Source organism: Micromonospora sp. NPDC049274 (assembly GCF_040678875.1).
In the GTDB taxonomy this organism is placed as follows: Bacteria; Actinomycetota; Actinomycetes; order Mycobacteriales; family Micromonosporaceae; genus Micromonospora.
In genome coordinates this window covers 1-57439 of sequence record NZ_JBFAQS010000006.1, presented here as the reverse complement: position 1 = coordinate 57439, position 57439 = coordinate 1, and the positions used below count along the sequence as shown (strand labels likewise).

Here is a 57439-nt window from a genome sequence, read left to right as displayed (position 1 = left end):
TTGCCGATCTGCTGCGCCGGCTGGGGGTGCGGACCCTCGGCGACTTCGCCGCGCTCCCGGCCGGCGACGTGCTGGCCCGATTCGGGTTCGACGGTGCGCTGGCCCATCGGCTGGCCGCCGGCCGGGATCACCGCCCGCTCGCCGTCCGGCAGCCGCCGACCGACCTGACGGTGACCTCCACGTACGACGAGCCGATCGACCGGGTCGACGCTGCGGCGTTCGCCGCCCGCGCGTTGGCCGAGCAGTTGCACGACCGGCTCGCCGGGCACGGGCTGGCCTGTACCCGGCTCGGCATCGAGGCGGTCACCGAGCACGGCCAGGAGCTGCACCGCGTGTGGCGGCACGACGGCCTGCTCACCGCCGCCGCGATCGCCGACCGGGTGCGCTGGCAGCTCGACGGCTGGCTCTCCGGCAGCAACGGTCGCGCCGGTGCCCGACCGGCCCGGCCGACGGCCGGCATCATCCGGCTGCGGCTGATCCCGGACGGGGTGCTCGCCCAGGCCGGCCTGCAGACCGGCCTCTGGGGGGAGACGGGTGAGGAGCGGGAGCGGGCGCACCGGGCATTGAGTCGGGTGCAGGGCATCCTCGGCCCGGAAGCGGTGGTCACGGCGGTGCTCGGCGGCGGGCGTTCCCCGGCCGACCAGGTGCGCCTGGTGCCGTGGGGCGACGAGCGCCTCCCCGCCCGGCCCGGCCCCCCGGCCGTTGCCGGCGCCGATCCGGCCACCGGCGGTGGCCGTGCCGGCAGTGACCGTGCTGGCGGTGGCCGTGCCGGCAGTGACCGTGCTGGCGGTGGCCGTGCCGGCAGTGACCGTGCCGGCAGTGGCCGTGCTGGCGGTGCCGGTCGGCTCGCTGACCACGGTGGGGGCGGAGTTCCGCCGTGGCCGGGCCGGTTGCCGCCGCCCGCGCCCGCCGTGGTGCTGCCCAGCCCGCTCGCCGCGACCGTGCACGACGCTGCCGGCGAGCCGGTGGTGATCAGCGCGCGGTTGGCGGTGAGCGCTGTTCCCGCTCGGCTGGTGGTCGGCACCGGCCGACCGGCGGAGATCGTGGGCTGGGCCGGGCCGTGGCCGGTGGACGAGCGCTGGTGGGCCCCCGCCGAGGCGCGGCGGCGGGCCCGGTTCCAGGTCAGCCTCGCCGACGGCACCGCTCTGCTGCTCGCCGTCGAGGCCGGGCAGTGGCTGGTGGAGGCGATCTATGACTGAGCACAGGTCCCCGGGCCGTGATCGACTCGACATCCTGAAAACCGCGGTGTCCCGCCTGTGCGGACCGCCCGATTTTCAGGAGGTCGAGTCGATCAAGCTCTGGCCGGGCGAGGTGGCGGCCGGGTGAGCTTTCACAACCCGAAGATGCCCTGGTCGGAGCTGGAGCGGGTGCTCTCCGGGCGGGCCGGCGGCACCCGGACGGGTGGCGACCGGGGAAGCAGAGGCGAGCGGCACCTGCACGTGGTGGACCCGCTCGCCGTGGACGCCGACGGTGGGGACTCTCCGGCCTGGAGTCGCCGGCGCGAGCAGTACCAGCCGCCGGAGCTGGCCCGCCCCGACGGCGTGGTGCCCTACGCGGAGCTGCACGCGCACACCAACTTCAGCTTCCTCGACGGTGCCAGCCACCCGGAGGAGTTGGCCGAGGAGGCGGCCCGGTTGGGGCTCAGCGCGCTCGCCGTCACCGACCACGACGGCTTCTACGGGGTGGTCCGCTTCGCCGAGGCCGCCCGCACGCTGGGCCTGCCGACCATCTTCGGCGCGGAGCTGTCCCTCGGGCTGCCCGGTCCGCAGAACGGCGAGCCCGACCCGCACGGCGCGCACCTGCTGGTGCTCGCGCACGGTCACGAGGGGTACGCCCGGCTGGCCACCACCATCGCCCGCGCCCAGCTACGCGGTGGGGAGAAGGGCCGCCCGGTGTACGGGGAGCTGGAGGAGGTCGCCGCCGAGCTGCGCGACCACGTCCTGGTGCTGACCGGCTGCCGCAAGGGGCACGTGCCGGGGGCGCTGCTCACCGAGGGGGTGGACGCGGCGGCCCACGAACTGGACCGGCTGACCGCGCTGTTCGGCGCGGAGACGGTGGCGGTGGAGCTGACCGACCACGGTCATCCGATCGACGCCGACCGCAACGACGCGCTCGCCGAGCTGGCCGCCGCAGCCGGGCTGCCGACGGTGGCCAGCAACAACGTGCACTACGCCAGCCCTGGCCGGCGTCGGTTGGCCACCACCGTCGCCGCGGTGCGGGCCCGGCGCAGCCTCGACGAGATCGACGGCTGGCTGCCCGCGGCGGCCACCGCCCACCTGCGCAGTGGCGCGGAGATGGCGGCCCGGTTCGCCGCGTACCCGGGTGCGGTGGCCCGGGCCGCCGAGTTCGGTGCCGAGCTGGCCTTCGACCTGCAACTGGTCGCGCCGCAACTGCCGGCGTACCCGGTGCCGCCGGGGCACACCGAGATGAGCTGGCTGCGCAAGCTGACCGCCGACGGGGCGCGGGAGCGCTACGGGCCGCCGCAGGCGCACCCGACGGCGTACGCGCAGCTCGACCACGAGCTGAACATGATCGAGGAGCTGGGCTTCCCCGGCTATTTCCTGGTGGTCTACGACATCGTCAGTTTCTGCCGCGAGCAGGACATCTACTGCCAGGGTCGGGGCTCGGCGGCCAACTCGGCGGTCTGCTACGCGCTGCGGATCACCAACGTGGACGCGGTCCGGCACCGGCTGCTCTTCGAGCGGTTCCTCGCCCCGGAGCGGGACGGCCCACCGGACATCGACGTGGACATCGAGTCCGACCGTCGGGAGGAGGTGATCCAACACGTCTACACCCGCTACGGCCGGGAGCACGCCGCGCAGGTCGCCAACGTCATCTCCTACCGGCCTCGGTCGGCGGTACGGGACGTGGCCAAGGCGTTCGGCTTCTCGCCCGGTCAGCAGGACGCCTGGAGCAAGCAGATCGACAGGTGGGGGTCCGTCGCCACGGTCGACGTCGAGGGCATCCCGGAGCAGGTGGTGGAGTACGCGAACGAGTTGCAGACGTTCCCCCGGCACCTGGGCATCCACTCCGGCGGCATGGTGATCTGCGACCGACCGGTGATCGAGGTCTGCCCGGTGGAGTGGGGGCGGATGCCCGGCCGCAGCGTCCTGCAGTGGGACAAGGACGACTGCGCCGCCGTCGGCCTGGTGAAGTTCGACCTGCTCGGGCTCGGCATGCTCTCCGCGCTGCACTACGGCTACGACATGATCGGTGAGAGCCTCGACCTGGGTGACATGACCCTGGACGACCCGGAGGTCTACGACATGCTCTGCCGGGCCGACTCGGTAGGGGTGTTCCAGGTGGAGAGTCGCGCCCAGATGGCCACCCTGCCCCGGCTCAAGCCCCGCGAGTTCTACGACCTGGTGGTCGAGGTGGCGCTGATCCGTCCCGGCCCGATCCAGGGCGGCTCGGTGCACCCGTTCATCAGGCGCAAGAACGGCCAGGAGCCGGTGACCTTCGCGCACCCGCTGATGCGCAACGCGCTGGAGAAGACCCTGGGTGTGCCGCTGTTCCAGGAGCAGTTGATGCAGCTCGCCATCGACCTGGCCGGCTTCGACGCGGCCGAGGCCGACCAGCTACGCCGGGCGATGGGCGCGAAACGCTCGGTCGAGCGGATGACCCGCATCGCCGACCGGCTCTACGCCGGGATGGCCGAGCGGGGCATCACCGGCGAGCTGGCCGACGACGTCTACCGCAAGCTCACCGCGTTCGCCAGCTACGGCTTCCCGGAGAGCCACGCGATGAGCTTCGCCTACCTGGTGTACGCCAGCTCCTGGCTCAAGCGCTACCACCCGGCGCCGTTCCTGGCGGCGCTGCTCAACGCCCAGCCGATGGGCTTCTACTCCCCGCAGACCCTTGTCGACGACGCCCGCCGGCACGGGGTGGAGGTCCGTCGCCCGGACATCAATGCCAGCGGAGCTCTGGCGGTGCTGGAGTCCACCCCGGACACCCGGTGGGGCAGCGGGCCGGGGGAGCCGCCGCACGCCTGGGGGCTGGGCGGCCCGGCCGTCCGGCTGGGGCTGTCCAGCGTGCGTACCCTCGGCGCCGACGTGGCGGAGCGGATCGAGGCCGAGCGGGCGGCCGGCGGGGCGTACCGCGACATGCCTGATCTGGCCCGGCGGGTCGGTCTCACCGCCGCGCAGCTGGAGGCGCTGGCCACCGCGGACGCCTTCGCCTGTTTCGGCCTGACCCGGCGGGAGGCGCTCTGGGCGGCCGGCGCGGCGGCCCAGGACCGACCGGGCCGGCTGCCCGGCACGGTGACCGGCGCGACGGCGCCCACGCTGCCCGGCATGGAGGCGGTGGATCGGCTGGTCGCCGACGTGTGGGCCACCGGGTTGTCACCGGAGAGCCACCCGGCCCGCTTCATCAGGGGTCAGCTCGACGTGCTCGGCGCGGTGCCGATCGCCCGGCTCGGCCGGGTGGAGCCCGGCCAACGGATCCGGGTCGGCGGCATCGTCACCCACCGGCAGCGTCCGGCGACCGCGGGCGGGGTCACCTTCCTCAACCTGGAGGACGAGACCGGGATGCTCAACGTCACCTGCTCGCCGGGGCTGTGGCAGCGCTACCGGCGGGTGGCGCGGACCAGCGCCGCGCTTGTGGTCCGGGGGCGACTGCAACGGCACGAGGGGGTGACCAACCTGGTCGCCGATCGACTGGACGCGATCGACCCGCCGGTCCGTCCCGCCTCCCGTGACTTCCGCTGAGACAGTGATCCACATTACGGTTTTCGACGCCTCCGAGCGGGAGACTCGTCCTGAACGGGCAGAGCGGCCCGTGATCCGTAAGGGGGAACGACAGTGCTGAGTAACCACACGTACACCGGTGGTGGAATCGCCAACGCCCGACGGACCCGGCTGGGCGCCGGCTGGATGCCGTCACACCTCGCCGACCCCCGCGAGTACGAAGTGACGAACGGTCCGGTGGCCAACGAGCGTCGATCCCGGGCCGAGGATGCGGTCGAGGGCACCGAGTCCTGACCACTAGGCTCGACCGGGTGGAGCAGACCCGAGGCCGGTTCGCCGTGCCGCCGCTGACCCCCCGTACCGCAGTGATCTGGTCGGTGCTGCGCGCCGAGCTGGACCGGCGCGGTGACGCCGAGCTCACGGTGCTGGACGTGGGCGGCGGCACCGGCGGTTTCGCCGTTCCGCTGGCCCGCGCCGGCCACCGGGTCACAGTCGTCGACGCGAGCCCGGACGCCCTCGCGGCGCTCACCCGTCGGGCCGCCGAGGCCGGGGTCGGCGACCGGGTCGTGGCCGTCCAGGGCGACGGCGACGCCCTGGCCGGGCTTGTCGAGCCGGCCGGTGTCGACCTGGTGCTCTGCCACGCCGTCCTGGAGGTCGTCGACGACCCCACGCCGGTGGTCGCCGCGCTCGCCACCGCGCTGCGCCCCGGTGGCGCGGTGAGCGTCCTGGTCGCGGGGCGGGCCGCCGCCGTGCTGGGCCGCGCCATGAACGGCCACCTGGAGGTCGCGGCGGCGCTGGCCGCCGACCCGGCCGGCAGCGCCGGGCCGCGCGACACGCTGCGCCGCCGCTACGACGCCCCCGGCGCCGCCGGGCTGCTCACCGCCGCCGGGCTCGCGGTCGAGGAGATCCACGGGGTACGCGTGCTGGCCGATCTGCTGCCGGCCGCGGTCGCCGACGGGCAGTCCGCGGCCCTGGTCGAGCTGGAACTGGCGCTGGCGGCGCAATCGCCGTACCGGGATCTTGCCGCCCAGCTGCACCTGTTCGCCCGCCGGCCGGCATGAGCGTCGCGCCGACCGGGCCGCCGCCGCTTACCGTCCTCGGCCCGACGGACGGCGGGGACCGGCTCGCCGACGTGCTGCCCAGCGCGCTCGCCGTGCTGGGCGTGCCCAGGTCGACCGACCCGCTCGGGCTCGTGCCCGCGTTGGCCGGGGTACGCCGGATCGCCGTCCTGCTTGTCGACGGGCTCGGCTGGTACCAGGTGCCGACCGCCGCGCCGTACGCGCCGACGCTCGCCGGGCTGGCCGCGACCGTGGGTCGGCCGCTCATCGCCGGCTTCCCGTCCACGACCCCGACCAGCCTGGTGACGCTGGGCACCGGCGTCGCGCCCGGCGCGCACGGGGTGCTCGGCTTCACCGTGCGGGTGCCCGGCACCGACCGGGTGCTCACGCACACCGACTGGGCCGCCGACCCGTCGCCGCTGCGTTGGCAGCCGGTGCCCACGCAGCTCCAACGGGCCCGCGCGGCCGGGGTGGCGGTGAGCGTGGTGAGCCGGCCGGAGTTCGGCGGCAGCGGGTTGACACTGGCCGCCAACCGGGGCGGCGACTTCCGGGGCGCCGCCGGCGCCGACGAGGTGGCGGCCACCATGCTCGCCGCGCTGTCCGCCGGCCCGGGGCCGACCCTGGTCTCCGGCTACCACGCCGACCTGGACCGGCACGGGCACCTCAGTGGCGTCGACTCGGCGCCCTGGCGGGTCGCCGCCACCGAGGTGGACAGCCTGCTCGCCCGGCTCGTCGACGGGCTGCCGCCGGACGCGGCGCTGCTGGTGACCGCCGACCACGGCCAGCTCGACGTGCCGCTGACGCACCGCTTCGACCTGGACACCGATCCACGGCTGCGCGACGGGGTCCGGGTGGTCGCCGGTGAGGCCCGGGTGCGCTACCTGCACGTCGAGCCGGGCGCGGTCGACGACGTGGTGGCCGCCTGGTCGGAGGTGCTCGGCGACGCGGCCCGGGTGCGTACCCGGGCCGAGACGGTGGCCTCCGGCTGGTTCGGGCCGGTGCCCGAGGAGCACCTGGAACGGATCGGCGACGTGGTGGTGACCTGCAACGACACGTACGCCGTCATGGCCAGCCGCACCGAGCGGCCGATGGCGTCGAAGCTGGTGGCCTACCACGGGGCGGACACCGCCGCCGAGTTGACAGTGCCGCTGCTGGTCGTCCGGGGCTGAGCGACGCGCGATCCGGGCCGGGCGTGGTCCGGGCCGGTGCGGCGCTCAGCCCGCGTGGTCCGGCCGGTCGGCCGGTGGTGCTGTCGTACCCCCGGGTTAACCTGCCGGGATGGGCCGCAGCCAGTCGTTGCCCCGGGGCGACGATCCGCGCTTCGGGCCGGACGCCGACGACTCCGCCAGCCCGATCCTGCACGTCGACATGGATGCCTTCTTCGCCGCCGTCGAGGTGCGCCGCCGCCCCGAGCTGCGCGGCAAGCCGGTCATCGTCGGCGGTGTGGGGCCGCGCGGCGTGGTCAGCTCGGCCAGCTACGAGGCCCGCCGGTACGGCGTCCGCAGCGCGATGCCGACCAGTCAGGCCCGTGCCCGCTGCCCCCACGCGGTCTACCTTCCTCCGGACTTCACCGCGTACACGGCCGCGTCCCGGGCGGTCATGCAGATCTTCCGGGACGTCACTCCGCTGGTCGAGCCGCTCTCCCTCGACGAGGCGTTCCTCGACGTGACAGGTGCCCGCAGACTGTTCGGCTCCCCGGCGACCATCGCCCGGCTGATCCGCCGTCGGGTCGCCGACGAGCAGGCGCTGACCTGCTCGGTCGGGGTGGCGCCGACCAAGTTCGTGGCCAAGCTGGGCTCCACCCGGGCCAAACCCGACGGCCTGCTGGTCGTGCCTCCGGGCCAGGTCCTCGACTTCCTGCACCCGCTTCCGGTGGACGCCCTGTGGGGGGTGGGGGAGCGCGCCTCCGAGGCGCTGCGCCGGCTCGGCCTGGCCACCGTCGGCGACCTCGCCGACGCCCCGGTGGGCATGCTGCGCCGGGCGGTGGGTGCGGCGTCCGCCGCGCACCTGCACGAGCTGGCCTGGGGCCGTGACCCGCGGCGCGTCAGCCCCGAGCAGATCGACAAGTCCATCGGCGCCGAGGTCACCTTCGACGTCGACGTGGCCGACCCGGTGGAGATCCGCCGCGCCCTGCTCGCGCTCAGCGCGAAGGTCGGCGTCCGGCTGCGCGGCTCCGGCCAGGTCGGGCGCACCGTCACTCTCAAGGTACGGCTGGCCGACTTCCGCACCGTCAACCGCTCCCGCACCCTCGGCGTGCCCACCGACACGGCCCGCGAGATGTTCGACACCGTCTGGGCGCTCTACACCGCACTCGACCCTGGGGAGCGGATCCGGCTCGTCGGTGTCCGGGTGGAGGGGCTCGCCCCGGCGCAGGGCGCTCCCCGCCAACTCACCCTCGGCGCGCCGGAGCGCGGTTGGCGGGAGGCGGAAGCTGCCGCGGACGCCGCCGCTGCCCGATTCGGGCGGTCCGTCATAGGTCCGGCCAGTCTGATGGGCGACCGTGACGCCCATCGAAAGGAAAATCCGCCCCACCCGTAGGTCGTCCCGCTTTCCGACGCGCGACCCCCCTCGTAGACTTGCGGGTAAGCAGCCGGTTGGCTGCCACGGTCTGTCGGCCCGAGTGGGCCCGACCAACGTGACCGGGGAGGAGTGCCGTGCCGCTCTCGGAGCACGAGCAGCGGCTGTTCGAGCAGATCGAGCGGTCGCTTGCCGAGGACCCCAAATTCGCCTCGGCCGTGCGCGCCAGCGATCCGCGCTTCCACGCGCGGCGTCGCCTGCTCGTCGCTGCCGGCGTGATCATCGCTGGCTTGGCTCTACTGGTCTATGGCGCGGTGATCAAGACTCCACCGCTGGCGGTGGCGGGCTTCGTCGTCATGCTGGCGTCGGCCGCGTACGCGGTGCAGTCGCACCGGCGGGCGCAGTCACCCGACCTGCACGTGGTGGGTGGCACGACGAGTCGTCGTCGTCCCCGCGGCGGCCGGTCCGGTCGCCGCCGGTCGATCCTGGACCGGATGGAAGACAGGTGGCGGCAGCGCCCGGAGGGGCACCGCTGAGCCCGTCCCGCCGCTGAGGCGGGCCGTACACCGCGACGAGCGGGTCGCCGGGAATACCCCGGCGACCACCGTCGTATCCGCGCGCCCGTTGCCCTCCGCGCGCCCGTTGCCCTCCGCGCGCCCGTTGCCCTCCGCGCGCCCGTCGCCCTCCGCGCGCGATGATCCACTCCGGGTCGCCGATGTGGGGCATCCAGACGTTCGGACCCACCCGCCTCGCCGATCTGGAGTCGATCAAACCGTTCGGGGCGACGGTCGGTGACCGCCGCCCCGAAGCTGACGGGCGTCGGTCAGCGGGCCGCCCGGTCGGCAAGCATCCGCCGCGGGTTCCAGCGCAGCAGCCGATAGCGGATCCGGCCGGTCAGCGCCACCAGACGGCCGGAGGCGTCCGCCAGGGCGATCCGCCAGCGCAGCAGCACCGACGGAGGCAGCACGTTGGCGATCAGTCGTGTCCGGCGATCCGCCCGGGTGGCGAGCGCCCCCCCGGACCGCGCGGAGAGCAGGCGGCAGCGGCTCGCCGGTCAGCGGGTCCCGCGCGTACCGGGCCCGCTCCTCCGCGCGGCCGAGCAGCCGCGCCGCCCCGACCGCCGCTGTGTCATCGGCGAGAGCTTCGCGGACCAGCCGGTCCGCGGTAGCCCGGGGCGTCTCGGTCTGGTCGACCCGGACCTTGAAATCGACGAGCGTGTCCAGCAGTTCGGCCCAGGCGGCGTGCGCGTCCGCGCGGGCGCGGCTCGCGTCCGCCTCAACCACCATCACACGCCCGCCGTCGGCCGGCTGCGTGTCAGCGGGGACGGCGGTGGCCGCCGTGGCGTCCGCCCGGCCGGCCCGCCGTCGGCGCAGCGCCCGTCGACGAAGCGCCGGCACCGCCAGCAGCGCCAGCAGGGCCAACACGCCCGCCGTCCACCATGGCCAGACCGGCGGCTGCTCGGCCGGCTTCTCACCGCCGAGGGAGAGCCCGGAGTCGGTGTCGCGGTCGGCGTTGTCCGGGCCGGCCGGCCCCGCCGACGAGTCCGGACCCGTCGGGCTGTCCGTGGCGCCCGTCTCCGGGGTGGAAGGCTCGGGCGCGTCAGTGTCCGGAGCCCAGGCCGACCGGGTGGAACCGGGCACGCCGTACGCCGGGGTGGCGTCGAACGGCACCCAGCCGATCTGGTCGAAGAAGACCTCGGTCCAGGCGTGCAGGTTGAGGTTCGTCAGCGTGTACGTGTTGCCGTCGCGCTTGCTGCCATTGGTGAACCCGAACGCGACCCGGGACGGGATCCCTGCCGCACGGACCAGCCAGGCCATGGCTGCCGCGTACTGCTGGCAGTAGCCGACCTTGTTGGTCAGGAAGTTGACGATGTCCTGGCCGCTGCTGCCGCTCTCGGTGCTGAGCCGGTAGCTGAACCCGTTGTCCGCCGAGAAGTGCTGGTAGATCGCGAGCACACGGTCGTAGTCGGTGCGCTTGCCCTGGGTCAACCCCTGGACCAACTCCTCCACCTCGGGCACCGGCCCGGGGGTGGCGGTGAACTGGCGACGGACCGGGTGGTCGGCAGGCAGCGGCGCAGCGGCCCGCAGCGCCGCCGGCGTGTACGTCGAGCGGACGTAGTCGAAGGAGTACTTCCGGCCGGGGGATTTTTCCCGGTTGGAGAAGACGACCTGCCGATCGGAGTCGTAGAGCCAGTTGCCGTTGAGGTCCTTGGTGCGCACCGGCTCGGCGTACACCGGCATGAGGGACATGTTGAGGTTCTTGGTGACCTCGACGGTCGCCTGGTAGCGGGCCTGCTGCACCCCCGGGCCGGGCCGCGTCTTCGGTTCCGGCAGATCCCGGTTGGCCGGACTGCCACTGGGGCTGCGGGCCTGGAAACCACTCGGGCGCAGCTCGTCGGCCACCGCGTAGCGCAGGTAGAAGGGATCCGGCTCGGACGTGGTCACCTTGACCAGGTCGGCCACCTCGGACTGGTTGAGCTGGCCGGCGAGCGACGCGAACAGGTCGATCCGGCCGGACGAGCCGCCCGCGCCCCGGCCGGTGCCGCTGCCGTTACCCGTGCCGCCGGAGAGCGTGTCGAGCAGTCCGCCGGTCATGCCGGGCACCGCCAGCGGCAGCGCCACGGCCACCACCACGCCGACCACGGCGAGCCGACGGCCGGCGGAGGCCAACGGCGACGCCTCCCACACGTCGACGTCACGGCCGTCGCCGGTGAACCGCCTTCCGAACCGGCGGACCCGGTCGACGTTGTCGGTGACCAGCAGCCACAGGTAACCGGCGGCGCCCACCACGAACGGGACCGGGGGGACGCTGTCCACGTAGACGGCCACGGGCACCGAGTAGATCGCGAGCATCGGCAGCCCGGCCAGCGCGGGCCGCCGCAGCCCCACCGCCAGCACGTCCACCAGCACGGCCACACCGCCGACGCCGAGCACGGTGATGAACAGCAGCGGGTCCGTGTCCGGAACTTCGACGCCGTACGAGCGCATGTCCTGCATCGAGCCGGTGAGCAGGTCCGCGAAGTGCCCGATCGTGGCCGGCATGGGCAGGAAGGCCAGCAGCTCGCCGCCGCTGGGGAACAGCCAGGTCAACGCGAGCAACAGGGCGGCCAGCATGCCGAGCACCTGGCCCCACAGGGGGGCCCGGACGAGCCGCGTCAACGCGGCGACCCCGGCCACGACGGCGACCGTGATCGCGCACTGGACCAGCCACGTCCAGGTCTGGAAGATGGCCGACAGCGGCGCCGCGGCGAGCAGTGTCGCGGCGGCCGCCACCGCGCCGGTGTTCCGGCTGGCGGTCATGAGGGGAACCTTCCGTTCATCGCACGCCGCCGGCGACCGTCTCGGCCAGCGCGGCGCGCAGGGCGAAGCCCTGGGATCCTCGGCCGGCCTGCGGCCACAGCGCGGGCAGCCGGCTGCCGTGGTCGACACCGACCACCCGCCAGCCGCTGCGCACCATGGCGAGCACGGCAGCGCCGTGTGCGTGCTCCGCCTCGGCGCGGGCCTTCTCCGGGAGGCTCAGCCAGGTGGAGCTGTCCAACAGGAAACCGACGCAGGTCGCGCCGTTGCCCCGCAGCCCGGCCAGCAACTCGGCCTCGGCGACGCTCACCGTTCCGAACAGCCCGATGATCAGGCCGCCGTCGGCGCGCTGCCGGACCCGCTGCACCAGTTCGGCCAGCTCGGCCCGCTGGTCCAGCCGCACCTCGGCCAGGTGGTCCAGCAGCACACCGTCGCCGCCACCCTCGGAGGCGTCCACGTCGGCACCCGAACCGGTGACCAGACGCAGCTTGTAGCCGGCCTGCCGCAGGTGCACGGCGACGCTCGCGGCGGCGGAGACCGCCCACTCGAAACTCGCCGTCGGGCCGTCGCCCCGGTGGCCGTACGCGCGGGTGTCCAGGACGACAGTGGCCCGACTCTCCCAGGGCTGCTCCTCCCGGCGCACCATCAGCTCGCCGGTGCGCGCCGTGGACTTCCAGTGCACCCGGCGCAGGTCGTCGCCGCGGCGGTACTCCCGGGTCGCCGCGTCGTCCTCACCGTGCACGGCCACCGAACGCGCCCGGCTGTCGCCGCTGCCCGCGTACTCCCCGGGGAGCCGGACCGACGGCAGGGGGGTGACCTGCGGGATGACCGTCAGGTGGTCGGTGCTGGGAAAGGCCCGGGTGAGCTCGCAGAGACCGAACGGGTCGGTCATCCGGACCACCAGCGGGCCCACGTCGTACCGGCCCCGCACGTCGGCGCGGACCGTGTACGCCACGGAGCTGGCCTGGTGCGCGCCGAGCCGCTCCAGCACGACCCGGGGTCGGCTGCCCAGCGCGTAGGGCAGCCGGTCCTCCAGCAGCAGGGTGCCGGTGGGCAGCCGGGAGAGGTTCTGCAGGCGCAGAACCACCCGGGAGTTGGCCCCGACCGGAACCCGGTGCGGGTCCAGCGACCGGTTACAGGCCAGCTTGTAACGGCTGCGACCCACGTAGGCGGCGGCCAGCAGCGGCAGGACGGCCAGCAGCACGGCCACCCGGAGCAGGTCCTTCTCGCCCAGGATGAGGGCCGAGATCGCCGCCGCGATCGCGGCCGCCAGGAACGAGCGCCCGCGGGTGGTCAGCCCGCGCAGCCCGGCACGCACGTCACGGCCTCCGCGGCTCGTAGGGCGCGCGACCGTTTCCGGTGGCGGGCCGGGTGTCGTAGGGGTTGCGTTGCCTGTCGTGCGGCAACGGCAGTCGGTGCACCAGCTCGGAGACGATCGCGTCGGTGGTGCGTCGGGCGAGCTGCGCGTCGGCCGTCGGGATGATCCGGTGCGCGAGCACCGGCACCGCCAGGGCCTGCAGGTCGTCGGGGAGGACGTAGTCGCGGCCCTCCAGCGCGGCGACCGCCCGTGCCGTGCGCAGCAGTTGCAGGGTCGCCCGGGGGGACGCGCCCAGCCGCAGGTCGGGGGCCTCACGGGTCGCGGTGACCAGGTCGATGGCGTACTGCTTGACGGCGTCCGCGACGTGCACCTGCCGGACGGTGGCGATGAGCTGCCGGACGATGTCCGCGTCGGAGACCGCGCGCAGCTCGTTCAGCGGGTCGGTGCCGCCGTGCCCGTCCAGCATGGCCAGCTCGGCGCCGGCGTCCGGGTAACCCATCGCGATCCGGGCGGTGAACCGGTCGCGCTGCGCCTCGGGCAGCGGGTACGTCCCCTCCATCTCGATCGGGTTCTGAGTGGCGATGACCATGAACGGGGTCTGCAGCTGGTAGGTCACGCCGTCGACGGTGACCTGCCGTTCCTCCATGCACTCCAGCAACGCCGACTGGGTCTTCGGCGAGGCCCGGTTGATCTCGTCGCCGACGACCAGGTTGGCGAAGACCGCTCCGGGGCGGAACTCGAAGTCGTGGGTCTCCTGGTTGTAGACGCTGACGCCTGTGACATCGCTGGGCAGCAGGTCGGGGGTGAACTGGATCCGGCGCACCGTGCAGTCGATGGACCGTGCGAGGGCCTTGGCCAGCTTGGTCTTGCCGACGCCGGGAACGTCTTCGATGAGGAGGTGGCCCTCGGCGAGCAGGACGGCCAGGGCCAGCCGCACGGTGGCGGTCTTGCCCTCGATGACCTGCTCGATGTTGGCCACGATGGCCTCGCTGGCGGCGCGGAACTCGTCGTGCGGCAACCGGCCGCCCACCTCGTCCCAGGTCTGTTGTGTCACGGGCCTCCTCCTCGTCGCCGTCACGGCAGCTCTGTAGAGAGCACCTGGACCCGCCGTTGGGTTCGCGACGTCGAGCCTCGTATGCCGCAGGATTCTCACTGGCCTCTCAGGCTAACCATGTTTGTCGTTATCGCCGACCCCCGCAGGTAGTCCGCCGCTTACGGGCGGATATTCGCCGAGTTGGGGGATCGACCCGCTGTCACCCCACGCCCCGACGACCCGTACGGCAACGCGGTACACTGCCGGACATGGCCGGAGTCTTCCTGCTTCTTACCGGGCCGTGCTGATGCGCTGAAGGCGCGACAGCACGGCGGCCCCTCCTGCGCGAGGGGCTTTTTTGTGCCCGCCGCCGGTCCGGCCCGGTGGTGCCGAGACGAAGCGAAGCGAAGCGAGGAGAGACGATGAGTGAGGCAGCCGCACCGGCGGGCGACATTCCCCCGTTCCGGTACACCGCGGCCCTGGCCGACGAGATCGAGACCCGTTGGCAGGACACCTGGGCGCGCGAGGGCACCTTCCACGCACCGAACCCGACCGGTCCGCTGGCCGATCCGGGCCACCCCCGGGCCGGGGCGGAGAAGCTGTACGTGCTGGACATGTTCCCCTACCCGTCCGGCGCCGGCCTGCACGTCGGCCACCCGCTGGGCTACATCGGCACCGACTGCTTCGCCCGCTACCAGCGGATGGCCGGCCGCAACGTGCTGCACGCGATGGGGTTCGACGCGTTCGGCCTGCCCGCCGAGCAGTACGCGGTGCAGACCGGCACCCACCCCCGGACCACCACTGTCGCGAACATCGAGCGGTACAAGACGCAGCTGCGCCGGCTGGGGCTGGCCCACGACGAGCGCCGCTCGGTGGCGACCATCGACACCGACTTCTACCGCTGGACGCAGTGGATCTTCCTGCAGATCTTCAACTCCTGGTACGACCGCGACGCCGGCAGGGCCCGGCCGATCGCCGAGCTGATCGCCGAGTTCGAGGGCGGTAACCGGCCCACCCCGGATGGCAGGCCCTGGGCCGAGCTGAGCGTCGCCGACCGCCGCGCAGTCGTCGACGACCACCGGCTGGCGTACGTGTCGGAGGCCCCGGTCAACTGGTGCCCGGGGCTGGGCACCGTGCTGGCCAACGAGGAGGTCACCGCCGACGGCCGCTCCGACCGGGGCAACTTCCCGGTCTTCAAGCGCAACCTGAAGCAGTGGAAGATGCGGATCACCGCCTACGGTGACCGGCTGCTGGACGACCTGGACGCGCTGGACTGGCCCGAGCCGATCAAGCTGATGCAGCGCAACTGGATCGGTCGCTCGCAGGGCGCGCACATCGACTTCCCGACCGCCCTGGCCCCGGTGCGTGTGTTCACGACCCGCCCGGACACCATCTTCGGTGCGACCTACATGGTGCTGGCGCCCGAGCACGAGCTGGTCGACGCGCTGGTGCCGGCCGCCTGGCCGGAGAGCACGAAGGACGCCTGGACCGGCGGGCACGCCAGCCCTCGGGCGGCTGTCGAGGCGTACCGCAAGGCCGCCGCCGCGAAGACCGACGTCGAGCGGCAGTCCGACAGCAAGGAGAAGACAGGCGTCTTCATCGGCGCGTACGCCACCAACCCGGTCACCGGTGGGCAGATCCCGATCTTCATCGCCGACTACGTGCTGGCCGGCTACGGGACCGGCGCGATCATGGCGGTGCCGGCGCAGGACGAGCGGGACTGGGCGTTCGCCGAGGTCTTCGAGCTGCCCATCGTGCGTACCGTGCAGCCGGCGGAGGGCTTCGACGGCAAGGCGTACACCGGGGACGGCCCGGCGATCAACAGCGCCGCGCCCGAGCGCGGCCTGGACCTGAACGGCCGGGGGATCGCCGACGCCAAGGCGACGATCATCGCCTGGCTGGAGGCGAACGGGCACGGCACGGGCGCGGTGACCTACCGGCTGCGCGACTGGCTGTTCTCCCGGCAGCGCTACTGGGGTGAGCCGTTCCCGATCGTCTACGACGAGACCGGTGCCGCCATCGCGCTGCCGGAGGAGATGCTGCCCGTCGAGCTGCCCGAGGTGGACGACTTCTCCCCGAAGACGTTCGACCCGGACGACGCGGGCTCCAACCCGGAGACCCCGCTGTCGCGGCGGCGGGACTGGGTCGAGGTCGAGCTGGACCTGGGTGACGGGCCGAAGCGCTACACCCGGGAGACCAACGTGATGCCGCAGTGGGCCGGCTCCTGCTGGTACGAGCTGCGCTACCTGGACCCGACCAACAGCGAGCGGTTCGTCGACGCCGAGAACGAGCGGTACTGGATGGGCCCGCGCGGCGAGGGCGACTGCGGGGGCACCGACCTGTACGTCGGCGGCGCCGAGCACGCCGTGCTGCACCTGCTGTACGCGCGGTTCTGGCACAAGGTGCTGTTCGACCTGGGGCACGTCTCGTCGTTCGAGCCGTTCCGCAAGCTGTTCAACCAGGGCATGATCCAGGCGTACGCGTACACCGACTCGCGCGGCAGCTACGTGCAGGCCGAGGAGGTCGTCGAGCGCGACGGCGCGTACTACCTGGGCGACCTGACGGTCAACCGCGAGTACGGCAAGATGGGCAAGTCGCTGAAGAACGTGGTGACCCCCGACGACATGTGCGCCGCGTACGGCGCCGACACCTTCCGGGTGTACGAGATGTCGATGGGCCCGCTGGAGGTGTCCCGTCCCTGGGAGACCCGGGCGGTGGTCGGCTCGTACCGGTTCCTGCAGCGGGTGTGGCGGGCGATCGTCGACGAGCAGACCGGGGCGCTGCGGATCACCGAGGCCCCGGCCGACGAGGCGACCCGCCGGCTGCTGCACAAGGTGATCGACGGGGTCCGCGGCGACATGGACGGCATCCGGTTCAACACCGCGATCGCCAAGCTGATCGAGCTGACCAACGGGCTGACCCGACTGTCGGCCACGCCCCGCGAGGTGGCCGAGCCGCTGGTGCTGATGGTGGCGCCGTTCGCCCCGCACGTCGCCGAGGAGCTGTGGCGCAAGCTGGGCCACGACACCTCGCTGACGTACGCGGACTTCCCGACCGCCGACCCGGCGCTGCTGGTGGCCGAGACGGTGACCTATCCGGTGCAGGTCAACGGCAAGGTCCGTGGCCGCGTCGAGGTCCCCGCCGACGCCTCCGAGGAGACCGTCCGCGCGGCGGCCTTGGACGCGGTGGCGGCCGTGCTGGCGGGCAAGGAACCCCGCAAGGTCATCGTGGTCCCGGGCCGGCTGGTCTCGGTCGTCGCCTGACCAGAGCGGCGCTATAACCACGGGCCGGCGCTACCGAGCGTGACCTCGTCGGAGGCGGACGCCGCGACGAGCGCTATGACTCAGAGGTATAAATATGCCTCTGAGTCATAGCGCCCACCGGCTGTGTCGCCCCGGCGCGACGCGCTGTCACGCGGTCAACGCCATCGCCACGACGCCGCGGTGGGCGCGCAGCCAGTCGTGCCAGCGGCGTACCCCGTCGGCCGCGCCCGCGTCGCGCAGCCGGCGCATGCCCGGCTCGTCGCGGTCGGCGCCGGCCTCGATGCCGCGCCAGGTCTGCTCGATCTGCCCGAGCATCACGTCGACCAGCTCCGCTCGGGGCAGAGCCCGGGGGCCGGTCGCGTCGTAGGCGTCGCAGAGGACGCGACACCGCCGGCCCAGCTCGGCGGGATCGGCGCCCTCGCCCAGCGGAGCCCAGTGCCAGCCGGCGAACGCCACGTCCTCGATCCGCCGGCCCGGCGCGGCCAGATCCCAGTCGATGAAGGACACGGGCAACAGGCCGGCGGGGAAGTGGCGGTACACGGTGTTCTTCGGTGACAGGTCGCGGTGACACACCGTCTCGGCGTCGCCGGCCAGGTCGGTGCCCGCACACGCGTCGTGCAGCCGGCGGATCAGCTCGGCCAGCCGCACCAGCGCCGGGTCGGCGAAGAACCCGGGATCCTCGGAGTTCCGCCACGGCACCTGCCCCGGAACGTAGCTGAGCACCTGCCGGCCGCGTTCGTCGACGCCGAGGTGGCGGGGCGCGAGGTCCGCGCCCACCTCGGCCAGGTGGCGCAGCAGCGCACCGACGAAGTCCAGATTGACGGGCGGGGTACGTCGTACCGTGTCGCCGATCCGGACCACGTCGGCGACGTATCCGCCGGTGAGCGGCTCCTCGGCGTCGACGCCGTCGGTCAGCCGGGGCACGCTCAGGCCGGGATCCGGCGGCGGCGTCGTTCGCCGCGCCACCACTTGTGGACGAGCACGAGGCTGGCGATCAGGCCGAGGCTGGAGGGGGCGGCGGCGTACCAGTTGATGTGGCCGGGGGAGCTCACGGCCGCGCCGATCGCCGCGTAGCCGAACGCGGTCGGCGCGGAGGCGATCACACTGCCGGCCAGGAACGGCAGCACCCGGGCACCGGTCGTGCCGTAGCCGTAGCTGACCAGCCCGAAGCCGGCGATCGGCAGCAACCGGACGGTGATCACGCCGACCACGCTCTGCCGGGCGAACCAGCCGTCGAGGCGGGCCAGGCGCCCCCGGACCCGTTCGGCGACGAACTCCCGGCCGAGCAGCCGGCCGACAGTGAACCCGATCGCCGCCGCCACCAGCGCCGCCCCCAGGGCGTACGCGGCGCCCTCCAGCGGGCCGAAGATCGCGCCCGCGGCGAGCGTGATGAAGGTACGGGGGACCAGCGCCACCAGCAGCAGCGCGCCCCCAAGGATCGCCGCCACCGGGGCGAAGTCACCCAGCCGGTCGGCCAGCAGCGGTAGCTGCGCCGGATCCGGCCGGGGCACCAGGAGCAGCAGCAGTCCGCAGGCGCCGATCAGCAGGACGAGCAGGGCGAACCGGGCGGCCGACGGCTGCCGGAGCAGCCGCCGGACGGCTCGGATCATGCCCGGGCGGGGGCCACTGCGGAGCGGCGCTCGTTGCGCAGCCGGTCCGACCAGGTGTCGTCCAGCGGGGGGAGCTGGTGTGCCCCGGTGGCCCAGCGCAGCAGCAGGTCGGCCAGGGCCGGGTTGCGGGCCAGCGCCGGGCCGTGCGAATACGTGCCCAGCAGCTTGCCGCGCCACGCGCCCTCGGTGGCGCCGTCGTTGCCGATCCCGGTGGTGACCCGGGCGAGCGGTGCGACCTCCGGGCCGAGGTGCGTGCGACCGCCGTGGTTCTCGAAGCCGGTCAGCGGGGGCAGGCCCAGCCGGGGGTCGATCTCACCGGCCAGCTCGCCGACGGCCCGGCTCTCGCCCCGGTCGGAGCGCAGGTCGAGCAGCTCCAGCCCGCGACACTGCACGCCCTTGGCGAAGAAGGAGGTGCCGAGCAGTTGGTAACCGGCGCAGACGCCGAACACCACCGACCCCTGGGCGACCGCCCGGTGCAGGCCGCCGTCGGCGATCAGCCGCTGGGCGCCCAACGCCTGGGGGCCGTCCTCGCCGCCGCCGACCAGGTAGATGTCGGCGGTCGCGGGCAGCCGCTGGTCGGAGCGGACCTCCAGCACCTCGACCGGCATGCCGCGCTGGCGGGCCCGGCGGGCGAGGATCAGGGCGTTGCCCCGGTCGCCGTAGGTGGACAGCAGGTCGGGGTAGATCCAGACGATGCGCAGACTCTCAGATGACACGGTCCAACTCCGCTCGAATGTCCTGGAACGCGGTGTAGTTCGCGATGACCTCCAGTCGCCCGGGCGGGACCGACCGGAGCGCGTCGTCGAACGTGCGGACGTGCTGGAACGGGACGTCGTTGACGTCCAGTCGAACCGCCAGGTCGTATGCCCGGTCGCCGGTGATCAACACCTGCCGGCCACGGAGCGGGGCGAAGTCGACGTCGTAGAGCCAGGAGGTGTCCAGACCGTCGGGGTCGCGCGCGTTGATGGAGAGCAGTGTCGGCGCCTCGTCGGCCATGTCGAAGGCCTCCAGCCAACTGGCCGGGTTCTTGGCCAGCAGCAGCCGGATGTTGCGCCCGTCCTTGTCGACCTGCGCGTACCGGCCGGCAACCGAGGTGACGATGCCGAGGCGGGACACCGCGTCGACCGGGCGTACGCCGAACTCGGCGGCCACCGCCAGCGCGGTCGCCGCGTTGCCGAGGTTGACCTTGCCGGGTAGTTGGAGGGAGACCTTGTGCCAGGCGCCGGTGGGGTCGAGCACGCCCTCGTCCTCGACGACCCAGTGCGGCTCCGGTCGGCGCAGCGCGCAGCCGGTGCACCACCACTGCTCGCCGGAGCGCTGGATCGTGGAGCCGCACTCCGGGCAGACCCAGGAGTCGTCGTGCCAGCGCTGGCCGGCGCTGAACCAGGTCACGTGCGGCGGGTTGATGCCCCGGGCGGGGTCACCCGGCGGGGTGGCGGCCCACACCACGAGCGGGTCGTCGGCGTTCGCCACCACCCGTACGTTCGTGTGCCGGACCAGGGCCGCGCGCCAGAGCTGCGCCATCATGGCGACCTCCTTGGCCCGGTCCAGCTGGTCGCGGGAGAGGTTCAGCAGCGCGACCACGTGCGGCTCGGTCGCCTCCAGCACCTGGGCCAGGTAGTGCTCGTCGACCTCCAGCACCGCGTACGGGGTGCTGCCGGCCTTCGCCAGCGCCGAGGTGTGCCCGCTGGGCATGTTGGCGCCGAAGGAGTTGGTGGCGACCCGGCCGAGCACGCCGACCGCGGCGGAGGTCAACCGGGTGGTGGTGGTCTTGCCGTTGGTGCCGGAGACGAGCGCGATGGCGCGTCCGGCCGACAGGTGCGCCAGCAGGTCCGGGTCGATCTTCAGCCCGATCCATCCGCCGATCACCGATCCGTCGCCACGGCCGGCGGCCCGGGAGAGCGCCGCGGCGGTCCGTGACACGGAGCTGGCCACCTTGGCCCGTAGGGGCATTTTCGCGTCCGTCACGCGAGCGAGGTTACCGGACCGCCCGCCTCACCAGATCGCCGCCGACGGTGAACCGTTCGGCCGTGGCATCCGTGCGGGAAGGCGGATCGCGCTCCACCGGACGGAGTCGATCTATGTCGGAAAGCGGACCACGCCGGGCGGGCGCTGGCACCCTCCACTCCGCTCCACCCCGTGTGACGTGCGGTTTTGCAGGCGGATCGGACGCGCCACGCGGGCGAATCTGGTTGCAGGTGGAGGGAAGTGGAGTAAGGTGGGGCCCAATGGTGAGGCCGGGAGGGCTCACCGGCCCGGGGGGTCAGCGGCGCCGCGAACGCCGCTCAAGGGCGAGGGGGTAGGGCCGGATGTTCCTCGGCACCCACACTCCGCGCCTGGACGACAAAGGCCGGTTGATCCTTCCGGCCAAGTTCCGGGATGAGCTGGCGGGGGGTGTCGTGGTCACCAAAGGGCAGGATCGTTGCCTCTATGTCTTTCCGACACCCGAGTTCCAGCGGATCGCGGAGCAGTTGCGCGCGCAGCCGATGACGCACAAGGCGGCCCGGGCCTACAGCCGGGTCTTCTTCGCCAGCGCGCACGACGAGGTGCCGGACAAGCAGGGCCGCGTGACGATTCCGGCACATCTTCGCCAGTACGCCGCGCTCGACCGTGACCTGGTGGTCATCGGCGCGAGCACGCGGGTGGAGATCTGGGACAGGGTCGCCTGGGAGACCTACCTCGCCGAGAGCGAAGACGACTTCGCCGACATCGAGGAGGGGGTGCTGCCCGGCGGTCTGTAGGGCGGAACGGCGCCCGACGTACTGCGAGATCTCCAGCCGCTTTCGAGTTCCTGGCACCCCTTCCCCGGTGCCAGGCGCACGATCCAGTCATCGGGCGACGGCCTGGTGTCGGGCGGGAGCGGATGGGGATCTGGCGGTACGACGGCAGCGCCGTCGCCACGACAGGCGCGTGAACAGAACGGACGTTTCAACCAGTGGGGGTCAACATGGGGGAGTTGCGCGGCACGCATGTGCCGGTGCTGCTCGAGCGGTGTCTCGAGCTGCTGGCCCCCGCGCTGGGTCGAGGCGGCCGGACGGTGCACGTCGACGCGACGCTCGGCCTGGCCGGGCACGCGGAGGCGGTGCTGGAGGCGCACCCGGAGACGGTCCTGATCGGGCTCGACCGGGACACCGAGGCGCTCGCTCACGCGCGGGTCCGGCTGGCGCGGTTCGCCGACCGGGTGCACCTGGAGCACGCCGTCTACGACGAGCTGCCCGAGGTGCTGGAGCGGCTGGGCTATCCGGGCATCGACGGGATCCTGTTCGACCTGGGTGTCTCGTCGCTGCAACTGGACGCGCCCGACCGCGGGTTCGCCTACGCCCAGGACGCGCCGCTGGACATGCGGATGGACCAGACGCAGGGGGTGACCGCCGAAGAGGTGGTCAACACGTACGCCCATCCGGATCTGGCCCGGGTGCTGCGGGTGTACGGCGAGGAGAAGTTCGCCGGCCGGATCGCCTCGGCGATCATCCGGGAGCGGGAACGCGCCCGGATCACCTCGTCCGCGCGGTTGGCGGAGCTGGTCCGGGACTCCATTCCGGCGCCAGCGCGACGAACGGGCGGACACCCGGCAAAGAGAACGTTTCAGGCTTTACGGATCGAGGTAAACAGAGAGCTGGCAGCGCTGGAGACGGCGCTGCCGTCCGCGCTCGACGCCTTGACCGTGGGTGGTCGCATGGTGGTCCTGTCCTACCACTCGCTGGAGGACCGGCTCACCAAGGTGGCGCTCGCGGACCGGGTCCGCAGTAAGGGCCCGATCGACCTCCCGGTCGAGCTGCCCGGGTCTGGTCCGACGTTCCGGCTGCTCAGCCGGGGCGCGGAACTACCCGGGGAGGCGGAGGTCGCCGCGAACCCGCGTGCCGCCTCCGTGCGGCTGCGGGCAGCGGAACGACTCGATCCGAACGCGACAGAGCAGGGGCGGACCGACCGCGAACGGTCCCGCCGCAGGGTGAAGGGGATGCACCAGCCGGGCACGGGGTCAGCCTGATCCGTGGGGGATCAGGGGCGCCGGCCCGGTAGAGGGACGGATGTTGAGGGGGAGGGGACATGAACATTGACAAGCGCGACCGCCGGGACGTCACCGGCGGCGGGCAGCGCGCACCGCGGTCGGGGGGCCGGACCGCGGCGGAGCGAGCCCCGCGCGTGGGGAACGGTACGCCACGCATCGATCGAGTCAACCGGCAGGGGGAGGCTCGCGCCCGGGGGGCGCGCGAGTTCCCGACCCAGGGCAGCGCCGCGCTGCGTCCGGCCGAGAAGGCCGGCGCGGCGGCGACCGCTCGCTCGCCCCGGCTGCGGGTGGCGCCGCCGCCGCCGGTGTCGGTGCCGCGTGCGCCGTTCGCGGCGCTGATCGTGGTGCTTGTCGTCGGCGGGGTGCTCGGCATCCTGGCGGTCAACACCAAGATCAATGAGAACGCGTTCCGGCTGGAAAAGCTGCAGCAGCAGCAGTCCCGACTGGACCTGGAGAAGCAGCAGCTCGACAAGCAGATCGCCGACGCCAAGGCGCCGGGCAACCTGACCGCCGAGGCGCGTCGCCTGGGCCTGGTGGACGCCGGTGAGCCGGCGTACATCCGGATGCCGGACGGCAAGCCCATCGGCGTGCCGAAGCCGGCGACCGGCGAGCCGTCGGTCACCAGCCAGGGCGCGGGAGGCTGACCGGTGTCACCGAGGTCGGACGAGCCGCGCCGGGATCCCACGGGGTCCCGGCGCGGCTCTTCGCGTGCGGCCGGTTCGCCCGACGAGGAGTCGCGGGCCGGCGAGCAGGGCATCGGGGGCATCTCCGGCGCCCGGGCGTACACCCCGAGGGGTCGGACCGTCCGCGAGGGCACACCGGCGCGCGGTGGGGCCGCCGAGCAGCGGCGTACCCCGCGCAGCACCCGGTCCGGCGACCCGTTCCGGCCGGCGTTGCAGGTGCTCGACGGCGGCCGGGCCGCCGCCCGATCGGGCCGGCGGGACGCTCCGGCGGCCGGCCGGGGCGGCGTCGTGCGGACCGTCGCGCCGCGTACCCCGCGCGGCCCGGCCGGCGACGAGCCGCCGCCGCGCCGCCGCACCACGCCGCGCGCGCCCGGCCGCGCCGACCGACCGGCGGCCCGGCGACCGTCCCGTAAGCCGCCGCGCCCGCCCAAGCTCGCCGACCCGCGGCTACGGCTGCGTCTGGGCACCGTGCTCACCCTGACGCTCTTCGCCGTCATCGGCGTGCGGTTGATCTTCCTGCAGGCGGTCGACACCCCGGCGTACGCCGGTGGTGGCGTCGCCGACCGGACCCGCACGGTCGAGCTGCCCGCGCCGCGCGGCGCGATTTACGATTTCCGGGGCGAGCCGCTGGCCCACAGTGTCGAGGCGCGGTACGTGTTCGCCGACCCGACCCTGATCGAGGACCGGACCAACCCCGGGTGGATCGGCGCCGACGCCACCGCGAAGGCGCTCTCTCCGCTGCTGGGCATTCCGGTGTCGAAGCTCACCGAGCTGATGAAGCCCCGCAAGCTGGAGAACGGCATCCAGTCCCGTTTCGAGTACCTGGCCCGGGGGGTGGAGATCCCGACGGCCAAGCAGGTGCAGGCTCTGGACCTGCCCGGCATCGGGGTGCACCGCGACGAGCGCCGGGAGGTGCCCGGCGACGACCTGGCGGCCAACCTGATCGGCTTCACCAGCCAGGACATGGTCGGGCTGGAGGGGTTGGAGGCCCGCTACGACGACCTGCTCGCCGGGCAGGACGGCAAGCGGGTGTACGAGGCCGGCCTCGGTGACCTCGCCGCGCCGATCCCGGGTGGCTACAGCAAGACGACCCCGGCCAAACCGGGTAGCTCGCTCACCCTCACCATCGACCGTGACCTGCAGTTCCGCTGCCAGCAGATCCTCAGCGCAGGGATGGCGGGGCAGCGGGGCGCGACCGCCGCCGCCGTGATCATCGACGTGGCCACCGGCGAGGTGCGGGCGCAGGCCAGCGATCCCACCTACAACGCTGCGAAGCCGGGAGGCAGCGACCCGGTCGCCCGGGAGGACGCCGCGACCAGCTTCGTGATCGAGCCGGGCTCGGTGCACAAGGCCATCACCTACGCCGCGGCGTTGCAGGAGGGGGTGATCACCCCGGACACCACGTTCCCCATCGCCAACGCCATCAAGAAGGGCGACACCTGGTTCCCCGACACCCACCCGGCCAACGGCCGGAAGATGAGTGTGCCCGGGATGCTCGCCTACTCGTCGAACGTCGGCGCGATCACCGTCGGCGACCGGCTCGGCCGGGACCGGCTGATCGACTACCAGAAGCGCTTCGGGCTGGGCAAGCCCACCGGCGAGGGTCTGCCCGGCGAGGCCAGCGGCCGGCTGCTGCCGGCCGACGAGTGGAGCGAGTCGTCGCGCGGGTCGGTGCCGATCGGGCACAGCGTCGACGCCACCCCGTTGCAGATGGCCGCCGCGTACGCCGCAATCGCCAACGACGGCACGTACGTGCAGCCGCACCTCGTGAAGGAGACGATCGGCCCGGACGGCAAGCACACCCCCGCTCCGGCGCCGGTCACCCGCTCGGTGCTCAGCCCGCAGAACGCGGCGGCCCTGCGCACCATGCTGGAGGCGGTCACCACTGTCGAGGGCGCCACCGGCACCCTGGCGGCGGTGCCCGGCTACCGGGTCGCCGGCAAGACCGGCACCGGCTGGCGTCGGGTGGACGGCAAGAGGCAGCCGGGCGAGGTGTCCTCCTTCATCGGCATGGCCCCCGCCGAGAAGCCCCGGTACGTGATCGCTGTCTTCGTGTACGCGCCCGGTGGTGGGGGCGCGGCGATCGCCAACCCGGCATTCCGGGACATGATGCAGTTCACGCTGCGTCACTACCGTGTGCCGCCGTCCGCGAGTGGTTCCGCACCCAAGTTCGTGGTCTATCCGCGCTGAGCAGCGCGGGCGCGACATCATCGGTGAGTGCCGACGAACCACCGGGGCGGCTGTGCGGCCGGAACCGGACGACCGGGTAGGGTCTGACGCCGTGCCCGGCAATCCACGTCCACGTACCGTGACCGGCGTCCGGCTCGGTGATCTCGCCGTCCGGCTCGCCGTCGACCTCCCGGCGGCCGCCGCCGACGTGGTCGTCACCGGGGCCACCCACGCCAGCCAGGAGGTCCGCTCCGGCGACCTGTACGCGGCCCTGCCCGGCGCCCGCCGCCACGGCGCGGAGTTCGCCGTCGGCGCCGCCGAGGCAGGCGCGGTGGCGCTGCTGACCGACCCGGCCGGCGCCGAGTTGGCGGCGGCGAGCGGCCTTCCCGCCCTGGTCGTGCCCGACCCGCGCGCGGTGCTCGGCGAACTGGCCTCGGCGGTCTACGGCGACCCGACGGCCGCGCTCACCGTCATCGGCGTCACCGGAACCGCCGGCAAGACCTCCACCGCGTACCTGGTCGAGTCGGGGTTGCGCGCCGCCGGGCACACCACCGGGCTGATCGGCACCGTGGAGACCCGGCTCGGTGACCTCGTCATCGACAGTGTGCGGACGACCCCCGAGGCGCCCGACCTGCACGCGATGCTTGCCACCGCCCGCGAGCGGGGGGTGACGGCCGTGGTCATGGAGGTGTCCAGCCACGCCCTCGCCATGGGCCGGGTCGGCGGGGTGCGCTTCGCCGTGGGCGGGTACACCAACTTCGGCTCCGACCATCTGGACTTCCACGCCGACAGCGCCGACTACTTCGCCGCCAAGGCGCAGCTCTTCGACGGCCGCTGCGCGGTCGAGGTGCTCAACCACGACGACCCGGCACTCAAGCCGCTCTACAAGCCGGCGACGGTCAGCTACTCGGCGCTCGGCGACCCGACCGCGACGTGGTGGGCCGACGGCGTGGACGGCGAGGGGTACGCCCAGCGGTTCACCGCGCACGGCCCGGACGGAGTGGCGCTGACCGCCGGGGTGGCGCTGCCCGGGCGGCACAACGTGGCCAACGCGCTGCTGGCGATCGCCGCCCTGGTGGGCGCCGGGGTGGACCCGACGACCGCGGCGGCCGGCGTGGCCGCCTGCGGTGGGGTGCCCGGCCGCCTGCAACTGGTCGACGTCGTCGGCCCGGTGCGCGGGGTGGTCGACTACGCGCACAAGGCCGACGCGATCGTGGCCGCGCTGGCCGCGCTGCGGGAGCTGAGCGCCGGCCGGCTGATCTGCGTGATCGGCGCCGGCGGGGACCGGGACCGGGGCAAGCGCCCGGTGATGGGCGCCGCCGCGGCCGAGGGGGCCGATGTGGTGCTGGTGACCGACGACAACCCGCGTACCGAGGACCCCGCCCAGATCCGCGCCGAGGTGCTCGCCGGGGCGTACCGGGCCGGCACGGCCGCCCGGATCATCGAGGTGGCCGGTCGCCGGGACGCGATCGACGAGGCGGTCCGGCTGGCCGAGCCGGGTGACGTGATCGCGCTGCTCGGCAAGGGCCATGAGCGGGGCCAGGAGGTGGCGGGCGAGATGCTCCCGTTCGACGACAGCACCGAGCTGGCCGACGCGCTGCGGGCCCGCTTCTCCGACCGGGCGGGTCAGCGGTGATCGCGCTGACCCTGGCCGAGGTGGCCGCCGCGGTGGACGGGCAGCTCGTGCACGCCGACCCGGCCGCCACCGTCACCGGCTCGGTCGAGTTCGACTCGCGCAAGGTCGGGCCCGGCTCGCTCTTCGTGGCGTTTCCGGGGGAGAAGGTCGACGGGCACGACTACGCGGCGACGGCGCTGGCGGCCGGCGCGGTGGCGGTGCTCGGCACCCGCGAGCTGCCCGAGGTGCCAATGGTCCTCGTCGACGACGCCCTGACCGCGATGGGCCGGCTGGCCCGCGCGGCGGTGGCCCGGCTGCCCGAGCTGACCGTGATCGGCGTGACCGGTTCCTCGGGCAAGACCACCACGAAGGACCTGATCGGCCAGCTCACCGCCCGCCTCGGCGCCACCGTGGCCCCGCCCGGGTCGTTCAACAACGAGCTGGGCCACCCGTACACGGCTCTGCTGGCCGGGCCGGACACCCGCTACCTGGTGATGGAGAAGGGCGCCCGCGGGATCGGGCACGTGCGCTACCTGTGCGAGCTGGTGCCGCCCCGCATCTCGGTGGTGCTCAACGTCGGGACGTCGCACATCGGCGAGTTCGGCTCCCAGGACAACATCGCCCAGGCCAAGGGTGAGCTGGTCGAGGCGCTACCGGCCGAGGGGCTCGCCGTGCTGAACGCCGACGACCCCCGGGTGGACGCCATGGCGGCTCGCACCCGGGCCCGGGTGGTCCGCTACGGCGAGGCGCCGGACGCCGACCTGCGCGCCGAGGACGTCACGCTCGACGAGCGGGGGCACCCGTCGTACACCCTGGTCACGCCGGAGGGGCGGGTGCCGGTGCGGCTCGCGTTGACAGGCCGTCACCAGGTCGGCAACACCCTCGCCGCCGCCGCGGTCGCCCGGGAGCTGGGCATGCCGCTGGCCGACCTGGCCCCTGCGCTCGGCGCGCTGGGGCTGAAGTCCACCCGGCGGATGGACGTCTTCGACCGGCCCGACGGGGTGACGGTCATCGACGACTCGTACAACGCCAACCCGGCCTCGATGGCGGTGGCGCTCCGGGCGCTCGCGAGCCTCGGCCGGGAACGGCGTACCGTCGCGGTGCTCGGTTACATGGCCGAGCTGGGCCCGTTCGAGCGCGACGGCCACGCCGAGGTCGGCCGACTCGCGGCCGAGCTGGGTGTCGACCGGCTGCTCGTGGTGGGCGAGCCGGCCGCGCCGATCCATGAAGGCGCGACAGCGGTAGTGAACTGGGGAGGAGAGTCGGTGCTGCTCACCGATCAGGCGGCGGCCGTCGAGGTGCTGCGGGGCGAGCTACGGCCGGGTGATGTCGTCTTGGTCAAGGGCTCCCGGTATCGGACCTGGGAGGTGGCCGACGCCCTGCGCGCCGACGCCGCCGAGGAGGCCAGCCGATGAGGGCGGTCATCGTCGCCATCGGGGTGGCCTTCCTCGTCTCGCTGTTCTGCACGCCGATCGCGATCAAGGTGTTCACCCGGCTCAAGGCCGGCCAGCCGATCCGGTCCGACGGCCCGGCCATGCACCAGGGCAAGAAGGGCACGCCCACGATGGGCGGCGTGGTCTTCATCCTGGCCACCGTGATCGCGTACGTCGCCGGGCACCTGGCGCTGACCACGCTGCCGGACCTGCAGATCGCGCAGGTGGAGCCGACCATCACCGCGCTGGTGCTGCTGGGGCTGATGGTCTTCTCCGGCGCGGTGGGTTTCCTCGACGACTTCCTCAAGGTGCGCAAGCGCAACAGCGCCGGTTTGAACAAGCGCGGGAAGCTGCTCGGCCAGATCCTGGTCGGCGCGGTCTTCGGCGTGGTGGCGCTGTACTTCCCGAGCACGATGACCGACGCGACGGGCGCGAAGACCAACACCGAGACGGTGGGCAGCACCACGCTGAGCTTCATCCGGGACATCGACGCCCTGGAGGTCAGCAAGATCGGCGCGGTGATCATCTTCATCTTCGTGGTGATGGCCGCCACGAACGGCGTGAACCTCACCGACGGTCTGGACGGTCTGGCCACCGGCGCATCGGTGATGGTCCTCGCGGCGTACGCGCTCATCGCGTTCTGGCAGTACCGGCACTGGTGCGCCGACCCGAGCTACAAGCAGCCGTACTGCTACTCCGTCCGGGACCCGCTGGAGATCGCGCTGATAGCCGGGGCCGCGGCCGGGGCATGTGTGGGCTTCCTCTGGTGGAACACGTCCCCGGCGCGGATCTTCATGGGTGACACCGGGGCGCTGGGCCTGGGCGGCCTGATCGCCGGCATGGCGATGTCCACCCGGACCATCCTGCTGCTGCCGATCATCGGTGGGCTCTTCGTGATCATCACGATGTCCGTGGTGATCCAGATCATCTCCTTCCGGACGACAGGGAAACGTGTGTTCCGCATGTCGCCGTTGCAGCACCACTTCGAGTTGGCCGGCTGGAGCGAGGTCAACATCGTGGTCCGGTTCTGGATCATCGCCGGCATCGGTGTCGCCATCGCCCTGGGCCTGTTCTACAGCGAGTTCCTCGCCAACATGACCTGATCCATCCGCCGTTCGGCCACCCTGCTCGGCCGGCCCGCCGGCCGATGCGGTGTGCGTGTCGCCGGCCAGGTGGCAGGGTGGTCGAACTCTCCTTTGCTCTGCTTCAACGGACGCAACACTCCGCGGCACAAGTGGTGCGCGGGCTGAAGCAGAGCAAAGGGGCGGGGCACCCTCGCCCCGGGGACGAAGCCCGACACGCCCGGTGCGTCGTTGTGGGCCTGTCGGGCGTGCCGAACGGTGATGATGTCCGGGTGGGGGAGGAACCAGGCACCGAGGACAGGACAGCCGGTCGGCCGCGACGGTCACCGGGCACGGCGCGAGCGGCCGAGCCCGGCCGCGCGGCCCGTGAGCCCAATCGCGCGGCGCGTGAGCCCGATCGCGCGGCGCGCGCGGCGGATGGCGCGGCCCGCGAGCCGGTCCGTGCGGCCCGTGCGGCGGATGGCGCGGCCCGCGAGCCGGTCCGTGCGGCCCGTGCGGCGGATGGCGCGGCGCGCGAGTCGGGCAGGGGAGCGCGGGAGCCGGACGCCCCGGGGCGTCCGGCCGGCTCGGCGGCGCGTGCGCCGGAGAGCGTCGCTGCCGTCCCGCTGCGCGGGCTGGATCCGGCCGGCGGGCTGGCCGCGCTGCGGGGCCTGCTGGACCGGCCGCTGGCGTCGTACTACCTGCTGCTGTCCAGTGCCGGCCTGCTGCTGCTCATCGGGCTGACCATGGTCTTCTCGGCGACAAGCGTGAAGGACTACGCCGAGGACGGCAACGCGTCCGCCTCGGTGACCAAGCAGGCCATCTTCGCGGTGATCGGCATCGGGGCGTTCTGGGTGTGTCAGCGCCTGCCCGCCAGCACCTACCGCTCGCTGGGGCGGCCGCTGCTGTACACGTCGGTGGCGCTGCTGCTGGTGCTCAACCTGCTGGTGGCCTACGGCCGGCTCGCCAATCTGAAGACGGTCGTGTTCGGGCCGGTCGAGGCGCGGCTGAACTGGCTGTTCGTCGGCGGGATCCAGGTGCAGCCCTCCGAGTTGGCCAAGTTCGCGCTGGTGCTGTGGGGCTCGCACATCATCGCCCGCAAGGGTGCCGCGCTGGGTTGGTGGCGGGAACTGGCCACCCCGCTCTTTCCGGTCATGGGCCTGCTCTTCGTCCTGGTCGGCTACAACGACACGGGCACGATGCTCTGCCTGCTGGCCCTGGTGGTCGGCCTGCTGTGGGCCGCCGGGGTGCGGATGCGGGTCTTCGGCACCCTCGCGGCGGCCGGCCTGGTGGGCGTCGGCCTGCTCGTCGCGGTGGCCTCGCTGGGCGCCGGCTCGGGTGACAGCGACGAGGAGAACTATCGCTTCGCCCGGCTCGCCATGTTCTTCAATCCACCGGACCCGGAGAAGTGCAAGCTCGACGGCTGCCTCCAGTTCTACCAGGGCCGGCTTGCCATCGAGCACGGCGGCTGGTTCGGCGTCGGGCTGGGCAAGGGCAGCCTCAAGTGGGACTGGCTGCCCGAGGCCCACAACGACTTCATCTTCGCGATCATCTCGGAGGAGTTGGGGGTGATCGGCTGCGCGGTGGTGCTCAGCCTCTTCGCGGTTCTCGCGTACACCGGTCTGCGCATCGCCCGGCGGGTCGACGACCCGTTCCGGCGGCTCGCCGCCGCCGCGGTCACGACCTGGTTGGTGAGCCAGGCGGTGATCAACATCGGCGGGGTGGTGGGGTTGCTGCCGATCACCGGTCTGCCGTTGCCGTTCATCTCCGACGGCGGAAGTGCCCTGGTCGTGACGTTGGCGGCGATCGGGATGCTGGCGTCCTTCGCGCGCGCCGAACCCGATGCGGCCAGAGCGCTGCATGCCCGTCCGCCGGCCCGGTGGGTCCGACTACTCTGGGCCCCGTTGCCGCCGCTTCCCGGCCGGCGTCGCCGACCGGCGACGCCGCCGGCTGGCCGAGGGTCCGTGCCCCGGTCCCGCGAGCGGCGCCAGGAAGACCAGGCCGCACCGCGCGGTGTCCGGCAGGGCCGGAGCCGCCAGGGTACGGCGAGCGAGAGGAGACGCTGATGGGTCCGCTGCGTTCGGTGGTGCTCGCGGGAGGTGGCACCGGGGGGCACATCTACCCGCTGCTCGCCTTCGCCGACTGCCTGCGCCGACACGACCCGGGCGTCCGGATCACCTGCCTCGGCACACCCAAGGGCATGGAGAACGAGCTGATCCCGCCGCAGGGCTACGACCTGCGGCAGATCCCGGCGTACCAACTGCCCCGCTCGGTGAACATGAACCTGGTCCGTACCCCGGGCCGGATGTGGACCGCGGCCCGCGCCGCGGGCAAGGTCATCGACGAGGTGCGCGCCGACGCGGTCGTCGGCTTCGGCGGGTACGTCTCGGTGCCTGCCTACCTGGCCGCGTGGCGCCGCGAGCTGCCCATGGTGATCCACGAGGTGAACGTGCCGCCGGGCGTGGCCAACCGCCTCGGCATGAAGTTCACCAAGAACATCGCTGTCGGCTTCCCGCACCAGCCGAGCCAGGCCGAGTCGCTGCGCGACGCGACAGTGGTGGGCGTGCCGCTGCGCCGCAGCATCGCCTCGCTGGACCGGTACGCGCTGCGCAACGCGGCCCGCGCCCGCTTCGGGCTCCGCCCGGACCTGCCGGTGCTCTTCGTCGCGGGCGGCTCGTCGGGCGCCCGCTCGATCAACCTGGCGGTCTCCGGGGCGGCCAAGGAGCTGGCCCGCAACGGCGTGCAGGTGCTGCACGTGATGGGCGCCCGCAACGAGCCCGTGCCGATCCCCACCGACCTGCCGGTGCCGTACGTGACGCTGCCGTACCTGTCCGAGATGGAGCTGGGCTACGCCGCGGCCGACCTCATGCTGGCCCGAGGCGGCGCGATGACCGTCGCCGAGGTGGCCGCGATCGGCCTACCGACGATCTTCGTGCCGTACCCGCACAGCAACCAGGAGCAGAAGCGCAACGCGCTGCCCGTGGTGGAGGCCGGCGGTGGGCTGCTCGTCGACGACGCGGAGCTGACCCCGGACTGGCTGGAGCGCGCGGTGATCCCGCTGATCCGCGACCCGCAGCGGCTCTACGCGATGGGCGCCGCGGCGTCGGCGTACGGGCGGCGCGACGGCGACGAGGCGCTGCGCTCCTTCGTCCTCCAGGCGGTGGCCCGATGACCGCGCAGTTCACCCCGGCCGGCACGCTCACCGCCGAGGACCTGGGCGCCGTCCACCTGATCGGCGTGGGCGGGGTGGGCATGCTCGGCGTGGCCCGACTGCTGCTCACCCGGGGCATCCAGGTCTCCGGCAGTGACCTGCGCGAGTGGCCCTCGCTGGCCGGTCTGCGGGCGCTCGGCGGCACCATCTACCTCAGCCACGAGGCGACGAACCTCGACGGCGTGGATACCGTCGTCTACTCCTCGGCCATCCCGAAGGACCACCTGGAACTGGTCGAGGCCCGTCGACGCGGCTTGCGGGTGCTGCACCGTTCGGAGGCACTCGCCGCGGCGATGACCGGCCGCCGGGCGATCGCGGTGGCCGGCACCCACGGCAAGACCACCACCACCTCGATGGTGACCATGGTGCTCCAGCAGGCCGGAGTCGACCCGTCCTTCGTGATCGGCGGGGAGATCTCCGAGGTCGGCTCGGGCGCGCACCACGGCACCGGCGAGTACTTCGTGGTGGAGGCCGACGAGAGCGACCGCTCGTTCCTCATCTACCGCCCGTACGTCTCGATCATCACGAACGTCGAGCCGGACCACCTGAACACCTACGGCGACTACGCGACGCTGGAGGCGGCGTTCGTCGAGTTCGCCAGGCTCACCGACCCGGACGGGTTCATCATCACCTGCGCGGACGACCCGGGCGGCCGGCGGCTGGCGGCGACCCTGCGCGCCGAGGGGCGGCGGGTGCACACGTACGGCGCGGCCGAGGACGCCGACCTGCGGCTCACCGAGATCGTCTCCTCCGCGCGGGGCGTGCGCTACCTGGCCGCGATCGACGGGCGGTCGCTGGGCGAGTTCCGGCTGCCCGTGCCGGGTCGGCACATGGGGCTCAACAGCGCCTCGGCGGTGCTGGCCGCGTACCTGCTGGAACTGCCGCTGGAAGCGGCGGAGGCGGCGCTGGCGGTCTTCCCGGGCGTGCGGCGGCGCTTCGAGCGCAAGGGCGTCGCGGACGGCGTGCTGGTCTACGACGAGTACGCCTACCACCCCACGTCGATGACGCTGGCCATGCAGACACTGCGGGAGGTGGCAGGCGACGGGCGGTTGATCGTCGTCTTCCAGCCGTACCGGCTGTACCGCACCCGCGATTCCCAGGCGGAGATCGCCGAGGCGCTGGCCATCGCCGACGAGGTGGTGCTGCTGGAGGTCTTCGGGCCGGGCGAGCTGCGCCAGCCCGGTGAGGGTTCGGCGGCGCTGATCGAGGCGGTGGCGCTGCCGGCCGAGCGGAAGGTGTTCGTCGACTCCTGGGAGGACGCGCCGGTCGAGGTGGTCCGCCGGGCCCGTTCGGGCGACGTGGTGGTGACGATGGGCGCCCCGCCGATCTCGCTGATGGGTGACGAGCTGCTGGCGGCTCTGGGTGCGCGTACCGCCGACTCGGCCCCGACCGCGACTGTCGAGCCGGTGGCGACGACCCCGGCGATCGGCCAACCGGTGCCCGGCGGGTCCACGGCCGGTGGCGACGGAGCGGCCCTCGGTGGCGCCGCCGCGCCGGACGGCGCGGCCCCGACGGCCGGATGAGTCCCGGCCCCGCCCGAGGGCGGACCAGCGGCGCCGACGGCGGTACGCCACGGCGCGGTCCGGTCCGGCGGTGGCAGTTGGTCCGGGCCGGCAGCGACGCGGTGCCGCCGTCGACCCGCCGCTTCATGGCCCGGGCTCGGCAGCGCCGGATGCGGGCGGCCTTGCCGTGGGCGGTGGCCGCCGGGGTGCTGGCCCTGCTCGGGCTGGTGGCCTGGACGATCCTCGGGACCGGGCTGTTCGGGGTCCGCGCGGTGACGGTGGAGGGCGCCAAGCTGGTCACGGACGTGCAGGTGCGCGACGCGGTGGGGGTGGCGGACGGGGTGCCGCTGGCGCGGGTGGACCTGGCGGCGGCGGCGCGTCGGGTCGGCGGGTTGGCGCCTGTGGAGCGGGCCACGGTGTCGCGGGACTGGCCGGGCACGCTTGTGGTCCGGGTGACCGAGCGGACAGCGGTGGCGGTGGTGCCGCAGGCGGACGCGTTCGCGATCGTCGACCGCAGCGGCGTGGCGTTCCAGACGGTGGCCCGGCGCCCCGCCGGGCTGCCGCTGGTACGGGTGGCCCGGCCGGCCGCCGACGACCCGGACACCCGGGCCGCGCTGGACGTGCTCGGGGTGCTGACCCCGCAGCTACGAGCCGAGTTGGTGGACCTGAGTGTGCAGGGCCTGGCGCGGATCAGCCTGCGGCTGCGCGGGGACCGCACGGTGGTCTGGGGCGACGCCACGCGGGGTACGGACAAGGCCCGGGTGGCCACCGCGCTACTCGGTGAGGACAGCGACCGGATCGACGTGAGCGCTCCGGACGTGGTGACCTTCCGCTGATCGGTGAGCGTGCTCCGGACGTGACGAGTCGCGCTCCGACGGCGACACGCCGGTCGGGTCCTTGGCTCATCGCGTGGTGGCGCTTACGTTGCCCCGAAGAGGTTCAGTGGTTGACATAACTGTAAGCCTCTAGTAGAGGGTGAGGGTTACCCCTGGCTCTCGCTGGTGACAGATGTCGTCGGCCGCTGGTCTGGCCACGCCGTACCCGGTCGGCCGAAGCCAATCTCGAAGGAAAGGACCGGAGATGACACCTCCGCACAACTACCTGGCGGTCATCAAGGTCGTCGGCATCGGGGGTGGCGGCGTCAACGCCGTCAACCGGATGATCGAGGTTGGGCTCAAGGGCGTCGAGTTCATCGCGATCAACACCGATGCCCAGGCGCTGCTGATGAGTGATGCCGACGTCAAGCTCGACGTCGGCCGGGAGCTGACCCGTGGCCTGGGGGCCGGGGCCAACCCGGACGTCGGCAAGAACGCCGCCGAGGACCACCGCGACGAGATCGAGGAGGTGCTCAAGGGCGCCGACATGGTCTTCGTGACCTGCGGCGAGGGCGGCGGCACCGGCACCGGCGGCGCGCCGGTGGTGGCCAACATCGCCCGTAAGCTCGGTGCGCTGACCATCGGCGTGGTGACCCGCCCGTTCTCCTTCGAGGGCAAGCGCCGCCAGGTGCAGGCCGAGACGGGGATAGACGAGCTCCGCAACCAGTGCGACACGCTCATCGTCATCCCGAACGACCGGCTGCTGGCGCTCGGCGACCGCAACATCAGCATGATGGACGCCTTCCGCACGGCCGACCAGGTGCTGCTCTCCGGTGTGCAGGGCATCACCGACCTGATCACCACCCCGGGTCTGATCAACCTGGACTTCGCCGACGTCAAGAGCGTGATGAGCGGCGCGGGCAGCGCGTTGATGGGCATCGGCAGCGCCCGCGGGGAGAACCGCGCGGTCGAGGCGGCCGAGGCGGCCATCTCCAGCCCTCTGCTGGAGCAGAGCATGGACGGCGCGCGCGGCGTGCTGCTCTCCATCGCCGGCGGCTCCGACCTGGGCCTGTTCGAGATCAACGACGCGGCCCAGCTGGTCACCGACGCGGCCCACCCGGATGCCAACATCATCTTCGGCGCGGTGATCGACGACGCGCTCGGCGACGAGGTGCGGGTGACGGTCATCGCGGCGGGCTTCGACGGTGGCACTCCGGCGTACAAGGCGGCCGAGCCGACCCGCAAGACCAACACCAACCAGCCGGCGCCGCAGAGCACCCCGGTGCCGCCGCCGGCCACCCTGCCGGCCCCGGCCCAGTCGCCACGCCGGGTGCTCTTCGATGACGTGGACGTGCCCGACTTCCTCAAGAACGGCTCCTGAGCGCCGCCGATGACCGACAGCTCAGCCACGGTACGACCGGACCGGCGCGCCGAACTCGCGGCCGGCCTCGCCCAGGTGCGTGCCCGGATCGCAGATGCCTGCGCGGTTGTGGGCCGGGCCCAGGCCGACGTCACGATGATCGCCGTGACCAAGACGTACCCGGCCGGGGACGCGCTGGCGTTGGCCGGTCTCGGGGTGACCGACCTGGGGGAGAACCGCGACCAGGAGGCGGCCGGCAAGGCCGCCGAGGTGGCCGCGGCCGGGGTGCGCCCACGCTGGCACTTCATCGGGCAGTTGCAGCGCAACAAGGCCCGCTCGGTCGTCCGCTACGCCGACGTCGTGCACTCGGTGGACAGCGTGCGGCTGGCCCGTGCGCTGGGCAGTGCGGCGGCGGAGCGGGAAGAGCCGCTGGACGCCCTGGTGCAGGTGAGTATCGACGGCGATCCGGCGCGCGGCGGCGCGTTGCCCGGCTCGGCCGATGAGGGGGCCGGGCTGGAGGCGGTCGCCGCGGCGGTGGCCGACGCGCCCGCGCTGCGGTTGGCCGGTCTGATGGCGGTGGCGCCGCTGGGGTGGGAGCCGGAGCGGGCCTTCGCCCGGTTGGCCGAGGTGGCCGAGGCGTTTCGGACGCTCCATCCGGGAGCGACATCGTTGTCGGCGGGAATGAGCGGCGACCTGGAAATCGCGATCCGATATGGCGCGACACATGTCCGCGTCGGTAGCGCGTTGCTCGGAATGCGTCCCACGCTGCGGTAGCCTGACCGCGAGACAGGCAAATTACATCAGTGTTGTTTCAGGGGCGGCGGATCCTTGTGGGGGTCGTGACGCGCGACGCGAATCGCGCGCCAGGGGGATTGCCGTTCCGGTCCGATGGGCATGGTTGTCCACTCGCGACGGGCGACATGGCACGGGGGCGAGTGCCGCACGGCGGACGGAAGGGCGCGGGATGGGTGCACTGCGCAAGGCGGGGGTCTGGCTCGGTCTCGTCGAGGAAGACGACGAGCGGGCCTACGACGACGGTGGCTACGACAAGGGTGGCTACCGCGACTCGCGCGACTCGCGGTACCGGCAGAGCCGGTACGCCGAGGAGTTCGCCGACGAGGACGACGACGACGCCGAGGAGCCGCCGGCTCCCCGGCCGCGCGCCAGCGAGCGGGGCCGGCTCTCCGAGCGGTCGACCGGGCGGGGTGGCGAGTCCGACCGCGGTGACGGTGAGCGTCCGGAGCGGGCCGAGCGGGCCAGCGTGCGATCGATCACGCGGTCCTCGGCCGGGGACACGTCGGGGGCACTGGCGTACCACACACGCGACAATCTGGCCCTCGCGCCGCAGGCCGTGACGCGCGAGCGCGTGGCCGTGCCGGAGGAGGAGCAGCGGTACCAGATCACCACGCTGCACCCGACCACCTACCGCGAGGCGCGCACCATCGGTGAGCACTTCCGTGACGGCGTACCCGTGATCATCAATCTCACCGAGATGGATGAGGCCGACGCCCGCCGTCTGGTTGACTTCGCGGCCGGTCTGGCGTTCGGGCTGCGCGGTACGATCGAGCGCGTGACCAATCGGGTGTTCCTGCTCTCACCGGCCAATGTCCAGGTCACCGCGGAGGACAAGGCCAAGATCGCTGAGGGTGGATTTTTCAGCCTGAGTTGACCCCGCCCGAACCGAGGGACGTCGCTGACCGTGTTGTCGATCTTACTGCAAGTGTTGTACCTGGTCCTTTATGTCTTCCTGCTTCTTCTTCTGTCCCGGTTCGTGTTGAGCGCCGTTCTGCAGTACGGCCGCCGGTGGCAGCCGGGGCGCGGCGCGGCGGCAGGACTGGAATCCGTGTGGAGCGTCACTGATCCCCCTCTCAACGCGTTGAGGCGTGTGATCCCTCCGCTGCGAATTGGTACCGTGAGCATCGACCTGGCCTCCCTTGTGCTCCTGGTTATCCTGTTCGTGCTGATGGAGTTCGTGTTAGAGCCGTCGATCAGGGCATCTGCCTGATGACCGACGCGCTTTCGCGGCCGCAACTGACCCGAGGAGTTTCGATGCCGCTGACCCCGGCCGACGTCCATAACGTCGCCTTCAAAAAGCCGCCGATCGGCAAGCGGGGGTATGACGAGGAGGAGGTCGACGCCTTCCTGGACGAGGTCGAGCGCGAGCTCGCCCGTCTCATCGAGGAGAACAACGAGCTGCGTGCCCAGGTGGAGCGCGGCGGCCGTGGCGGTGCCCCCGCCGGCCCCGGCGGCGACGCCCGACTGGCGGCGGAGCTCAACGACGTCAAGGCCCAACTGGACCGGGTGCAGCGCGACAAGTCGGCTGCCGAGCAGGCCGCCCGCGCCATGCAGGCCGAGCTGGAGCAGGTCCGGGCGACCGGCGGCCCGGCCGGCGGCGTCACCGGTGACGGTGAGCAGCAGGCCCTGCGCGTGCTGATGATGGCCCAGCGCACCGCCGACGACCACGTGTCCGACGCGCGCCGCGAGGCCGACCAGCTGCTGTCCGAGGCCCGCAGCAAGGCCGAGGAGGTGACCCGCGAGGCTCGCGCGAAGGCCGACGCCCTGGAGCGGGACGCCCGCCAGCGGCACCAGGAGGCCATGGGCGGCCTGGACGCCAAGCGCACGGCCCTGCAGAAGCACATCGAGGAGCTCAAGCAGTTCGAGCGCGAGTACCGCACCCGGCTCAAGGCGTACCTGGAGAGCCAGCTGCGGGACCTCGACGGTCGCGGCCAGGGTCTCGAAGCCGAGATGACCCGCTCCGAGGCGGGCCGGGTAGCCGGCGGCAACGGGCTGGCGGCGGCAGGTCTCGCAGGCTCCTACGGCAGCGGGCGCTCCGGCGCCCTCGAAGCCGGACGCTGAGCACCGGCCGGCGATCGCTGTCCGCAGATGGTGACGGTCGCCGGGCCTGCTCGGGCGGTACGACGCGGCGGGGGTGAGCCGTGATAGTTGCGAGTCTCCTGCTCATCCTCGTCGCTGTGGTGCTGCTGGTGTTCGGTCTGGCCGGTGGCTCCAGCACTCTGTTGACCATTTCCATCGCGGCCAGTCTGCTGGCCGCCGTGGCGTTGGTGGTGGGCGCCCGCCAGGCAGCCGCCAACCGCGCGACGGCGGATCCCGGTCGGACCGGTCCGCGGGACCGCGCGACATTCCGCGGAGCCAGCCAGGCCGAGCCGGGTTTCGCGTACGGTCCACCGCTGGCCGAGCCGGATGTGCCGGTCCAGCACGTACCGTCGAGTGTCGGTAACGGCGGCACCGGGTGGCGGCAACCACCCGAGCCGCCGTCCGACGCCGACGCGGTCTCGCCGTATGACGCGGCCTCGCCGTATGACGCGGCCTCGCCGTATGACGCGGCCTCGCCGTTCGAGCCCGAGGCGCCGTTCGTGAGCCCGGCCGACGGCGGGTCACGCTCCTCGCCCGTCAGCCCCGCATCGCCCACCGTGTCCCGGGGCGACGAGGCGTACGGCTCCGACGCGACGGCCGCCGACGCCCTGGCCGACGAGCCGACCGAGCAACCGATCACCCCCGCCGAGGCGGCCCGGATCTCCCGGCTGCCCGACCCCGTTGAGGTGGTGGACGGGCGACCCCGCTACCACCTGGCCGGGTGCCCGCACCTGGCCGGCCGGGTGCCCGAGACCCTTCCGGTCGCCGAGGCCGTCGAGTTGGGCTTCACGCCGTGCTCCGCGTGCGCGCCGGCCACCGCCCTGCTCACCGACGCCCGGCCGATCTGAGCGCGGTGTCGGTGCCCCCGCAGGACGCGCTCACCGTGGCGGTACGGGTGAAGCCCGGCGCCTCCCGCAACACCGTTGGCGGCCGCTTCGACGGCCCGCACGGCCCCGCCCTGATGATCGCGGTCCACGCTCCGGCTGTGGACGGCCGTGCGACCGAGGCGGCCCGCCGTGCCCTCGCCGACGCGTTGGGCGTCCGGGCGGCAACGGTGTCGTTGCGCACCGGCGCGGCCAGCCGGGACAAGCTGTTCCTCGTCGACCGGCCCGCCCCCGAGCTGACCGACGTGCTGCACCGACTGCGCGACGGATCCGCAGGGTGAGGACCTCCCAGGCCCGGCAACCGTGACGCCCGGGCTGGACATCGCGCTGTTGCTCGGCGCGGCGGTGCTGCTGGTGGCGGTCGGCGCCGTCCGGCTCTCCAGTCGCCTCGGGGTGCCGAGCCTGCTTGTCTACCTGGCGCTCGGCGTGGCGATCGGTGAGGCCGGGCTGGGCATCCGCTTCGACGACGTCGAGTTGACCCGGACCCTCGGCTTCTGCGCGCTGATCGTGATCATCGCCGAGGGCGGCCTGACCGCCCGCTGGAGCACGCTGCGCCCGGTCCTCGGGCTGGCCTCCGCCCTCTCCACAGTGGGCGTGGTCGTCAGCATCGTGGTGGTCGGCATCGCCGTACACCTGTTGTTGGGTCTGGACTGGCGGCTGGCGTTGCTCTACGGCGCGGTGCTCTCCTCCACCGACGCGGCGGCCGTGTTCGCCACCCTGCGCCGGCTGCGGCTGCCGCCGCGGCTGACGGCAACGCTGGAGGCCGAGTCGGGCATGAACGACGCCCCGGTGGTGCTGCTGGTGGTGCTGCTGTCGCACGAGGGCTGGTCGCATCCGTGGTGGTACGAGGTGGGGCTGGTCTGCTACGAGCTGGGTGTCGGCGCGGCGGTGGGCGTCGGTGCGGGCGTCGCCGGCACGTGGGCGCTGCGCCGTGCCGCGCTGCCGTCCGCCGGGCTGTACCCGATCGCCGCGGTCGGCATCACCGTCCTGGCGTACGCCGCCGGCGCCGTGCTGCACGCCTCGGGCTTCCTCGCCGTCTACGTGGCCGGGGTGCTGCTGGGCAACGCCCGGCTGTCGCACCGACGGGCGATCCTCGGCTTCGCCGACGGGCTGGCGTGGCTCGCCCAGATCGGGCTGTTCGTGCTGCTCGGCTTGCTGGTCTCGCCGGGCCGGTTGGACGCGGCGGTGCTGCCGGCGGTGGTCGCCGGTCTGGCGCTGGTGCTGCTGGCCCGGCCGCTGTCGGTGGCCGTGTCGGCGTTGCCGTTCCGGGTCGGGCTGCGCGAGCAGGCGTTCCTGTCCTGGGCCGGGCTGCGGGGGGCGGTGCCGATCGTGCTGGCCACCATCCCGCTCTCGGAGCGGGTGCCGGGCGCGGAGCGGCTCTTCGACGCGGTCTTCGTACTGGTGGTGATCTTCACGCTGGTGCAGACCAGCACGCTCGGTCCGTTCGCCCGCCGGTTGGGGACCACCGCGCCGGCCGAGGCCACTGAGATCCACGTGGAGACCGCGCCGCTGGAGCGGATGCGGGCCGACCTGCTCCAGCTTGAGGTGCCGGAGGGCTCGCGGCTGGCCGGCGTGCACGTCGACGAGCTGCGGCTGCCGCTGGGCGCCTCGGTGACTCTGGTGCTGCGCGACGGGGTGGGCTTCGTGCCCGGCCCGGACACTCGGCTGAAGACCGGCGACAGCCTGCTGATCGTCGCCACCGCTGGGGTACGCGACGCCACCGAACGGCGCCTGCGGGCGGTCAGCCGACGGGGTCGGCTGGCCCGATGGTTTGGCGAGTACGGGGATGAGGCGGACCGTTGATCTGCTAGCGTTCCCTTTGCCCCAGTTAGGCAGGGCTCGGGGCTGTTGAGTGGTACGACGGTGCGCCACGTTGTCGGACGCCTGTACGTTCCGTATTCTTGCCAACCTCCGGAGTGCGCGGCCATCGTCGCCGTGCGCCCCTTTTTGTACCCAGGGGACGCCTTTGTCGGCGCCCCTGACCAGGTGCCGCGACCGCGCGGCTCCGCGGCCGAGGGAGCGACCCATGGCGAAGCCAGCCGACACCAGGACCGCCGGCCGCAAGCCGGTGGCAAAGGCCACCCGCAGCGCGGCGGAGACCGAGAAGATCCGGGCGGCGTTGGCGGCGCGGCGGGACGAGCTTCGCGCCGAGTACGATCAGACGCTGAGCGAGATCACCGAGCTGCAGCGCGATCGGTTGACGGACTCGGCCGGGGACGACCAGGCCGACACCGGCACCAAGACGTTCGAGCGGGAGCAGGAGATCTCTCTCGCCAACAGCATTCTGGAACGGATCACGCAGGTCGAGCGCGCCCTCGAGCGCCTCGACGAGGGTGGTTACGGCTGGTGCGAGCGGTGCGGCAACCCGATCCCGGTCGAGCGCCTCGCCGCCTTCCCGTCGGCCACCCTGTGTGTGACGTGCAAGCAGCTGGCGGAGCGGCGCTGAGGGCCGCTCCCCGTCTGCGATGAGACGGTGAGCGATCACCGCCGAGACACCTCGATGGGGAGCGCATGACCGCAGCACCGCCCGCCGAACCCGGCCGTACCGACCCGGGCGGCGGCAAGCCCCGCCCCCGGGCCGTCGCGATCCTCGCCGGGGTGGCCCTGGTGGCCCTGGTGGCCGACCTGGTGACCAAGCACCTCGCGCTCGCCGCGCTCACCGACCGGGAGCCGGTCCGGGTGCTGGGCGGGCTGGTCTACCTGAGCCTGACCCGCAACAGCGGCGCCGCCTGGAGCATCGGGTCGAACTACACCTGGGTGTTCCCCCTGATCACCATCGGTGTGGTCGGCTGGATCGTCTGGATGGCGCTGCGGCTGCGGTCCCTGCCGTGGGCGATCTCCCTCGGCCTGGTGCTCGGCGGCGCGCTGGGCAACCTCATGGACCGGATCTTCCGGGCGCCCGCCCCGTTCCACGGCCACGTGGTCGACATGATCAGCGTCTTCGGGCCGTACGGCGAGTACTTCCCGGTGTTCAACCTGGCCGACAGCTCGCTGGTCTGCGGTGTGCTGCTGGCCGTGCTGCTGGAGCTGACCGGTCGTCAGCGCGACGGGCGGCGGGCCGGCCGTGACGGCGCCCCCGCCGACGCGAAGGCCACCGCCGACGCCGAGCAGAGGGAGCGGGCATGACCTCCGCGTTCGCCGCCGGCGGCGACCACCGTTCGCTGCCCGTGCCCGACGGCCTCGACGGCATGCGCCTGGACCAGGCGGTGTCCCGGTTGTTCGGCCTCTCCCGTACCGCCGCCGCCGCCCTGGTCGACGCGGGCGACGCCCTCGTCGACGGCGCTGCCCGGCCCAACTCCCACAAGGTCAAGGCCGGCTCCTGGCTGGACGTCACGCTGCCCGCCCCGGTCGCCCCGCCGACCGTGGTGCCGCAGGCGGTGCCCGGCCTGCGCGTCGTGTACGCCGACGACGACATCGTGGTGGTGGACAAGCCCGTGGGCGTGGCCGCGCATCCCAGCCCGGGGTGGACCGGCCCGACCGTGATCGGCGCCCTCGCCGCGATCGGGCACCGCATCTCCACGAGCGGCGCCGCCGAGCGCCAGGGTGTGGTGCACCGCCTCGACGTGGGCACCACGGGGATCATGGTGGTGGCCAAGAGCGAGCAGGCGTACACGGCGTTGAAGCGGGCCTTCAAGTACCGCGAGGTGGACAAGGGCTACCACGCGGTGGTGCAGGGGCATCTGGACCCGCTGCGGGGCACCGTGGACGCGCCGATCGACAGGCACCCCACCCACGACTACCGGTGGGCGGTGGTGTCCGGCGGCAAGCCGAGCATCACCCACTACGACACGCTGGAGGCCTTCCCGGCGGCCAGCCTGGTCGACGTCCGGCTGGAGACGGGCCGGACGCACCAGATCCGGGTGCACTTCTCCACGCTGCGGCACCCCTGCGTGGGTGACCTCACGTACGGTGCCGATCCCACCCTCTCGGCCCGGCTCGGCCTGGCCCGACAGTGGCTGCACGCCCGCGAACTGAGCTTCTTGCACCCCCGTTCGGGGGACGAGGTCCGCTTCGTCAGCGACTACCCTGACGATCTGGAACGTGCGCTTGAGATCCTGCGTGACTGAGCGGCGACCACCCGACATCGATTCGACGAGGGGATCCCGCCCGTGCGCGCCGGCGACCTGCTGCGGCAGCTGGACCAACGGCTGCTGCCGCCGCTGACCCGGGCGGTGGCCCGTCTCGGTGACCGGTCGGGGCGCTCCGGGGTGCTCACCTGGGCCGCCGTGCTCTCCACGGCGGCGGTGCTGGGCACCGCCGTCTGGGCCACCGACGACGCTCCGGTGGGCGACCGGACGGTGGGCGAGGTGACCCGCGTCGGGGTGGCCGACGGCGACTCCGTCCCCGGTTACCTGCGCTCGGCAGCGGCCGACCTGGCCGCGCTGAGCGCGACCGCCCCGGCCACCGGGGACGGGACGTACGCCCTGGTCGTGCTCGACGCCTACCTGCCGCCGCAGCGGCTGCCCGCGGTGCTCGGCGACGTGTCGGTCTCGACGGTCTTCGGACGGGTGCCGCTGCCCGGCCGGCAGACCGAGATCGTCCGGATACCCGCCCTGCGGGTGCCGGACGACGTGGTCGCCGGCATGGCGTGGGTGGCCGCCCGCAAGGACGGCGAGGCCGCCGACTACCGGACCAGGGCCGCCGGGGTGCGCGGCGCCGGCGCCGCCGACCGCGAGCTGCGGGAGCGGTACGCCACCGACGCCGAGGTGGCGAGCGCCGAGGCGGCGGCGTACCGCGCCGGCTGCGCCTGCGTCTACGCGGCGGTGGTGCGCGCGGCGCCGGCGGTGCTGCGGGGCGTCGCCTCCCGCCCGGACGTGCGGGCCGTCGACCCGGCGCCCGAGGTGTACCGCCTCGACCGTACGGTCTTCAACCCGCCGCTGCCCGAGCAGCGTGACGTGGTCCGCCCGCCGGCCGACACCGGGCCGGGTCCGCAGCCCACGCCGCCGGCGAGCGGTTGGTCGACGCCGAGCACGCCCAGGCCGCCGGTGCCGATGGGCGAATCGTCGGAACCCGCACCGCTCGTAACGATTCCGTCACCCGAGTCGCGCTCGGCCGAGCCCACCGAGGCGGCCCCGCCGAGTGTCACCACCTCCCCGGACGCGACAGGCGCCGGGTTGCTGCCACCCTCCCCGTCGTGATCTGCGCCGGGTGGTGTGCGTGCTCAGGTGTGGTCCGAATAGGGTTTGGTTCGTAGCCTGTCAGACAGAGATCGATGGTGCTGGGAGGGCGGGCCGTGGAGGGCAGTGAGACCGGCTGGGGCCGGCCGGCCGAACCAGCGCCGAGGTGGCGGGCATTGCTGGACCGCGCCCGGCTGGGCGGCCGGGCCGCTGAGCAGACCGAGCCCGAGCGCCGGGCCGACGAGGCGCCGCCGGATCCACTGCCGCGGCGCGCGGCCCCCAACGGCTACGCGGGGCGGGCGTCGGCCATCGGGCATCCGGCCGATCTGTCGTACGGCCAGGAGCCCGGTTACCGGGCCGAGGCGACCTACCGGGTCGATCCCGCCTACCGTGCCGAGCCGGGGTACCGGGCCGAGCCGGACTATCAGGCCGAACCGGGGTACCGGGCCGAGCCGGACTATCGGGCGGAGCCGGCGTACCGGTCGGAGCCGGACTATCGGGCCGAGCCGGCGTACCGGTCGGAGCCGACGTACCGGGCCGAGCCGGCTTACCGGTCGGAGCCGACGTACCGGCCGGAGCCGGACTACCGGGCCGAGCCGGCGTACCGGGGCGAGCCGGACTACCGGGCGGAGCCCTCGTACCGGGCCGAGCCGGACTATCGCGCGGAGCCGGACCATCGCGCGGAGCCGACGTACCGGTCGGAGCCGGGTTACCGGGCCGAGCCGACCTACGGCGCCGACCCGGGTTACCGGGCCGAGCCGACGTACCGCGCCGACCCGGGTTACCAGGCCGAGCCCGAGCCGCCGTCGCGCCGGGCCGAGCCGGAGTCGCGCTACGCCCTCCTGGACAACGGCTACCGGCAGGGCAACCCGGCGGGGGAGTCCCGGTACGCGCTGCTGGAGACCGGTTACCAGCCGGAGACCGGCTACCCGACGCAGGCGCCGCCGGTGACCCCGCCGATCCCGGCGGTCGCGCCGCCACCTGTCACGCCGCCACCTGTCGCGCCGCCGCCCGCCTCGCCGTCGCCCACCCCGCCGGTCACCACGGCACCGGGCTCGGCCCTCGCCGAGCGCGGCTACCCCGCCCGGATCGAGTGGCGGCCACAGGGCGTCGACCAGGGGCTGGAACGCGCCACGGGCGTGCTCCGCCGTGATCTGGGCACGCCTCGCGTGTTCGCGTTCGCCAACCCCAAGGGCGGGGTGCACAAGACCACCGCCACGGTGCTCGCCGCCGCCACCGTCGGCAGCGTCCGCGGGCGGGGTGTGCTGGCCTGGGACGACAACGAGCTGCGCGGCACCCTGGGGCTGCGTGCCGGCAGCGCCCGGCACGCGCGCACCATCCGGCACCTCATCGGTGACCTGGCCCAGATCGAGATCCTGGAGGGCGAGACCCTGCTGGAGCGGCTGGACGACTACCTGCGGCACGCCTCCGACGGCTCGTACGACGTGCTGGCCGGCGAGGAGAGCCCCCGCTTCGCCCAGCGGCTCGACCAGTTCACCGTCAAGCGGGTGCTGGAACTGCTGCGGCGTACGCACGACGTGGTCTGCGTGGACACCGGCAACAACGTGGAGAGCGCCAACTGGCGCACCGTGATGCAGGCCGCCGACCAGTTGGTGGTGACCACCGTGCCCCGCGAGGACGCGGCGTTCAGCGCCGACTGGATGCTCGACCTGCTGCACCAGGAGGGCATGGGCGAGCTGGCCGACAACGCGGTCACCCTCATCTCCTGCCCCACTCCCGGCCGCTCGCCCCTGCAGGACGACCTGGAGCGGCACTTCGCCACGCGTACCCGTGCGGTGGCGGTGGTGCCGTACGACCCGGCGTTGGAGACCGGCTCGTCGATCGAGTACCACCAGCTCCAGCCGGAGACCCGGCAGGCGTGGCTGCGCGCCGCCGCGGCGATGGCGGAGCCGTTCGCCCGGTGAGCTGGTTCGCCGCCACCGGCGCCCCGGCCCGTCACGGGGCCTGAGAGGATCATCGGGTGAGCCCGGACAACCCCGACCCTGAGCGGCACGCCGACGACGCCGACCGGCCCGCCACACCTCGACCCTCGGGTGCGGCGCCCGCCGAGAGCGAGTCGGCAGTGCCGCCACCCGCAGCGCCGCCGTCCGGGTACGGCTCCGGCGAGGATGCCGCCTCGACGGCGTACCCCGGCGAGGGTCCGGTCCCGACGGCGTACCCCGGCGAGGGTCCGGTCCCGACGGCGTACCCCGGCGAGGGTCCGGTCCCGACGGCCTACCCCGGCGAGGCGGAGCTGACTCCCGACGAGCCGCGCCGGCCGCTGCGGACCGTGACGACGGTGCTCGGGGTCGTGGTCGCCCTGGCCGTGCTGGGCGGGCCGCTCGGTCTGCTCTGGGCCGTCCTCGCGCCGGACACCCCGGTGCTCAAGACCGCCGAGGGCGCGATCTACGCCGATCCCCAGCCGGAGCAGCCGATCGCCGCGGACGGCTGGTTCAGCCTGCTCGGGCTGGCCTTCGGCGTGCTCGCGGCGCTGGCCCTGTGGTTCCTGCTGCGTCGCCGACGCGGCCCGGTCGGTCTGCTCGGCGCGGTGCTCGGCACGCTCGCCGCCGCGCCGGTGGCCTGGCAGGTGGGGCGCCGGGTCGGGCTGGCGACCTTCGATCGGCTGCTGGACAGCGCCCCGGCCGGACAGGCGTTCACCAAACCCGCCGACCTGCGCGCCGGCGGAATCGACTGGCTGCTCGGCGTGGTGCCGGTGCCGCACGGAAACCTGCTGCTGCCGGCGTTCGGCGCCGCGGTCACGTACACCCTGCTGGCTGGCTGGTCGCGGTGGCCGGGCCTGCGGCCCGAGCCGGACCCGGCGGCGTTCAGTTGGGTGTCGGCGGGGACGCCAGCTCCGACAGCGGCACCGGAACCGCCCGCACCTGGCGCAGCAGAGCCGCCTCGCGGTTGAGCAGCCGCAGCTCGGCGCGGAGCCGGGCGGCGGTGTCGTCGATCGCCAGCAGCCGCTGCCTGTCGTCCACGGTCAGCGCGGCGGTGGCCGCCACCAGGTGCGAGAGCACCGTCGGATCCTCCGGAAGCTGCTCGGAGATCTCCTCCGGGTCGGACCGGATCAGCCCGAGGTACTGCCGGAACACCGCGATCACCCGGGCGGCCAGCAGGTCGGCCACCTCGTCGGACCCGGCCGCCTCGGGCAGCCACTCGACCTCGGCGGTCAGGTAGGGCTCGGTGCTCTCGTCGACTTCGGCGATGCGGAACCGCCGCCGGCCGACCGTGACGATGTCGAAGCCACCGTCGGCCAGCTCGGTGACCTGGCGCAGCTCGGCGGTGCAGCCCACCTCGTGCAGGGTGACGTCGCCGACGCCTGGCGTCGAGCGGGCGCCGGGCCCGGCGGGCGCGACCTCCCAGCCGGACTGGATGGCCACCACCCCGAACTCGCGGGACGCGCCCTCGGGCAGGTCGACCAGGTGCCGGACCAGAGCCCGGTAGCGCTCCTCGAAGATGTGCAGCGGCAGCACCAACCCGGGAAAGAGCACCGTTGCGAGCGGGAACACCGGCAGCCGTGCGGTCACGTGGTCGAGCCTAACCAATCTCGCCCGCGGCGGCGTGGCCCGGCTCACCGTCCCGCCGAGCGGGCGGCTGGGGTGGGCTCCGGGCGGGCCGCCTAGACTCGCAAGGGTGCTGAATCGGATCGACCTGCGCGACGGTCTCGGTGACCCGCGCCGCCTGCTGCCCCGTGCCCAGCTCGACGTGTCGGTGGCCGTCGAGCGGATCAAGCCGCTCGTCGAGGCGGTCCGGGAGCATGGGTACCCGGCGATCCGGGAGGCCAGCGAGCGGTTCGACGGCATCTCGCCGGAGGTGCTGCGGGTGCCGGTGGAGGCCATCGCCGAGGCCGAGGGGGTGCTCGACCCGGCCGTGCGCGCCGCGCTGCTGGAGTCGATCGCCCGCGCCCGCCGGGTGCACGACGACCAACGGCGCACCGACCACACGACCCGGGTCGTGCCCGGCGGCACGGTCACCGAGCGGTGGCTGCCCGTCGACCGGGTGGGCCTCTACGTCCCCGGCGGCCTGGCGATGTACCCGTCGACGGTGGTGATGAACGTGGTGCCGGCCCAGGCGGCCGGGGTGCGCTCGCTGGTGGTGGTCAGCCCGCCGCAGAAGGACAACGGCGGCCTGCCCGATCCCCGGGTGCTCGCCGCCTGCGCGCTGCTCGGCGTCGACGAGGTGTACGCCGTGGGCGGCGCCCAGGCGGTGGCGATGCTGGCGTACGGCGCCGCGGTGGACCCGACGGGCGCGCTGCGGTGCGATCCCGTCGACCTGGTCACCGGGCCGGGCAACATCTGGGTGACCGCCGCCAAGCGGCTGCTGCGGGGCGTGGTCGGCATCGACGCCGAGGCCGGCCCGACCGAGATCGCGATCCTGGCCGACGACAGCGCCGACCCGGCGCACGTCGCCGCCGACCTGATCAGTCAGGCCGAGCACGACCCGCTCGCGGCGAGCGTGCTGGTCACCCCGTCGGTGGCGCTCGTCGAGGCGGTCGAGCGGGAGCTGGCCCGGCAGGTGCCGGCCACCAAGCACGCCGAGCGGGTGACCACGGCGTTGACCGGCGAGCAGAGCGGCGTGGTCCTGGTCGACGACCTCGAGGCGGGGCTGCGGGTGGTCGACGCGTACGCGGCCGAGCACCTGGAGATCCAGACGGTCGACGCGCGGGAGTGGGCGCTGCGGGTGCGCAACGCCGGGGCGATCTTCGTGGGCGCCTGGTCGCCGGTGTCGCTCGGTGACTACTGCGCCGGCTCCAACCACGTGCTGCCCACCGGCGGCTGCGCCCGGCACTCGTCCGGGCTGTCCGTGCAGTCGTTCCTGCGCGGTGTGCACCTCATCGAGTACACGGAGGCCGCGCTGCGCGAGGTGGCCCCCCACGTGGTCACCCTGGCGAACGTGGAGGACCTGCCGGCGCACGGCCAGGCCGTGCAGGCCCGCTTCCCGGGAGGGCTGGCGTGACCTCGCTCGACGACCTGCCGATCCGCGACGACCTGCGCGGGCTGTCGCCGTACGGGGCGCCGCAGCTCGACGTGGCGGTGCGGCTCAACACCAACGAGAACTCCTACCCGGTGCCGGAGCCGGTCGTCGACGCGATCGGCAAGGCCCTCGCGGCCGAGCTGCGCGACCTGAACCGCTATCCGGACCGGGACGCGGTGGCGCTGCGCACCGACCTGGCCGACTATCTGGGGCACGGCCTGACCGTCGAGCACGTCTGGGCGGCCAACGGCTCCAACGAGATCCAGCAGCAGCTGTTGCAGGCGTTCGGCGGGCCGGGACGCACCGCGCTGGGTTTCGTGCCGGCGTACTCGATGCACCCGCTGCTGGCCCTCGGCACCGGCACCCGGTGGGTGCCCGCCGAACGCGGCGTCGACTTCGGGCTGACCGCCGACGAGGCGGTCGCCCAGGTCCGCGCGCACCGGCCCGACGTGGTCTTCCTCTGCTCGCCGAACAACCCCACCGGCACGGCCCTGGCCCCGGCGGTGGTCGCCGCGGTGCTCGACGTCGCGCCCGGCATGGTGGTCGTCGACGAGGCGTACGCCGAGTTCGCCCGGCCGGGCACGGTAAGCGCCCTCGCGGTGCTCCCCGGTCACCCGCGGCTGGTGGTCACGCGCACGATGAGCAAGGCGTTCGGCTTCGCCGGTGGCCGGCTGGGCTACCTGGCCGCCGACCCGGCGGTGGTGCGGGCGGTGCAGCTGGTCCGCCTTCCGTACCACCTGTCGGCACTGACCCAGGCCGCCGCCCGCGCGGCACTCGCCCACCGGGATGCTCTGCTGGGTACGGTGAGCGCGATCATGGCCCAGCGGGACCGGATCGTCGCGACGCTGCGCGGACGCGGCCTGCGGGTGGCCGACAGCGACGCGAACTTCGTGCTGTTCGAGGTCGGCGGCGACCAGAGCGGTGCCTGGCGCGCCCTGCTGGAGCAGGGGGTGCTGGTCCGCGACGTCGGTCTGCCCGGCTGGCTGCGGGTGACCGCCGGCACCCCCGCCGAGACCGACGCCTTCCTTTCTGCGATGGAGACACTGTCATGAGCCGGACCGCCCGGGTGGAGCGGATCACCAAGGAGACCAAGGTCCTCGTCGAGATCGATCTCGACGGCACCGGCGCCGCCGAGATCAGCACCGGCGTGGGCTTCTACGACCACATGCTCAACCAGATCGCCCGCCACGGCGGCTACGACCTGACCGTGCGTACGGTGGGTGACCTGGAGATCGACGCGCACCACACGATGGAGGACACGGCGCTCGCGCTGGGCGCCGCGTTCGACGAGGCGCTGGGCGACAAGGCCGGCATCCGGCGGTACGGGTCGGCGACCGTCCCGATGGACGAGGTCCTGGTGCGGGCCGCGGTGGACCTGTCCGGCCGGCCGTACGTGGTGCACGACGAGCCGGTGCTGGCGCCGTACATCGGGCCGGTCTATCCGACAAGCATGACCCGGCACATCTGGGAGTCGTTCGGCCAGGCGGCCCGGATCACCCTGCACGTCGACGTGCTGCGGGCGGCGCGTCCGGGCGGGCACCCGGACGCGCACCACGTGGTGGAGGCCCAGTTCAAGGCGGTGTCCCGGGCGCTGCGCGAAGCCACCGCCATCGATCCGCGGGCGGCGGGCGCGATCCCGAGCACGAAGGGGACTCTCTAATGGGTGCCGCGTTGCCGACGTTGCTGCTGATCCTGGCCGGGGTGCTGGTGGGTGGTGCCTGGTCGCTGCACCGGCAGGGCGCGCCGAGGGGCGCCGTGGTGATCACGGCGCTGCTCGCGCTGCTCGCCACGGCCGCCGGCGTGCTGCGGCTGATCCCGGGCTCGGGCTCGTGACCGCCGACGTGGTGGTGCTCGACTACGGCTCGGGCAATCTGCGCTCGGCGGAGCGGGCGTTGGCCGCCGCGGGTGCGACGGTCCGGGTGACCGACGATCTCGCCGCGGCGGCCGCCGCGGACGGCCTGGTGGTGCCGGGTGTGGGCGCGTACGCGGCGTGCATGGCGGGTATCGAGGCGCTCGGTGCCGGCCCGGTGATCGCGGAGCGGGTGGCCGCGGGCCGGCCGGTCCTCGGCATCTGCGTGGGCATGCAGGTGCTGTTCGAGCACGGCGAGGAGCACGGAGTGGTGACGAAGGGCCTCGGGTTGCTGCCCGGCGGGGTGACCCGGTTGGCCGCGCACCGCCTGCCGCACATGGGCTGGAACACGGTCCGCGCGCCCCGGGGGTCGGTGCTGTTCGCCGGGTTGCCGGCGCAGAGCCGGTTCTACTTCGTGCACTCGTACGCGATGGGTGAGCCGGCGGCGTTGGCGGCTGCGGGGGCGGTGGTGACGACTGCCCACCACGACACCGACTTCGTGGCGGCGGTGGAGCGTGGGCCGCTGTCGGCGGCGCAGTTCCACCCGGAGAAGTCCGCCGACACCGGCGCCGCGTTGCTGCGCAACTGGCTCGCCACCCTGCCCGCCGGTGACTGAGCGCCGGCACCGCCAGGCGTCCGGCGGGCGGGCGTCGCGGTGAGCCGGGAGCGGGCCCGTCGGCGGGCCGAACGTGAGGCGGTCCTGGCTCGGGAGCGGGCGGTCCGACAGCGCCGGGTGGCGCGTCGGCAGCGCCGCCGCGCGGTGGTCCGCCGGTTGACGCCGCAGTTGCGGCGGGGCCGCACGGGTCGGCTGGCTCGGCACACGCGGGGTGAGCGCGCGGCGATCGTGCTGCTCACCGGGGCGGCGCTGATCCTGATCTGGACGTTCGTCGACGATGTGGCGCTGCGTGTCGCGCTTATCGTGCTGTTGCTGCTCGTACTGCCGGCGATCGTGGTGATCGCTCTGGACCGTCGTACCTGATCGAGGAGAAGACGTTGAGTCTCACCCTGTTACCCGCCGTGGATGTCGCCGACGGCCGGGCTGTCCGGCTCGTGCAGGGCGCCGCCGGCAGCGAGAGCAACTACGGCGAGCCGCTGGACGCGGCGCTGGCGTGGCAGCGCGACGGCGCCGAGTGGATCCACCTGGTCGACCTGGACGCGGCGTTCGGCCGGGGCACCAACGCGCACCTGCTCGCCGAGGTGGTGCGCCAACTGGACGTGCAGGTGGAGTTGTCCGGTGGCATCCGTGACGACGAGTCGCTGCGCGCGGCGCTGGGCACCGGGGCGAGCCGGGTGAACATCGGCACCGCCGCCCTGGAGAACCCGGAGTGGTGCGACCGGGTGGTCGGGGAGTACGGGGACCGGGTCGCCATCGGCTTGGACGTACGCGGTCAGACCCTGTCGGCGCGCGGCTGGACCCGCGACGGCGGCGACCTGTATGAGGTGCTGGAGCGCCTGGACAAGGCGGGTGCCACGCGGTACGTGGTCACCGACATCACCAAGGACGGCACGATGCGCGGGCCGAACCTGGATCTGCTGCGCGAGGTGTGTGCGCGTACCGACCGGCCGGTGATCGCCTCGGGTGGGGTGTCCACCCTGGACGACCTGCGGGCGTTGGCCACGCTGGAGCCGCTGGGCGTGGAGGGTGTGATCGCCGGCAAGGCGCTGTACGCGGGCGCGTTCACGGTGGCCGAGGCGCTGCGGACGTTGGCCGAGGCGTGACGGTCACCCGGCTGGGCTCGGGCGGTCCGTGGGAGCAGCAGTACGGCTACTCCCGGGTGGTCCGGGCCGGTGACCTGGCCCTGACGGCCGGCTGCACGGCCACTGTCGACGGTCGGGTGGTGCACGTCGGGGACGCCGCCGCGCAGACCGCGCAGGCGTTGCGGATCGGGTTGGCGGCGCTGGCCGAGGTGGGCGTGCGGCCGGGTGACGTGGTCCGGACCCGGATGTACGTGACCGACCGGCTGCACGCCGACGAGGTGGGTCGGGCGCACAACGCGGTCTTCGGGGCGGTCCGGCCGGTGGCGACGCTTGTGGTGGTGGCGGGCCTGCTCGATCCGGAGCATCTGGTCGAGGTGGAGTTGGAGGCGTACGTCGGCGACAGCTGAGCTGCCGGTGGCGCTCGTCACCGCCGCCTTCCGGTCCGATAAGTTGTGCACAATTTAATTGCGGGCTATGGTTCACGGGTGACCGATGATCTGGTGCTGCGCCGGCAGGTGTGCTTCGCGCTCTACGCCGCGTCGCGCGCCCTGACCGACGTGTACCGGCCGATCCTCGACGAGTTCGGGCTGACCTATCCGCAGTACCTGGTGCTGCTGGTGCTCTGGGAACGCCCCGACGACGCGCCCACGGTGTCCGAGCTCGGCGCCGAGCTGCGGTTGGACTCCGGCACGCTCTCCCCGCTGCTCAAGCGGCTGGAGGGGGCGGGCCTGGTGGTGCGGCGGCGGTCGGCGCGCGACGAGCGGCGGGTCGAGGTGGGCCTCACCGAGCGGGGTCGGGCGCTGCGGGAGCAGGTGTGCGACGTCCCGCTGCGGATCGCGCAGGCCACCGGCCTGGGCATCAGCGAGCTCGTCGCGCTGCGCGACACCCTCACCCGGGTCACCGACACCATCCACCGACAGAAGGAGCAGTGACTCTCATGAAGGCTCTCTACACCGCGTCCGCGACCGCCACCGGCGACGGCCGGGACGGCCACGTCGAGACCTCCGACGGCACCCTCGCGCTCGACCTGGCGGTGCCGAAGGAGATGGGTGGCGCGGGTGGCGCCGCCAACCCCGAGCAGCTCTTCGCCGCCGGCTACGCGGCCTGCTTCCACAGCGCCCTGCGCCTGGTGGCCCGCCGCGCCAAGGCGGACGTGAGCGACTCCGTCGTCGCCGCCGAGGTCGGCATCGGCCCGAACGGCAGCGGTGGCTTCGGGCTCACCGTGCGGCTCGTCGTCGATCTGCCCGCCGTCGCCCGCGACGCCGCCGAGCAGCTCGTCGAGCAGGCCCACCAGGTCTGCCCGTACTCCAACGCCACCCGCGGCAACATCGACGTCGCCCTGACCGTCCGCGAGACCCTGGCCGCCTGACGCCCGCGGCTCCGGACCCCACCCGCGGACGAGAGGACGACCACCCGATGACCAGCAACCGTGAGATCCACCTGGCCCGCCGCCCCGAGGGCTGGCCCACCGAGGACACCTTCCGGCTCGTCGAGACCGACGTCCCGACGCCCGGACCGGGCCAGATCGTGGTCCGCAACCAGTTCATGTCCGTCGACCCGTACATGCGGGGACGGATGAACGACGTCAAGTCGTACGTGCCGCCGTTCGCCCTCGACGCCCCGCTCGACGGTGCGGCGATCGGCGAGGTGGTGGCCAGCGAGTCGGCCGACGTCGCGGTCGGCGACACCGTGCTGCACGGGCTGGGCTGGCGGGAGTACGCGCTGCTCGACGCCACCGCTGCCCGTAAGGTCGACCCGGCCCTCGCGCCGGCCAGCGCGTACCTCAGCGTGCTCGGGATGCCCGGGCTGACCGCGTACGCCGGTCTGCTGGAGGTCGCCGCGATGAAGCCCGGCGAGACGGTCTTCGTCTCCGCCGCGGCCGGCTCGGTCGGCAGCCTGGTCGGCCAGATCGCCAAGCTCAAGGGCGCGGGCCGGGTCATCGGCAGCGCCGGCTCGGCCGCCAAGGTCGAGCGGCTGCGGGCGCTGGGCTTCGACGCCGCGTTCGACTACCACGACGGGCCGGTCCGCGACTCGCTGCGGGCGGCCGCCCCGGACGGGATCGACGTCTACTTCGACAACGTCGGCGGCGACCACCTGGAGGCGGCGATCTCGGCCATGAACCTGCACGGCCGGGCCGCCATCTGCGGCATGATCGCGCAGTACAACGACACCGAGCCGCCGGCCGCGCCCCGCAACCTGTCCCTGGTCATCGGCAAGCGGCTCACCCTGCGCGGCTTCCTGGTCAACGATCACAACCACCTGCGCAACGCGTTCGTCAGCGACGTCGCGGGCTGGCTGCGCGAGGGCACGCTCTCCTACGACGAGACGGTCGTCGACGGCATCGAGAACGCCCCGGCGGCGTTCCTCGGCCTGCTGCGCGGCGAGAACCTGGGCAAGATGCTCGTTCGTCTGTGATCGGTTCGTGGTGCGCGGCGGTCGGCCCGGTCGGGCCGGCCGCCGCGCCTCGCGTGGAGGATAGGGTGGCGGCATGACGGTGGCGGTACGCGTGATCCCCTGCCTCGACGTGGACGCCGGGCGCGTCGTCAAGGGGGTCAACTTCCTCGACCTGCGGGACGCCGGCGACCCGGTCGAGCTGGCCGCCGCGTACGACCGGGCCGGCGCCGACGAGCTGACCTTCCTCGACGTCACCGCCTCCTCCAGTGACCGGGGCACCATGCTCGACGTGGTGCGCCGCACCGCCGAGTCGGTCTTCATCCCGCTGACCGTCGGGGGTGGGGTCCGGCAGGTCGGCGACGTCGACACGCTGCTGCGGGCGGGCGCGGACAAGGTCGGCGTGAACACCGCGGCCATCGCGCGGCCGGAGCTGATCGCCGAGATCGCCGACCGGTTCGGCCGGCAGGTGCTCGTGCTCTCCCTGGACGTCCGCCGTGCCCCGGCCGGCGTCACGCCCAGCGGGTTCGAGGTCACCACCCACGGCGGCCGGCGCGGCACCGGCCTCGACGCGGTGCGCTGGGCGCGGCAGGTGGCCGAGCTGGGCGCGGGCGAGATCCTGCTCAACTCGATGGACGCCGACGGCACCAAGGCGGGCTTCGACCTGGAGCTGATCGGCGCGGTACGGGCCGTCGTGGACGTGCCGGTCGTGGCCAGCGGTGGGGCCGGCGAGGTGGCGCACTTCCCGCCCGCGATCGGGGCCGGCGCCGACGCGGTGCTCGCCGCCAGCGTCTTTCACTTCGGCGAGCTGACGGTGGGCGAGGTCAAGGACGCGCTGCGCCGCAGCGGCCACCCCGTGCGCTGAGCCGCTCAGTAGCCCCCGTCGCTCGCAATCTTGGACACTTTCCGTTAGCTCGGCGGGCTCAACTGGTGGTTGCAACACCCTTCCGTTTTCTTCGTTGGGGTGGTTATGGCGTCGAGGTTGAGCCCGCTGGAGCGGGAACAGATCGG

Annotated in this window: 53 protein-coding genes and 1 pseudogene (1 of these 54 cut by a window edge); 46 read left to right on the top strand and 8 right to left on the bottom strand. The window is 73.4% G+C overall.

The annotated features are described in order from the left end of the window. The 8 genes from AB0K10_RS13325 to AB0K10_RS13290 form a co-directional block, all read left to right on the top strand. Nucleotides 1-1199 carry the 3' portion of a DNA polymerase Y family protein gene (locus AB0K10_RS13325; protein ID WP_363683032.1) on the top strand. Its footprint begins 541 nt before the window's first position, so the window shows 1199 of its 1740 coding nt (coding positions 542-1740); its start codon lies beyond the left edge, outside the window; the stop codon is at nucleotides 1197-1199. Continuing rightward, nucleotides 1192-1326, top strand: coding sequence for a hypothetical protein (locus AB0K10_RS13320; protein WP_363683030.1), 135 nt, complete (start codon nucleotides 1192-1194; stop codon nucleotides 1324-1326). Before AB0K10_RS13325 ends, AB0K10_RS13320 begins: the two co-directional genes overlap by 8 nt. Beyond that, nucleotides 1323-4706 (top strand): error-prone DNA polymerase, encoded by a 3384-nt coding sequence (locus AB0K10_RS13315; RefSeq protein ID WP_363683028.1) that lies wholly within the window; start codon nucleotides 1323-1325, stop codon nucleotides 4704-4706. The genes AB0K10_RS13320 and AB0K10_RS13315 overlap by 4 nt, the downstream gene beginning before the upstream one ends. 93 nt (nucleotides 4707-4799) lie before the next feature. After that, complete coding sequence (locus AB0K10_RS13310) at nucleotides 4800-4979, top strand: hypothetical protein (RefSeq protein WP_363683648.1); 180 nt, start codon at nucleotides 4800-4802, stop codon at nucleotides 4977-4979. After that, complete coding sequence (locus tag AB0K10_RS13305) at nucleotides 4976-5746, top strand: methyltransferase domain-containing protein (protein WP_363683611.1); 771 nt, start codon at nucleotides 4976-4978, stop codon at nucleotides 5744-5746. Before AB0K10_RS13310 ends, AB0K10_RS13305 begins: the two co-directional genes overlap by 4 nt. Then, complete coding sequence (locus AB0K10_RS13300) at nucleotides 5743-6912, top strand: nucleotide pyrophosphatase/phosphodiesterase family protein (RefSeq protein ID WP_363683026.1); 1170 nt, start codon at nucleotides 5743-5745, stop codon at nucleotides 6910-6912. Before AB0K10_RS13305 ends, AB0K10_RS13300 begins: the two co-directional genes overlap by 4 nt. A 109-nt stretch (nucleotides 6913-7021) precedes the next feature. Further along, a complete protein-coding gene (locus AB0K10_RS13295) occupies nucleotides 7022-8281 on the top strand; it encodes a DNA polymerase IV (protein ID WP_363683024.1) in 1260 nt (419 codons plus the stop codon). 116 nt (nucleotides 8282-8397) lie between these two features. Beyond that, the gene (locus AB0K10_RS13290; RefSeq protein ID WP_358102513.1) at nucleotides 8398-8796 is read left to right on the top strand and encodes a DUF3040 domain-containing protein; all 399 of its coding nucleotides are present in this window, start codon (nucleotides 8398-8400) and stop codon (nucleotides 8794-8796) included. Nucleotides 8797-9083: 287 nt separating this feature from the next. Here the strand turns inward: AB0K10_RS13290 and AB0K10_RS13285 are convergent. The 3 genes and pseudogenes from AB0K10_RS13285 to AB0K10_RS13275 form a co-directional block, all read right to left on the bottom strand. After that, nucleotides 9084-11559 (bottom strand): annotated as a pseudogene (locus AB0K10_RS13285) (DUF3488 and transglutaminase-like domain-containing protein). 16 nt (nucleotides 11560-11575) lie between these two features. Continuing rightward, a complete protein-coding gene (locus tag AB0K10_RS13280) occupies nucleotides 11576-12874 on the bottom strand; it encodes a DUF58 domain-containing protein (RefSeq protein ID WP_363683022.1) in 1299 nt (432 codons plus the stop codon). A gap of 1 nt (nucleotide 12875) precedes the next feature. Further along, complete coding sequence (locus AB0K10_RS13275) at nucleotides 12876-13928, bottom strand: MoxR family ATPase (protein ID WP_363683020.1); 1053 nt, start codon at nucleotides 13926-13928, stop codon at nucleotides 12876-12878. A gap of 401 nt (nucleotides 13929-14329) precedes the next feature. Here AB0K10_RS13275 and leuS point away from each other — a divergent pair, with 401 nt between their 5' ends. After that, nucleotides 14330-17170, top strand: coding sequence for a leucine--tRNA ligase (leuS, locus tag AB0K10_RS13270; protein ID WP_363683018.1), 2841 nt, complete (start codon nucleotides 14330-14332; stop codon nucleotides 17168-17170). 147 nt (nucleotides 17171-17317) lie between these two features. On the opposite strand, the gene AB0K10_RS13265 is transcribed toward leuS, so the two are convergent. From AB0K10_RS13265 to AB0K10_RS13250, 4 genes are read right to left on the bottom strand one after another with little or no spacing between them, the layout of a single operon-like run. After that, on the bottom strand, nucleotides 17318-18136 hold the full coding sequence (locus AB0K10_RS13265) for a phosphotransferase (protein WP_363683016.1): 819 nt from the start codon (nucleotides 18134-18136) through the stop codon (nucleotides 17318-17320). Continuing rightward, nucleotides 18097-18780 (bottom strand): VTT domain-containing protein, encoded by a 684-nt coding sequence (locus AB0K10_RS13260; RefSeq protein ID WP_363683014.1) that lies wholly within the window; start codon nucleotides 18778-18780, stop codon nucleotides 18097-18099. The genes AB0K10_RS13265 and AB0K10_RS13260 overlap by 40 nt, the downstream gene beginning before the upstream one ends. Then, the gene (locus tag AB0K10_RS13255; protein WP_007463036.1) at nucleotides 18777-19496 is read right to left on the bottom strand and encodes a glutamine amidotransferase; all 720 of its coding nucleotides are present in this window, start codon (nucleotides 19494-19496) and stop codon (nucleotides 18777-18779) included. The genes AB0K10_RS13260 and AB0K10_RS13255 overlap by 4 nt, the downstream gene beginning before the upstream one ends. Continuing rightward, a complete protein-coding gene (locus AB0K10_RS13250; protein ID WP_363683607.1) occupies nucleotides 19486-20733 on the bottom strand; it encodes a MurT ligase domain-containing protein in 1248 nt (415 codons plus the stop codon). The genes AB0K10_RS13255 and AB0K10_RS13250 overlap by 11 nt, the downstream gene beginning before the upstream one ends. Before the next feature lie 356 nt (nucleotides 20734-21089). Here AB0K10_RS13250 and mraZ point away from each other — a divergent pair, with 356 nt between their 5' ends. The 25 genes from mraZ to AB0K10_RS13125 all read left to right on the top strand — a co-directional run bounded on the left by mraZ (nucleotide 21090) and on the right by AB0K10_RS13125 (nucleotide 48424). Continuing rightward, nucleotides 21090-21521, top strand: a complete 432-nt coding sequence (gene mraZ, locus AB0K10_RS13245; RefSeq protein WP_363683012.1) for a division/cell wall cluster transcriptional repressor MraZ — start codon at nucleotides 21090-21092, stop codon at nucleotides 21519-21521. Nucleotides 21522-21727: 206 nt separating this feature from the next. Then, the gene (rsmH, locus tag AB0K10_RS13240) at nucleotides 21728-22768 is read left to right on the top strand and encodes a 16S rRNA (cytosine(1402)-N(4))-methyltransferase RsmH (RefSeq protein WP_363683605.1); all 1041 of its coding nucleotides are present in this window, start codon (nucleotides 21728-21730) and stop codon (nucleotides 22766-22768) included. 59 nt (nucleotides 22769-22827) lie between these two features. Then, a complete protein-coding gene (locus tag AB0K10_RS13235) occupies nucleotides 22828-23433 on the top strand; it encodes a hypothetical protein (RefSeq protein ID WP_363683010.1) in 606 nt (201 codons plus the stop codon). 3 nt (nucleotides 23434-23436) lie between these two features. Beyond that, nucleotides 23437-25662, top strand: a complete 2226-nt coding sequence (locus tag AB0K10_RS13230; RefSeq protein ID WP_363683008.1) for a penicillin-binding transpeptidase domain-containing protein — start codon at nucleotides 23437-23439, stop codon at nucleotides 25660-25662. A 52-nt stretch (nucleotides 25663-25714) separates the two neighbouring features. After that, entirely contained in the window at nucleotides 25715-27277 is a 1563-nt protein-coding gene (locus AB0K10_RS13225; RefSeq protein ID WP_363683006.1) for a UDP-N-acetylmuramoyl-L-alanyl-D-glutamate--2,6-diaminopimelate ligase, read from the top strand. Next, entirely contained in the window at nucleotides 27274-28671 is a 1398-nt protein-coding gene (gene murF / locus AB0K10_RS13220; protein WP_363683004.1) for a UDP-N-acetylmuramoyl-tripeptide--D-alanyl-D-alanine ligase, read from the top strand. The genes AB0K10_RS13225 and murF overlap by 4 nt, the downstream gene beginning before the upstream one ends. Next, on the top strand, nucleotides 28668-29792 hold the full coding sequence (mraY, locus tag AB0K10_RS13215; protein ID WP_363683002.1) for a phospho-N-acetylmuramoyl-pentapeptide-transferase: 1125 nt from the start codon (nucleotides 28668-28670) through the stop codon (nucleotides 29790-29792). Before murF ends, mraY begins: the two co-directional genes overlap by 4 nt. Before the next feature lie 611 nt (nucleotides 29793-30403). Then, the gene (locus AB0K10_RS13210) at nucleotides 30404-31816 is read left to right on the top strand and encodes a putative peptidoglycan glycosyltransferase FtsW (RefSeq protein ID WP_363683603.1); all 1413 of its coding nucleotides are present in this window, start codon (nucleotides 30404-30406) and stop codon (nucleotides 31814-31816) included. Beyond that, nucleotides 31816-32922 (top strand): undecaprenyldiphospho-muramoylpentapeptide beta-N-acetylglucosaminyltransferase, encoded by a 1107-nt coding sequence (gene murG, locus AB0K10_RS13205; RefSeq protein ID WP_363683000.1) that lies wholly within the window; start codon nucleotides 31816-31818, stop codon nucleotides 32920-32922. Before AB0K10_RS13210 ends, murG begins: the two co-directional genes overlap by 1 nt. Further along, complete coding sequence (gene murC / locus AB0K10_RS13200) at nucleotides 32919-34484, top strand: UDP-N-acetylmuramate--L-alanine ligase (protein ID WP_363682998.1); 1566 nt, start codon at nucleotides 32919-32921, stop codon at nucleotides 34482-34484. Before murG ends, murC begins: the two co-directional genes overlap by 4 nt. Continuing rightward, nucleotides 34481-35299: an FtsQ-type POTRA domain-containing protein gene (locus tag AB0K10_RS13195; RefSeq protein WP_363682996.1), complete on the top strand. Its 819-nt coding sequence runs from the start codon at nucleotides 34481-34483 to the stop codon at nucleotides 35297-35299. Before murC ends, AB0K10_RS13195 begins: the two co-directional genes overlap by 4 nt. Nucleotides 35300-35543: 244 nt before the next feature. Then, nucleotides 35544-36659 carry a cell division protein FtsZ gene (gene ftsZ, locus AB0K10_RS13190; RefSeq protein WP_234588050.1) on the top strand — a complete coding sequence of 372 codons (1116 nt, stop codon included), beginning with the start codon at nucleotides 35544-35546 and terminating at the stop codon, nucleotides 36657-36659. A 9-nt stretch (nucleotides 36660-36668) separates the two neighbouring features. Then, the gene (locus AB0K10_RS13185) at nucleotides 36669-37412 is read left to right on the top strand and encodes a YggS family pyridoxal phosphate-dependent enzyme (protein ID WP_363682994.1); all 744 of its coding nucleotides are present in this window, start codon (nucleotides 36669-36671) and stop codon (nucleotides 37410-37412) included. A gap of 190 nt (nucleotides 37413-37602) precedes the next feature. Next, a complete protein-coding gene (gene sepF / locus AB0K10_RS13180; RefSeq protein ID WP_363682992.1) occupies nucleotides 37603-38307 on the top strand; it encodes a cell division protein SepF in 705 nt (234 codons plus the stop codon). Between the two features lie 30 nt (nucleotides 38308-38337). Next, nucleotides 38338-38643 (top strand): YggT family protein, encoded by a 306-nt coding sequence (locus AB0K10_RS13175; protein WP_363682990.1) that lies wholly within the window; start codon nucleotides 38338-38340, stop codon nucleotides 38641-38643. 44 nt (nucleotides 38644-38687) lie between these two features. Then, nucleotides 38688-39494 (top strand): DivIVA domain-containing protein, encoded by an 807-nt coding sequence (locus AB0K10_RS13170; protein WP_363682988.1) that lies wholly within the window; start codon nucleotides 38688-38690, stop codon nucleotides 39492-39494. A gap of 80 nt (nucleotides 39495-39574) precedes the next feature. Then, complete coding sequence (locus AB0K10_RS13165) at nucleotides 39575-40360, top strand: hypothetical protein (RefSeq protein ID WP_363682986.1); 786 nt, start codon at nucleotides 39575-39577, stop codon at nucleotides 40358-40360. 5 nt (nucleotides 40361-40365) lie between these two features. Then, nucleotides 40366-40677, top strand: a complete 312-nt coding sequence (locus AB0K10_RS13160) for a DUF167 domain-containing protein (protein ID WP_363682984.1) — start codon at nucleotides 40366-40368, stop codon at nucleotides 40675-40677. A gap of 22 nt (nucleotides 40678-40699) precedes the next feature. Continuing rightward, nucleotides 40700-42199: a potassium/proton antiporter gene (locus AB0K10_RS13155; RefSeq protein WP_363682982.1), complete on the top strand. Its 1500-nt coding sequence runs from the start codon at nucleotides 40700-40702 to the stop codon at nucleotides 42197-42199. A 223-nt stretch (nucleotides 42200-42422) separates the two neighbouring features. Further along, complete coding sequence (locus tag AB0K10_RS13150; RefSeq protein WP_334561368.1) at nucleotides 42423-42842, top strand: TraR/DksA C4-type zinc finger protein; 420 nt, start codon at nucleotides 42423-42425, stop codon at nucleotides 42840-42842. A 65-nt stretch (nucleotides 42843-42907) separates the two neighbouring features. After that, a complete protein-coding gene (lspA, locus tag AB0K10_RS13145; RefSeq protein WP_363682980.1) occupies nucleotides 42908-43522 on the top strand; it encodes a signal peptidase II in 615 nt (204 codons plus the stop codon). Then, on the top strand, nucleotides 43519-44463 hold the full coding sequence (locus AB0K10_RS13140) for an RluA family pseudouridine synthase (protein WP_355049478.1): 945 nt from the start codon (nucleotides 43519-43521) through the stop codon (nucleotides 44461-44463). Before lspA ends, AB0K10_RS13140 begins: the two co-directional genes overlap by 4 nt. Nucleotides 44464-44505: 42 nt before the next feature. After that, the gene (locus tag AB0K10_RS13135) at nucleotides 44506-45534 is read left to right on the top strand and encodes a hypothetical protein (protein ID WP_363682978.1); all 1029 of its coding nucleotides are present in this window, start codon (nucleotides 44506-44508) and stop codon (nucleotides 45532-45534) included. A gap of 95 nt (nucleotides 45535-45629) precedes the next feature. Beyond that, complete coding sequence (locus AB0K10_RS13130; protein ID WP_363682976.1) at nucleotides 45630-47438, top strand: AAA family ATPase; 1809 nt, start codon at nucleotides 45630-45632, stop codon at nucleotides 47436-47438. A 56-nt stretch (nucleotides 47439-47494) separates the two neighbouring features. Next, a complete protein-coding gene (locus AB0K10_RS13125) occupies nucleotides 47495-48424 on the top strand; it encodes a DUF2567 domain-containing protein (protein ID WP_363682974.1) in 930 nt (309 codons plus the stop codon). Here AB0K10_RS13125 and AB0K10_RS13120 read toward each other — a convergent pair. Next, nucleotides 48339-49043 (bottom strand): LON peptidase substrate-binding domain-containing protein, encoded by a 705-nt coding sequence (locus AB0K10_RS13120; protein WP_363682972.1) that lies wholly within the window; start codon nucleotides 49041-49043, stop codon nucleotides 48339-48341. The genes AB0K10_RS13125 and AB0K10_RS13120 overlap by 86 nt on opposite strands. A gap of 106 nt (nucleotides 49044-49149) precedes the next feature. Between AB0K10_RS13120 and hisD the strand changes: the two genes are divergently transcribed. The 12 genes from hisD to hisF all read left to right on the top strand — a co-directional run bounded on the left by hisD (nucleotide 49150) and on the right by hisF (nucleotide 57293). Further along, complete coding sequence (gene hisD, locus AB0K10_RS13115; RefSeq protein WP_363682970.1) at nucleotides 49150-50472, top strand: histidinol dehydrogenase; 1323 nt, start codon at nucleotides 49150-49152, stop codon at nucleotides 50470-50472. Then, the gene (locus tag AB0K10_RS13110; protein WP_363682968.1) at nucleotides 50469-51542 is read left to right on the top strand and encodes a histidinol-phosphate transaminase; all 1074 of its coding nucleotides are present in this window, start codon (nucleotides 50469-50471) and stop codon (nucleotides 51540-51542) included. The genes hisD and AB0K10_RS13110 overlap by 4 nt, the downstream gene beginning before the upstream one ends. Then, nucleotides 51539-52150 carry an imidazoleglycerol-phosphate dehydratase HisB gene (hisB, locus tag AB0K10_RS13105; RefSeq protein WP_363682966.1) on the top strand — a complete coding sequence of 204 codons (612 nt, stop codon included), beginning with the start codon at nucleotides 51539-51541 and terminating at the stop codon, nucleotides 52148-52150. The genes AB0K10_RS13110 and hisB overlap by 4 nt, the downstream gene beginning before the upstream one ends. Beyond that, nucleotides 52150-52323 (top strand): hypothetical protein, encoded by a 174-nt coding sequence (locus AB0K10_RS13100; protein ID WP_363682964.1) that lies wholly within the window; start codon nucleotides 52150-52152, stop codon nucleotides 52321-52323. Before hisB ends, AB0K10_RS13100 begins: the two co-directional genes overlap by 1 nt. Then, entirely contained in the window at nucleotides 52320-52955 is a 636-nt protein-coding gene (hisH, locus tag AB0K10_RS13095; protein ID WP_266244461.1) for an imidazole glycerol phosphate synthase subunit HisH, read from the top strand. The genes AB0K10_RS13100 and hisH overlap by 4 nt, the downstream gene beginning before the upstream one ends. A gap of 39 nt (nucleotides 52956-52994) precedes the next feature. Continuing rightward, complete coding sequence (locus AB0K10_RS13090) at nucleotides 52995-53318, top strand: hypothetical protein (protein WP_363682962.1); 324 nt, start codon at nucleotides 52995-52997, stop codon at nucleotides 53316-53318. Between the two features lie 14 nt (nucleotides 53319-53332). Next, nucleotides 53333-54058 (top strand): bifunctional 1-(5-phosphoribosyl)-5-((5-phosphoribosylamino)methylideneamino)imidazole-4-carboxamide isomerase/phosphoribosylanthranilate isomerase PriA, encoded by a 726-nt coding sequence (gene priA / locus AB0K10_RS13085; protein ID WP_363682960.1) that lies wholly within the window; start codon nucleotides 53333-53335, stop codon nucleotides 54056-54058. Continuing rightward, entirely contained in the window at nucleotides 54055-54444 is a 390-nt protein-coding gene (locus AB0K10_RS13080; RefSeq protein ID WP_363682958.1) for a RidA family protein, read from the top strand. Before priA ends, AB0K10_RS13080 begins: the two co-directional genes overlap by 4 nt. A 78-nt stretch (nucleotides 54445-54522) precedes the next feature. Further along, nucleotides 54523-54969, top strand: coding sequence for a MarR family transcriptional regulator (locus tag AB0K10_RS13075; RefSeq protein ID WP_266244457.1), 447 nt, complete (start codon nucleotides 54523-54525; stop codon nucleotides 54967-54969). A gap of 5 nt (nucleotides 54970-54974) precedes the next feature. Continuing rightward, nucleotides 54975-55406 carry an organic hydroperoxide resistance protein gene (locus AB0K10_RS13070; protein WP_363682956.1) on the top strand — a complete coding sequence of 144 codons (432 nt, stop codon included), beginning with the start codon at nucleotides 54975-54977 and terminating at the stop codon, nucleotides 55404-55406. Between the two features lie 47 nt (nucleotides 55407-55453). Further along, nucleotides 55454-56452, top strand: a complete 999-nt coding sequence (locus tag AB0K10_RS13065) for an NADP-dependent oxidoreductase (RefSeq protein ID WP_363682954.1) — start codon at nucleotides 55454-55456, stop codon at nucleotides 56450-56452. Nucleotides 56453-56525: 73 nt separating this feature from the next. Then, the gene (gene hisF, locus AB0K10_RS13060) at nucleotides 56526-57293 is read left to right on the top strand and encodes an imidazole glycerol phosphate synthase subunit HisF (RefSeq protein ID WP_355134849.1); all 768 of its coding nucleotides are present in this window, start codon (nucleotides 56526-56528) and stop codon (nucleotides 57291-57293) included. Nucleotides 57294-57439: the final 146 nt, after the last annotated feature.

Bases quoted from the DNA above. Each gene is read 5' to 3' on its own strand.
- AB0K10_RS13320 (WP_363683030.1), top strand. From the start codon at position 1,192: ATGACTGAGCACAGGTCCCCGGGCCGTGATCGACTCGACATCCTGAAA.
- AB0K10_RS13300 (WP_363683026.1), top strand. From the start codon at position 5,743: ATGAGCGTCGCGCCGACCGGGCCGCCGCCGCTTACCGTCCTCGGCCCG.
- AB0K10_RS13295 (WP_363683024.1), top strand. From the start codon at position 7,022: ATGGGCCGCAGCCAGTCGTTGCCCCGGGGCGACGATCCGCGCTTCGGG.
- leuS (WP_363683018.1), top strand. From the start codon at position 14,330: ATGAGTGAGGCAGCCGCACCGGCGGGCGACATTCCCCCGTTCCGGTAC.
- AB0K10_RS13260 (WP_363683014.1), bottom strand. From the start codon at position 18,780: ATGATCCGAGCCGTCCGGCGGCTGCTCCGGCAGCCGTCGGCCGCCCGG.
- AB0K10_RS13250 (WP_363683607.1), bottom strand. From the start codon at position 20,733: ATGCCCCTACGGGCCAAGGTGGCCAGCTCCGTGTCACGGACCGCCGCG.
- mraZ (WP_363683012.1), top strand. From the start codon at position 21,090: ATGTTCCTCGGCACCCACACTCCGCGCCTGGACGACAAAGGCCGGTTG.
- rsmH (WP_363683605.1), top strand. From the start codon at position 21,728: ATGGGGGAGTTGCGCGGCACGCATGTGCCGGTGCTGCTCGAGCGGTGT.
- AB0K10_RS13235 (WP_363683010.1), top strand. From the start codon at position 22,828: ATGAACATTGACAAGCGCGACCGCCGGGACGTCACCGGCGGCGGGCAG.
- mraY (WP_363683002.1), top strand. From the start codon at position 28,668: ATGAGGGCGGTCATCGTCGCCATCGGGGTGGCCTTCCTCGTCTCGCTG.
- murG (WP_363683000.1), top strand. From the start codon at position 31,816: ATGGGTCCGCTGCGTTCGGTGGTGCTCGCGGGAGGTGGCACCGGGGGG.
- murC (WP_363682998.1), top strand. From the start codon at position 32,919: ATGACCGCGCAGTTCACCCCGGCCGGCACGCTCACCGCCGAGGACCTG.
- AB0K10_RS13195 (WP_363682996.1), top strand. From the start codon at position 34,481: ATGAGTCCCGGCCCCGCCCGAGGGCGGACCAGCGGCGCCGACGGCGGT.
- ftsZ (WP_234588050.1), top strand. From the start codon at position 35,544: ATGACACCTCCGCACAACTACCTGGCGGTCATCAAGGTCGTCGGCATC.
- AB0K10_RS13185 (WP_363682994.1), top strand. From the start codon at position 36,669: ATGACCGACAGCTCAGCCACGGTACGACCGGACCGGCGCGCCGAACTC.
- sepF (WP_363682992.1), top strand. From the start codon at position 37,603: ATGGGTGCACTGCGCAAGGCGGGGGTCTGGCTCGGTCTCGTCGAGGAA.
- AB0K10_RS13170 (WP_363682988.1), top strand. From the start codon at position 38,688: ATGCCGCTGACCCCGGCCGACGTCCATAACGTCGCCTTCAAAAAGCCG.
- AB0K10_RS13150 (WP_334561368.1), top strand. From the start codon at position 42,423: ATGGCGAAGCCAGCCGACACCAGGACCGCCGGCCGCAAGCCGGTGGCA.
- lspA (WP_363682980.1), top strand. From the start codon at position 42,908: ATGACCGCAGCACCGCCCGCCGAACCCGGCCGTACCGACCCGGGCGGC.
- AB0K10_RS13140 (WP_355049478.1), top strand. From the start codon at position 43,519: ATGACCTCCGCGTTCGCCGCCGGCGGCGACCACCGTTCGCTGCCCGTG.
- hisB (WP_363682966.1), top strand. From the start codon at position 51,539: ATGAGCCGGACCGCCCGGGTGGAGCGGATCACCAAGGAGACCAAGGTC.
- AB0K10_RS13100 (WP_363682964.1), top strand. From the start codon at position 52,150: ATGGGTGCCGCGTTGCCGACGTTGCTGCTGATCCTGGCCGGGGTGCTG.
- AB0K10_RS13070 (WP_363682956.1), top strand. From the start codon at position 54,975: ATGAAGGCTCTCTACACCGCGTCCGCGACCGCCACCGGCGACGGCCGG.
- AB0K10_RS13065 (WP_363682954.1), top strand. From the start codon at position 55,454: ATGACCAGCAACCGTGAGATCCACCTGGCCCGCCGCCCCGAGGGCTGG.
- hisF (WP_355134849.1), top strand. From the start codon at position 56,526: ATGACGGTGGCGGTACGCGTGATCCCCTGCCTCGACGTGGACGCCGGG.